At 55.2% G+C, this 40,545-nt stretch carries 48 protein-coding genes and 4 tRNA genes; 1 reads left to right on the top strand and 51 read right to left on the bottom strand.

Going from position 1 to position 40,545, the window contains the following annotated elements; genetic code table 11:
• Window positions 1-23 precede the first annotated feature (23 nt).
• Window positions 24-587: a single-stranded DNA-binding protein gene (locus ALO64_RS05820; RefSeq protein WP_002555458.1), complete on the bottom strand. Its 564-nt coding sequence runs from the start codon at window positions 585-587 to the stop codon at window positions 24-26.
• A 9-nt stretch (window positions 588-596) separates the two neighbouring features.
• Complete coding sequence (locus ALO64_RS05815) at window positions 597-1,991, bottom strand: MFS transporter (RefSeq protein WP_044344037.1); 1,395 nt, start codon at window positions 1,989-1,991, stop codon at window positions 597-599.
• Window positions 1,992-2,120: 129 nt separating this feature from the next.
• Between ALO64_RS05815 and uvrA the strand changes: the two genes are divergently transcribed.
• Window positions 2,121-4,955 carry an excinuclease ABC subunit UvrA gene (gene uvrA / locus ALO64_RS05810; RefSeq protein WP_044344038.1) on the top strand — a complete coding sequence of 945 codons (2,835 nt, stop codon included), beginning with the start codon at window positions 2,121-2,123 and terminating at the stop codon, window positions 4,953-4,955.
• Between the two features lie 93 nt (window positions 4,956-5,048).
• Here the strand turns inward: uvrA and bfr are convergent, their stop codons facing one another.
• The 49 genes from bfr to birA form a co-directional block, all read right to left on the bottom strand.
• On the bottom strand, window positions 5,049-5,513 hold the full coding sequence (gene bfr / locus ALO64_RS05805; RefSeq protein WP_002555461.1) for a bacterioferritin: 465 nt from the start codon (window positions 5,511-5,513) through the stop codon (window positions 5,049-5,051).
• 154 nt (window positions 5,514-5,667) lie between these two features.
• Window positions 5,668-7,113, bottom strand: coding sequence for a catalase (locus ALO64_RS05800; protein WP_044344039.1), 1,446 nt, complete (start codon window positions 7,111-7,113; stop codon window positions 5,668-5,670).
• Window positions 7,114-7,279: 166 nt separating this feature from the next.
• The gene (gene rplQ, locus ALO64_RS05795) at window positions 7,280-7,666 is read right to left on the bottom strand and encodes a 50S ribosomal protein L17 (RefSeq protein ID WP_002555463.1); all 387 of its coding nucleotides are present in this window, start codon (window positions 7,664-7,666) and stop codon (window positions 7,280-7,282) included.
• 41 nt (window positions 7,667-7,707) lie between these two features.
• On the bottom strand, window positions 7,708-8,709 hold the full coding sequence (locus tag ALO64_RS05790; RefSeq protein WP_002555464.1) for a DNA-directed RNA polymerase subunit alpha: 1,002 nt from the start codon (window positions 8,707-8,709) through the stop codon (window positions 7,708-7,710).
• Window positions 8,710-8,731: 22 nt separating this feature from the next.
• A complete protein-coding gene (gene rpsD, locus ALO64_RS05785) occupies window positions 8,732-9,352 on the bottom strand; it encodes a 30S ribosomal protein S4 (RefSeq protein ID WP_002555465.1) in 621 nt (206 codons plus the stop codon).
• Window positions 9,353-9,370: 18 nt separating this feature from the next.
• Window positions 9,371-9,760 (bottom strand): 30S ribosomal protein S11, encoded by a 390-nt coding sequence (rpsK, locus tag ALO64_RS05780; RefSeq protein WP_002555466.1) that lies wholly within the window; start codon window positions 9,758-9,760, stop codon window positions 9,371-9,373.
• Between the two features lie 30 nt (window positions 9,761-9,790).
• The gene (gene rpsM, locus ALO64_RS05775; RefSeq protein ID WP_002555467.1) at window positions 9,791-10,147 is read right to left on the bottom strand and encodes a 30S ribosomal protein S13; all 357 of its coding nucleotides are present in this window, start codon (window positions 10,145-10,147) and stop codon (window positions 9,791-9,793) included.
• Window positions 10,148-10,277: 130 nt separating this feature from the next.
• Complete coding sequence (rpmJ, locus tag ALO64_RS23910; protein WP_002555468.1) at window positions 10,278-10,394, bottom strand: 50S ribosomal protein L36; 117 nt, start codon at window positions 10,392-10,394, stop codon at window positions 10,278-10,280.
• Between the two features lie 28 nt (window positions 10,395-10,422).
• Window positions 10,423-11,757 carry a preprotein translocase subunit SecY gene (gene secY, locus ALO64_RS05770; RefSeq protein WP_044344040.1) on the bottom strand — a complete coding sequence of 445 codons (1,335 nt, stop codon included), beginning with the start codon at window positions 11,755-11,757 and terminating at the stop codon, window positions 10,423-10,425.
• Window positions 11,758-12,192 carry a 50S ribosomal protein L15 gene (gene rplO / locus ALO64_RS05765; protein WP_044344041.1) on the bottom strand — a complete coding sequence of 145 codons (435 nt, stop codon included), beginning with the start codon at window positions 12,190-12,192 and terminating at the stop codon, window positions 11,758-11,760.
• 3 nt (window positions 12,193-12,195) lie between these two features.
• Window positions 12,196-12,372 (bottom strand): 50S ribosomal protein L30, encoded by a 177-nt coding sequence (gene rpmD, locus ALO64_RS05760; RefSeq protein WP_002555471.1) that lies wholly within the window; start codon window positions 12,370-12,372, stop codon window positions 12,196-12,198.
• 2 nt (window positions 12,373-12,374) lie between these two features.
• Complete coding sequence (gene rpsE, locus ALO64_RS05755) at window positions 12,375-12,875, bottom strand: 30S ribosomal protein S5 (RefSeq protein WP_003317099.1); 501 nt, start codon at window positions 12,873-12,875, stop codon at window positions 12,375-12,377.
• Between the two features lie 3 nt (window positions 12,876-12,878).
• Complete coding sequence (gene rplR / locus ALO64_RS05750; protein ID WP_002555473.1) at window positions 12,879-13,229, bottom strand: 50S ribosomal protein L18; 351 nt, start codon at window positions 13,227-13,229, stop codon at window positions 12,879-12,881.
• Window positions 13,230-13,239: 10 nt separating this feature from the next.
• On the bottom strand, window positions 13,240-13,773 hold the full coding sequence (rplF, locus tag ALO64_RS05745; protein WP_002555474.1) for a 50S ribosomal protein L6: 534 nt from the start codon (window positions 13,771-13,773) through the stop codon (window positions 13,240-13,242).
• A 12-nt stretch (window positions 13,774-13,785) separates the two neighbouring features.
• Window positions 13,786-14,178 carry a 30S ribosomal protein S8 gene (gene rpsH / locus ALO64_RS05740; RefSeq protein WP_002555475.1) on the bottom strand — a complete coding sequence of 131 codons (393 nt, stop codon included), beginning with the start codon at window positions 14,176-14,178 and terminating at the stop codon, window positions 13,786-13,788.
• A 214-nt stretch (window positions 14,179-14,392) separates the two neighbouring features.
• Window positions 14,393-14,698 carry a 30S ribosomal protein S14 gene (rpsN, locus tag ALO64_RS05735; protein WP_002555476.1) on the bottom strand — a complete coding sequence of 102 codons (306 nt, stop codon included), beginning with the start codon at window positions 14,696-14,698 and terminating at the stop codon, window positions 14,393-14,395.
• A 13-nt stretch (window positions 14,699-14,711) separates the two neighbouring features.
• Window positions 14,712-15,251 carry a 50S ribosomal protein L5 gene (gene rplE / locus ALO64_RS05730; RefSeq protein WP_002555477.1) on the bottom strand — a complete coding sequence of 180 codons (540 nt, stop codon included), beginning with the start codon at window positions 15,249-15,251 and terminating at the stop codon, window positions 14,712-14,714.
• Between the two features lie 20 nt (window positions 15,252-15,271).
• Window positions 15,272-15,586, bottom strand: a complete 315-nt coding sequence (rplX, locus tag ALO64_RS05725) for a 50S ribosomal protein L24 (protein WP_044344042.1) — start codon at window positions 15,584-15,586, stop codon at window positions 15,272-15,274.
• A gap of 11 nt (window positions 15,587-15,597) precedes the next feature.
• The gene (rplN, locus tag ALO64_RS05720) at window positions 15,598-15,966 is read right to left on the bottom strand and encodes a 50S ribosomal protein L14 (RefSeq protein WP_002555479.1); all 369 of its coding nucleotides are present in this window, start codon (window positions 15,964-15,966) and stop codon (window positions 15,598-15,600) included.
• Window positions 15,967-15,989: 23 nt separating this feature from the next.
• A complete protein-coding gene (gene rpsQ, locus ALO64_RS05715; protein WP_044344043.1) occupies window positions 15,990-16,256 on the bottom strand; it encodes a 30S ribosomal protein S17 in 267 nt (88 codons plus the stop codon).
• 2 nt (window positions 16,257-16,258) lie between these two features.
• On the bottom strand, window positions 16,259-16,450 hold the full coding sequence (rpmC, locus tag ALO64_RS05710; RefSeq protein WP_002555481.1) for a 50S ribosomal protein L29: 192 nt from the start codon (window positions 16,448-16,450) through the stop codon (window positions 16,259-16,261).
• Window positions 16,450-16,863 (bottom strand): 50S ribosomal protein L16, encoded by a 414-nt coding sequence (gene rplP / locus ALO64_RS05705; RefSeq protein WP_002555482.1) that lies wholly within the window; start codon window positions 16,861-16,863, stop codon window positions 16,450-16,452. The genes rpmC and rplP overlap by 1 nt, the downstream gene beginning before the upstream one ends.
• Before the next feature lie 12 nt (window positions 16,864-16,875).
• Window positions 16,876-17,562, bottom strand: a complete 687-nt coding sequence (rpsC, locus tag ALO64_RS05700) for a 30S ribosomal protein S3 (RefSeq protein ID WP_003176422.1) — start codon at window positions 17,560-17,562, stop codon at window positions 16,876-16,878.
• A gap of 13 nt (window positions 17,563-17,575) precedes the next feature.
• The gene (gene rplV / locus ALO64_RS05695; protein WP_002555485.1) at window positions 17,576-17,908 is read right to left on the bottom strand and encodes a 50S ribosomal protein L22; all 333 of its coding nucleotides are present in this window, start codon (window positions 17,906-17,908) and stop codon (window positions 17,576-17,578) included.
• A 13-nt stretch (window positions 17,909-17,921) separates the two neighbouring features.
• Complete coding sequence (rpsS, locus tag ALO64_RS05690; protein ID WP_002555486.1) at window positions 17,922-18,197, bottom strand: 30S ribosomal protein S19; 276 nt, start codon at window positions 18,195-18,197, stop codon at window positions 17,922-17,924.
• Window positions 18,198-18,213: 16 nt separating this feature from the next.
• Entirely contained in the window at window positions 18,214-19,038 is an 825-nt protein-coding gene (gene rplB / locus ALO64_RS05685) for a 50S ribosomal protein L2 (RefSeq protein ID WP_044344044.1), read from the bottom strand.
• Window positions 19,039-19,052: 14 nt separating this feature from the next.
• On the bottom strand, window positions 19,053-19,352 hold the full coding sequence (rplW, locus tag ALO64_RS05680; protein WP_002555488.1) for a 50S ribosomal protein L23: 300 nt from the start codon (window positions 19,350-19,352) through the stop codon (window positions 19,053-19,055).
• Window positions 19,349-19,951, bottom strand: a complete 603-nt coding sequence (rplD, locus tag ALO64_RS05675; RefSeq protein ID WP_002555489.1) for a 50S ribosomal protein L4 — start codon at window positions 19,949-19,951, stop codon at window positions 19,349-19,351. The genes rplW and rplD overlap by 4 nt, the downstream gene beginning before the upstream one ends.
• Window positions 19,952-19,964: 13 nt before the next feature.
• On the bottom strand, window positions 19,965-20,600 hold the full coding sequence (rplC, locus tag ALO64_RS05670; RefSeq protein WP_002555490.1) for a 50S ribosomal protein L3: 636 nt from the start codon (window positions 20,598-20,600) through the stop codon (window positions 19,965-19,967).
• Between the two features lie 81 nt (window positions 20,601-20,681).
• Window positions 20,682-20,993 (bottom strand): 30S ribosomal protein S10, encoded by a 312-nt coding sequence (rpsJ, locus tag ALO64_RS05665; RefSeq protein WP_002555491.1) that lies wholly within the window; start codon window positions 20,991-20,993, stop codon window positions 20,682-20,684.
• Between the two features lie 143 nt (window positions 20,994-21,136).
• Entirely contained in the window at window positions 21,137-22,330 is a 1,194-nt protein-coding gene (gene tuf / locus ALO64_RS05660; protein WP_005734043.1) for an elongation factor Tu, read from the bottom strand.
• 31 nt (window positions 22,331-22,361) lie between these two features.
• The gene (gene fusA, locus ALO64_RS05655) at window positions 22,362-24,467 is read right to left on the bottom strand and encodes an elongation factor G (protein ID WP_004666356.1); all 2,106 of its coding nucleotides are present in this window, start codon (window positions 24,465-24,467) and stop codon (window positions 22,362-22,364) included.
• A gap of 30 nt (window positions 24,468-24,497) precedes the next feature.
• Window positions 24,498-24,968 carry a 30S ribosomal protein S7 gene (rpsG, locus tag ALO64_RS05650; RefSeq protein WP_002555493.1) on the bottom strand — a complete coding sequence of 157 codons (471 nt, stop codon included), beginning with the start codon at window positions 24,966-24,968 and terminating at the stop codon, window positions 24,498-24,500.
• Window positions 24,969-25,090: 122 nt separating this feature from the next.
• Window positions 25,091-25,462 carry a 30S ribosomal protein S12 gene (gene rpsL, locus ALO64_RS05645; protein ID WP_002555494.1) on the bottom strand — a complete coding sequence of 124 codons (372 nt, stop codon included), beginning with the start codon at window positions 25,460-25,462 and terminating at the stop codon, window positions 25,091-25,093.
• A 198-nt stretch (window positions 25,463-25,660) separates the two neighbouring features.
• Window positions 25,661-29,860 (bottom strand): DNA-directed RNA polymerase subunit beta', encoded by a 4,200-nt coding sequence (gene rpoC, locus ALO64_RS05640; protein ID WP_002555495.1) that lies wholly within the window; start codon window positions 29,858-29,860, stop codon window positions 25,661-25,663.
• Between the two features lie 64 nt (window positions 29,861-29,924).
• Complete coding sequence (gene rpoB, locus ALO64_RS05635) at window positions 29,925-33,998, bottom strand: DNA-directed RNA polymerase subunit beta (RefSeq protein ID WP_003317110.1); 4,074 nt, start codon at window positions 33,996-33,998, stop codon at window positions 29,925-29,927.
• A gap of 221 nt (window positions 33,999-34,219) precedes the next feature.
• Window positions 34,220-34,585, bottom strand: a complete 366-nt coding sequence (gene rplL, locus ALO64_RS05630) for a 50S ribosomal protein L7/L12 (protein ID WP_002555497.1) — start codon at window positions 34,583-34,585, stop codon at window positions 34,220-34,222.
• Window positions 34,586-34,664: 79 nt separating this feature from the next.
• Window positions 34,665-35,165 (bottom strand): 50S ribosomal protein L10, encoded by a 501-nt coding sequence (gene rplJ, locus ALO64_RS05625; protein ID WP_044344045.1) that lies wholly within the window; start codon window positions 35,163-35,165, stop codon window positions 34,665-34,667.
• A 201-nt stretch (window positions 35,166-35,366) separates the two neighbouring features.
• Window positions 35,367-36,062, bottom strand: a complete 696-nt coding sequence (gene rplA / locus ALO64_RS05620) for a 50S ribosomal protein L1 (RefSeq protein WP_002555499.1) — start codon at window positions 36,060-36,062, stop codon at window positions 35,367-35,369.
• Window positions 36,062-36,493 carry a 50S ribosomal protein L11 gene (gene rplK / locus ALO64_RS05615; RefSeq protein WP_002555500.1) on the bottom strand — a complete coding sequence of 144 codons (432 nt, stop codon included), beginning with the start codon at window positions 36,491-36,493 and terminating at the stop codon, window positions 36,062-36,064. Before rplK ends, rplA begins: the two co-directional genes overlap by 1 nt.
• Window positions 36,494-36,611: 118 nt before the next feature.
• Window positions 36,612-37,145 (bottom strand): transcription termination/antitermination protein NusG, encoded by a 534-nt coding sequence (gene nusG, locus ALO64_RS05610; protein ID WP_044344046.1) that lies wholly within the window; start codon window positions 37,143-37,145, stop codon window positions 36,612-36,614.
• A 9-nt stretch (window positions 37,146-37,154) separates the two neighbouring features.
• A complete protein-coding gene (gene secE / locus ALO64_RS05605) occupies window positions 37,155-37,523 on the bottom strand; it encodes a preprotein translocase subunit SecE (protein ID WP_002555502.1) in 369 nt (122 codons plus the stop codon).
• Between the two features lie 46 nt (window positions 37,524-37,569).
• Window positions 37,570-37,645, bottom strand: a tRNA-Trp gene (locus ALO64_RS05600).
• Between the two features lie 165 nt (window positions 37,646-37,810).
• Window positions 37,811-37,886 (bottom strand) — tRNA-Thr (locus ALO64_RS05595).
• A gap of 26 nt (window positions 37,887-37,912) precedes the next feature.
• Window positions 37,913-37,986, bottom strand: a tRNA-Gly gene (locus tag ALO64_RS05590).
• Window positions 37,987-38,010: 24 nt separating this feature from the next.
• Window positions 38,011-38,095: transfer RNA gene (locus ALO64_RS05585), tRNA-Tyr, on the bottom strand.
• Window positions 38,096-38,237: 142 nt separating this feature from the next.
• Window positions 38,238-38,666 (bottom strand): hypothetical protein, encoded by a 429-nt coding sequence (locus tag ALO64_RS05580; RefSeq protein ID WP_005734048.1) that lies wholly within the window; start codon window positions 38,664-38,666, stop codon window positions 38,238-38,240.
• Between the two features lie 7 nt (window positions 38,667-38,673).
• Window positions 38,674-39,423 (bottom strand): pantothenate kinase, encoded by a 750-nt coding sequence (locus tag ALO64_RS05575; RefSeq protein WP_005734049.1) that lies wholly within the window; start codon window positions 39,421-39,423, stop codon window positions 38,674-38,676.
• Entirely contained in the window at window positions 39,413-40,372 is a 960-nt protein-coding gene (gene birA / locus ALO64_RS05570) for a bifunctional biotin--[acetyl-CoA-carboxylase] ligase/biotin operon repressor BirA (RefSeq protein WP_005734050.1), read from the bottom strand. The genes ALO64_RS05575 and birA overlap by 11 nt, the downstream gene beginning before the upstream one ends.
• Window positions 40,373-40,545 lie beyond the last annotated feature (173 nt).

Raw genomic sequence — 40,545 nt, 5'->3', positions numbered from 1 at the left:
GTCTACACCCTCTTAGGTAGGAATTAGAACGGAATATCATCATCAAAGCTATCAAAGTCAGCAGCTGGCTGCGGCGCTTGCTGTTGCGGCGCCGGGCGCGAGTCGCGTTGTGGCGGCTGCTGGTTGTAGTTCTGCTGAGGTGCGGACTGCTGCGGCGCCGATTGCTGAGGGCGCGACTGCTGTGGACGAGGTGCGGACTGGTTGTAGTTGCCGCCGCCCTGACCTTGTTGGGAGTCGCCTTGTGGGCGGCCACCCAGCAGCTGCATGGTGCCCTGCATGTCGACGACGATTTCAGTGGTGTAGCGCTTGATGCCGTCTTTTTCCCACTCGCGGGTCTGCAGCTTGCCTTCGATGTACACCTGCGAACCCTTGCGCAGGTATTCGCCAGCGATTTCGGCAACTTTGCCGAACATCGATACACGGTGCCATTCGGTCTTTTCGACTTTCTGACCTGACTGCTTGTCAGTCCACTGTTCGCTGGTTGCCAGACTCAGGTTGGTCACGGCGTTACCGTTAGGCAAGTAGCGAACTTCGGGATCCTGGCCGCATGTACCGACCAATATGACTTTGTTAACCCCACGGGCCATAACGTTCTCCTAGGCTTCGCACGCTTCTGACGCTGGATTGACCAGCTTTTCAAGAGAGGCGCGATCCAATAATTTTGTGTCGAGTTTTATGTAGATGGCCGCCTCTTCAGCAACCACCACTGCATCTGTCACGCCTGCTACGGACATCAAACGCTCTGCCAGGCCTGCTTCACGCTGCGCCTGCGGCGACAACGGCAGACGTAGGCTGGTCACGTAAGGCGGTTCTCTCATGGTCACTGCAAAGGCGAGCCAGACGGCGGCCATGGCTGCACCACCAAGGAACACCACATCGAGCCCACCGTGCTGGAACAACCAGCCGCCCAGTATCCCACCTGCGGCCGAACCAAGAAACTGGCTGGTGGAATAAACTCCCATCGCCGCGCCTTTTCCGCCAGCCGGTGAAACCTTGCTGATCAGTGATGGCAGGGACGCTTCCAGCAGGTTGAACGCCGTGAAGAATACCACTGTCCCGATGACCAGTGCCCGCAACGTGTCGCCGTATGCCCAGAAGAATAGCTCAGCCAGCATTAAAACTGTGACGGCGCCCAGCAGAACGCGCTTCATTTGACGTTTCTTCTCGCCATAGATGATGAACGGGATCATCGCGAAGAAGGAAACCAGCAAGGCGGTCAGGTAGACCCACCAGTGCTCTTCCTTGGGCAAACCGGCTTTTTCGACCAGCGCCAGCGGCAAGGCCACGAAGCTGGACATGAGCATGGCGTGCAACACAAAGATACCCAAATCCAGGCGTAACAGGTCGGGATGACGCAAGGTTGCCCCAAGGGCCTGTCTGGCAACTCCGGATTCGCGGTGCATCAACGGGCCATTGGCCTTGGGCACCACAAATGCGACGATCAGAAGACCCAGCAAGGCCATACCGCCTGTGGCCAGGAACAATCCCGAAAGGCCAAACATACCGGTGATCACCGGGCCCACCACCATGGCGATGGCGAACGACAGACCAATGGTCATGCCGATCATGGCCATGGCCTTGGTGCGATGCTGTTCGCGGGTCAGGTCAGAGAGCAAGGCCATGACCGCGGCGGAAATCGCGCCGGCACCCTGCAGGATGCGCCCGGCGATGATTCCCCAGATCGAATCGGCATTTGCCGCCACCACGCTGCCAACCGCAAAAATGATCAGCCCAAGGTAAATAACCGGTCGTCGTCCGATACGGTCGGAAATGATCCCGAACGGAATCTGCAGCACTGCCTGGGTCAGGCCATAAGCGCCAATCGCCAGACCGATCAGTGCAGGGCTCGCGCCCGCCAGGTCCATGCCGTAGGTTGCCAGAACCGGCAAAACCATGAACATGCCAAGCATGCGGAACGCGAACACCAGGGCCAGACCGCCTGCTGCGCGGGTCTCGCCGCTACTCATACGCTCGCTGTGGGTATCGTGCATGGAATAACCTCGTGTGAACCGGCGGCGATTCTACCAGTCCCATCGTTGTACAGCACATACGCGACGCTTTGCCGCGTAATGGCTCGGAGCCTTATACTCCGTCGTTTATGCCCGCCAAGCGAGGCCGCAGTGGACAAGATCCTGATACGTGGGGCACGAACCCACAACCTGAAAAATATTGACCTGACACTTCCCCGCGACAAACTGATCGTTATCACCGGGCTCTCTGGCTCAGGCAAGTCTTCACTGGCTTTCGATACGCTGTACGCCGAAGGGCAACGCCGTTATGTCGAGTCGCTGTCTGCCTACGCCCGGCAGTTCCTGTCGATGATGGAAAAACCGGACGTCGACACGATCGAAGGTCTGTCGCCGGCGATTTCCATCGAGCAGAAGTCTACTTCTCATAATCCGCGCTCGACCGTGGGGACAATCACCGAGATTTACGACTACCTGCGTCTTTTATACGCACGAGTCGGACAGCCTCGCTGCCCGGACCACGATATCCCGCTGGAAGCGCAGACCGTCAGCCAGATGGTCGATCTCGTGTTGACCCAGCCCGAAGGCAGCAAGTTGATGCTGCTTGCGCCAGTTATCCGTGAGCGCAAGGGTGAACATCTGTCGGTTTTTGAAGAGCTGCGCGCGCAAGGCTTTGTTCGCGCGCGGGTCAACGGCAAGCTGTGTGAGCTGGATGAGCTGCCGAAGCTGGACAAGCAGAAGAAGCACTCGATTGATGTGGTCGTGGACCGTTTCAAGGTCCGCGCCGATCTGCAGCAGCGTCTGGCCGAGTCCTTTGAGACCGCCCTGAAGCTGGCCGACGGTATCGCCCTGGTTGCGCCAATGGACGACGAGCCGGGCGAGGAAGTGATCTTCTCCGCACGCTTCGCCTGCCCGATCTGTGGCCATGCGATCAGCGAGCTGGAACCGAAGCTGTTCTCTTTCAACAACCCGGCCGGCGCATGCCCGACCTGCGACGGTCTGGGCGTAAAGCAGTTCTTTGATATCAAGCGGCTGGTAAATGCCGAGTTGACGCTTGCCGAAGGCGCGATACGAGGCTGGGACAGGCGTAACGTCTATTACTTCCAGATGCTGGGGTCGCTATCCAAGCACTACGGTTTTAGTCTGGAAGTGCCGTTCAAAGAAATTCCGGCCGACATGCAGAAAATTCTGCTCAACGGCAGCGGCTCGCAGAGTGTCGACTTCCGCTATCTGAACGACCGCGGCGATATCGTCAAACGCGCGCACCCGTTCGAAGGCATCGTGCCGAATCTGGAACGTCGCTACCGGGAAACCGAATCAGCGACTGTGCGTGAAGAGCTGGCCAAGTTTCTGGGCACGCAGCCCTGCCCTGACTGCCGAGGCACTCGTCTGCGTCGTGAAGCGCGCCACGTGTGGGTGGGTGAAAAGACTCTGCCTGCAGTCACCAATCTGCCGATTGGCGACGCGACGCATTACTTCGAAACCCTCAAGCTGACCGGACGGCGTGGCGAGATCGCCGACAAGATTCTCAAGGAAATTCGTGAGCGTCTGCAGTTTCTGGTCAACGTGGGCTTGGACTATCTGACCCTGGATCGTAGCGCGGACACCCTGTCCGGCGGTGAGGCTCAGCGTATCCGCCTGGCCAGCCAGATCGGCGCAGGCCTGGTCGGGGTGATGTACATCCTCGATGAGCCGTCCATTGGCCTGCACCAGCGCGATAACGATCGTTTGCTGGGCACGCTCAAGCACCTGCGCGACATAGGCAACACCGTGATTGTGGTGGAGCACGATGAAGATGCGATTCGCCTGGCCGACTATGTGGTCGACATCGGCCCGGGCGCGGGTGTGCATGGTGGTCATATCGTTGCCGAAGGTACGCCGGACGAAGTGATGTCACATCCCGACTCACTGACCGGCAAGTACCTGTCGGGCCGTGTGAAGATTGCTGTACCCGCCAAGCGCACGCCGCGTAACAAAAAGCTGTCGCTGACGCTCAAAGGTGCACGTGGCAACAACCTGCAGAACGTCAATCTCGATATTCCGATTGGTCTGCTGACCTGCGTGACGGGTGTTTCCGGGTCGGGCAAGTCGACGCTGATCAACAACACACTGTTTCCGCTGAGCGCTACGGCGTTGAACGGTGCCACGACGCTTGAGGCGGTCGCCCACGACAGCATCAATGGCCTGCAGCATCTGGACAAGGTCGTCGACATTGACCAGAGCCCTATTGGTCGTACGCCGCGCTCCAACCCGGCGACCTATACCGGGCTGTTCACGCCGATTCGTGAATTGTTTGCCGGTGTACCGGAATCGCGTTCACGGGGCTACGGTCCGGGACGGTTCTCGTTCAACGTCAAGGGCGGACGCTGCGAGGCGTGCCAGGGCGACGGGCTGATCAAGGTTGAGATGCACTTTCTGCCGGACATCTACGTGCCCTGCGATGTGTGTAAAAGCAAGCGTTACAACCGCGAAACGCTTGAGATCAAGTACAAAGGCAAGAACGTACACGAAGTGCTGGAGATGACCATCGAGGAAGCGCGTGAGTTCTTCGACGCCGTTCCTGCACTGGCGCGCAAGCTGCAAACCCTGATGGATGTAGGACTTTCCTATATCAAGCTGGGGCAATCGGCGACGACTTTGTCAGGCGGTGAGGCGCAACGGGTCAAGCTGTCGCGTGAGCTGTCCAAGCGCGACACTGGCAAAACGCTGTACATCCTCGACGAGCCGACCACGGGCCTGCACTTTGCGGATATTCAGCAGTTGCTGGATGTATTGCATCGCTTACGCGACCACGGCAACACGGTGGTGGTGATCGAGCACAACCTGGATGTCATCAAGACGGCCGACTGGCTGGTGGACCTGGGGCCGGAAGGCGGTTCAAGAGGCGGGCAGATCATTGCGACCGGCACACCTGAACAGGTCGCCGAGATGGAGCAGTCGTACACCGGGCATTACCTGAAGCCTCTGTTGATCAGAGACAGGGCTTAACCGGCGTTGCGAAAACGGGTCTGGCTTCGGTCAGACCCAGGTACAAAAAAGCTCCTGTCACGTAAGTGCAGGAGCTTTTTTATGGCTATCGAATCAGAACTGCGATTGCAGGTAGTTCTGCAGGCCAATGGACTTGATCAAGCCCATCTGCTGTTCAAGCCAATAAGTGTGGTCTTCTTCCGTATCGGCCAGTTGCACACGCAGGATTTCACGGGTCACGTAGTCACCGTGAAGCTCACAGAGCTCGATGCCCTTGCAGAGCGCAGCTCGAACCTTGTATTCCAGACGCAGATCGCTGGCGAGCATCTCAGGCACTGTGGTGCCGACGTCCAGATCATCCGGACGCATGCGTGGCGTGCCTTCAAGCATCAGGATACGACGCATCAGCGCATCAGCGTGCTGTGCCTCTTCTTCCATCTCGTGGTTGATACGCTCATAGAGCTTCGAAAAGCCCCAGTCTTCGTACATGCGTGAGTGAACGAAATATTGGTCACGAGCCGCCAGTTCGCCCGTGAGCAACGTGTTGAGATAATCGATTACTTCGGGGTGGCCTTGCATCGCACCAGACTCCTGCTTCAAAGCCGATAGTTTGAACCAAGCGCCGCGCAAGGTCACTGAGAAAAACGCAATAAACCGACGAAAAGTGGCGAAATTACGCCGTTAAGAAGCGAAAAACCGCCCAAATGAGGGCGGTTCTGTTTCTCACTTCGACTCAGCCCAGTTTTATACCCAGAGCGTTGGCAATGCCTTCCCCGTAGGCTGGGTCAGCCTTGTAGAAATGCTGCAACTGACGCTGCACGATGTCACTGGAAACACCCCCCATCGCGCTGGCAATGTTACTGATCAGTAGCGCTTTTTGATCAGCGCTCATCAGGTTGAACAACTTGCCCGCCTGACTGTAGTAATCGCCGTCCACGCGATGATCATGACGACCTGCGGCACCACTCAAAGCCAGCGCAGGTTCTGCGTAGCGGGGATCTTCCTTCGGCGCATCCGAATAGCTGTTTGGCTCATAGTTCGGAGCCGCCCCGCCATTGGTACCGAAGGCCATCGACCCGTCACGCTGGTAGCTATGCACTGGGTTTCTCGGTGCATTGATCGGCAATTGCTGGTGATTGGTACCTACGCGATAGCGATGTGCATCGGCGTAAGCAAACACCCGCCCTTGCAGCATGCGGTCCGGTGACAAGCCAACCCCGGGCACCATATTGCTGGGGCCAAACGCTGCTTGCTCAACCTCGGCAAAGTAGTTGAGCGGGTTACGGTTCAGCTCCAGTTCACCTACTTCAATCAGCGGATATTCCTTCTGCGACCAGGTCTTGGTCACGTCGAACGGGTTCTCGTGGTGGTTCGCAGCCTGGGCTTCGCTCATCAGCTGAATGCAGACCTGCCACTTGGGGAAGTCACCCTTCTCGATAGCAGTGAACAGATCGCGCTGGGCGTAATCGGGATCAGTACCCGCAATGCGCGCAGCCTCGGCTGGCGTGAGGTTCTTGATGCCCTGCCGGGTCTTGTAGTGCCACTTCACCCAATGACGCTCACCTGCTGCGCTGATAAGGCTGTACGTATGGCTACCAAAACCGTGCATGTGACGATAGCCGTCCGGAATGCCTCGGTCCGAGAACAGAATAGTGACCTGGTGCAGCGCTTCAGGCGAATGCGACCAGAAATCCCACATCATTTGCGGGCTTTTCAGGTTGGTTTGCGGAAGACGTTTCTGCGTGTGGATGAAGTCAGGAAATTTCAGAGGGTCACGGATAAAGAACACTGGCGTGTTGTTACCCACGATGTCCCAGTTACCTTCCTCGGTGTAAAACTTGATTGCAAAGCCGCGCGGATCACGTTCGGTGTCCGCCGAGCCACGCTCACCACCTACAGTGGAGAAACGCAGAAAAATCGGGGTCTGCTTGCCGACCGTGTCGAACAGCTTGGCGCTGCTGTATTGGCTGATATCACGGGTAACGGTGAACGTTCCATGAGCACCCGATCCTTTGGCGTGGACACGACGCTCCGGAATATTCTCACGGTTGAAATGAGCGAGCTTTTCGATCAGGTGGAAATCATCGAGCAGTAAAGGACCACGCGGGCCTGCCGAGCGAGAATTCTGATTGTCGGCGACTGGTGCACCGCTGACGGTCGTAAGGGTCTTCTGACTCATGTAAGTCTTCCTCTGGTTGTATAGCCGGTTGATTGGCTTGAGAGGAAGTATTGTGGAAAACTATTGCAGCGTCGAATTCATTAAACCATGACTATCGATAGGTTTTTTAAATCCCAGACAACAAAAAACCGGGCGCAAGGTCCGGTTTCTTGTTCAAACTGATGTCTTATTCAGCGGCTTCTACAGAGCCACCGACAGGACGATCAACCAACTCGACGTACGCCATTGGCGCGTTGTCGCCAGCGCGGAAACCGCACTTGAGGATACGCAGGTAGCCGCCCTGACGAGTTGCATAGCGCTTGCCCAGATCGTTGAACAGCTTGCCGACGATTTCTTTCGAACGAGTACGGTCGAAAGCCAGACGACGGTTAGCAACGCTGTCTTCCTTGGCCAGGGTGATCAGCGGCTCGGCAACGCGACGCAGTTCCTTGGCTTTCGGCAGGGTAGTTTTGATCAGCTCGTGCTCGAACAGCGACACCGCCATGTTTTGAAACATGGCTTTACGGTGAGAGCTGGTACGGCTCAGGTGACGTCCACTTTTACGATGACGCATGGTTCATTCCTTACCAAACTCGCGTTCGGTGATTACGACGATCAGGCCGTAGCCTTGTCGTCCTTCTTAAGACTTGCCGGCGGCCAGTTGTCGAGGCGCATGCCGAGGGAGAGACCACGAGAAGCCAGAACGTCCTTGATCTCGGTCAAGGATTTCTTGCCCAGGTTCGGAGTCTTCAACAGCTCTACTTCGGTGCGCTGAATCAGATCGCCGATGTAGTAGATGTTCTCCGCCTTAAGGCAGTTGGCCGAACGCACGGTCAGTTCCAAATCGTCAACCGGACGAAGCAGGATCGGATCGATCTCGTCTTCCTGTTCGATTACCACTGGTTCGCTGTCGCCTTTGAGGTCCACGAACGCAGCCAGCTGCTGTTGCAGGATGGTTGCAGCGCGACGGATAGCCTCTTCAGGGTCCAGAGTACCGTTGGTTTCCAGATCAATAACCAGCTTGTCCAGGTTAGTACGCTGCTCGACACGGGCGTTTTCCACCACGTATGCGATACGGCGAACCGGGCTGAACGAAGAGTCAAGCTGCAAGCGACCAATGCTGCGGCTTTCGTCTTCATCGCTTTGACGCGAGTCTGCCGGCTCATAACCACGACCACGAGCTACGGTGAGCTTCATGTTCAAGACGCCGTTAGACGCCAGGTTAGCGATTACGTGATCGGGGTTAACGATCTCGACATCATGATCCAGCTGAATATCGGCAGCGGTAACCACCCCCGAACCCTTCTTCGACAAGGTCAGCGTAACTTCGTCTCGACCGTGCAGCTTGATGGCCAGACCTTTAAGGTTCAACAGGATTTCAATGACGTCTTCCTGTACACCTTCGATGGCGCTGTACTCATGGAGTACACCGTCAATCTCGGCCTCGACTACTGCACAGCCGGGCATGGAGGACAACAAAATGCGGCGAAGCGCGTTGCCCAGGGTATGGCCGAAACCACGCTCGAGAGGCTCGAGAGTGATCTTGGCGCGGGTTGGACTGACAACCTGCACATCAATATGGCGGGGTGTCAGGAACTCATTTACCGAAATCTGCATGGATGCACCTATTTTCTAGCCCTTACTTGGAGTAGAGCTCGACAATCAGGCTTTCGTTGATGTCGGCGGATAGATCACTGCGAGCTGGAACGTTCTTGAAAACGCCCGATTTCTTCTCAGTGTCTACTTCTACCCATTCTACGCGGCCACGCTGGGCACACAGATCGAGAGCCTGGACAATACGCAGCTGATTCTTAGCTTTTTCGCGGATAGCAACAACGTCGCCAGCACGAACCTGATAAGAAGGAACGTTAACGGTTTTGCCGTTTACGCTGACCGACTTGTGCGAAACCAATTGACGGGATTCGGCACGCGTCGAGCCGAAGCCCATGCGGTATACAACGTTGTCCAGACGGCATTCTAGCAGTTGCAGCAGGTTCTCGCCTGTTGCACCTTTCTTGCCGGCGGCTTCTTTGTAGTAGCCGCTGAACTGACGCTCGAGAACGCCGTAGATACGACGGACTTTTTGCTTTTCACGCAGCTGAGTACCGTAATCGGACTGGCGACCGCGGCGTTGGCCGTGGATACCTGGAGCTGCTTCGATGTTGCACTTGGATTCGATAGCGCGAACGCCGCTCTTCAGAAAGAGATCGGTGCCTTCACGACGAGCAAGTTTGCATTTTGGACCAATGTAACGAGCCATTTCTTACAGTCTCCTGGATTACACGCGGCGCTTCTTCGGCGGACGGCACCCGTTGTGCGGGATTGGCGTCACGTCGGTGATGCTGGCGATCTTATAGCCACAGCCGTTCAATGCACGGACAGCGGATTCACGACCTGGGCCTGGACCCTTGACATTGACGTCGAGGTTCTTCAGACCGTACTCCAGCGCAGCTTGACCAGCACGTTCAGCAGCTACTTGAGCAGCGAACGGGGTGGACTTGCGCGAACCACGGAAACCCGAACCGCCGGAGGTAGCCCACGAAAGAGCGTTACCTTGACGATCGGTAATGGTGACGATTGTGTTGTTAAACGACGCGTGGATGTGGGCGATGCCATCAACCACTGTCTTTTTAACTTTTTTACGAGGACGAGCAGCAGGTTTTGCCATGACTAAATTCCTGTCGTTGCGCTGGTGCGATTACTTGCGGATCGGCTTACGCGGACCTTTGCGAGTACGCGCGTTGGTCTTGGTACGCTGACCGCGTACTGGAAGACCACGACGATGACGCAGACCGCGGTAGCAGCCCAGGTCCATCAAGCGCTTGATTTTCATGTTGATTTCGCGACGCAGGTCACCTTCAGTGGTGAACTTCGCCACTTCGCCACGCAGCTGTTCAATCTGCTCGTCGCTCAGATCTTTGATTTTCACCGCCGGGTTTACACCGGTGGTTGCACAAATTTTCTGTGCAGTGGTGCGACCAACACCATAGATGTAGGTCAGCGAGATAACAGTATGCTTGTTATCTGGAATGTTAACGCCTGCAATACGGGCCATTCAGTGGGACTCCAATTGACAGCTACCTACGCCCCGGAAGCCAAGAAATAGGGCGCGAGATAATATCGCTGTAGTAACAAATAATCAACCCAGCAGCGCACTAGCTGCTGGGCTTAAGCACAAATCACAATCAGCCTTGGCGCTGCTTATGACGTGGTTCCGCGCTACAAATTACTCGAACCACACCTTCGCGGCGAATAATCTTGCAGTTACGGCACAGCTTTTTCACCGATGCACGAACTTTCATCACCAACTCCTCGAACCTTAGGGGTGCTTCAGCGCAGCATACCGCCGCTGCCACCGTAGCCCTTCAGGTTGGCTTTCTTCATCAGGGATTCATACTGGTGCGAAACGAGGTGAGATTGCACTTGCGACATAAAGTCCATCACAACCACGACCACGATCAGCAACGAGGTCCCGCCAAGGTAGAACGGTACGTTTGCCGCAACCACCAGAAACTGGGGAAGCAGGCACACGGCCGTCATATATAGAGCACCGAACATGGTCAAGCGAGTCAAAACGCCATCAATATAGCGCGCCGACTGCTCGCCTGGACGAATACCCGGAATAAAGGCACCGGACTTCTTCAGGTTTTCCGCTACGTCTTTCGGATTGAACATCAACGCCGTATAGAAGAAGCAGAAGAAAATAATCCCTGCACTAAACAGCAGAATATTCAACGGCTGACCAGGAGCGATCGACTGCGAGATGTCCTGCAACCAGCCCAGACCTTCAGACTGACCAAACCAGGAACCCAACGAAGCCGGAAACAGCAAAATGCTGCTCGCGAAGATGGCTGGAATAACGCCAGCCATGTTCACTTTCAGCGGCAAGTGGCTTGTCTGTGCAGCGAAGACCTTGCGGCCCTGCTGACGCTTGGCGTAGTGAACAGCGATACGACGCTGACCACGCTCAATAAACACCACGAAACCGATGATCGCTACCGCCAGCAAACCTATAGCAACCAGAGCGAAAATGTTGATATCACCCTGACGCGCAGACTCGAAAGACTGCCCAATTGCTCTCGGAAGACCAGCGACGATACCTGCGAAGATCAACATCGAGATACCGTTGCCGACACCGCGCTCGGTAATCTGCTCGCCCAGCCACATCATGAACATCGCACCTGCCACGAAGGTAGTTACGGCCACAAAGTGGAAACCCAGGCCCCCAGAAAACGCGACGCCCTGACTCGCCAGGCCAACGGACATGCCGATAGCTTGAACAAGAGCCAGGACAACGGTGCCATAGCGGGTGTACTGGCTTATCTTGCGACGGCCAGCTTCACCTTCCTTCTTCAACTGCTCCAGTTGCGAGCTGACGGCGGTCATCAACTGCATGATGATCGATGCCGAAATGTACGGCATGATCCCCAATGCAAAGATGCTCATCCGTTCCAGCGCGCCACCGGAAAACATGTTGAACAAGCTAAGAATGGTCCCCTCATTCTGTCGAAACAGTTCTGCGAGTCGGTCAGGGTTAATACCTGGAACCGGGATGTGTGCGCCTATTCGGTAGACGATAATCGCCAGGAACAGAAAACGCAGACGAGCCCAGAGTTCAGACATACCGCCTTTGCCGAGCGCAGAGAGAGCACCTTGCTTAGCCATTTATTCCTCGAACTTGCCGCCAGCTGCTTCGATAGCCGCACGCGCACCTTTGGTGGCGGCGATACCCTTGATAGTGACAGCGCGAGTAACTTCGCCCGACAGCATGATTTTCACACGCTGAACGTTCTGGTTAATCACGTTGGCATCTTTCAGGGACTGCACAGTTACGATGTCGCCTTCCACTTTAGCCAGCTCGGACAGACGCACTTCTGCGCGGTCCATGGCTTTCAGGGAAACGAAACCGAATTTTGGCAGGCGACGATGCAGCGGCTGTTGGCCGCCCTCAAAGCCCGGAGCAATAGTGCCACCGGAGCGGGAGCTTTGACCTTTGTGGCCACAGCCACCGGTCTTGCCCAAACCGCTACCGATACCACGGCCCGGACGATGCTTTTCGCGACGGGAACCCGGCGCTGGACTCAGATCATTGAGTTTCATCGATTAACCCTCGACTCGCAGCATGTAGTAAGCCTTGTTGATCATCCCGCGATTTTCGGGAGTATCCAGGACTTCTACAGTGTGACCGATGCGACGCAGACCCAAACCCTTAATGCACAATCTGTGATTAGGGATGCGACCGGTCATGCTTTTGATCAGCGTTACTTTAACGGTAGCCATGATCAGATGATCTCCTCAACACGCTTGCCACGTTTAGCAGCGATGGACTCAGGAGACTGCATGCCCTTCAAACCCTTGAAAGTGGCGTGAACCACGTTTACCGGGTTAGTCGAACCGTAGCACTTGGCCAATACGTTCTGGACACCAGCAACTTCCAGCACTGCGCGCATAGCGCCGCCAGCGATGATACCGGTACCTTCAGAAGCAGGCTGCATGTACACCTTCGAGGCGCCATGAGCAGACTTCATTGCGTACTGCAGGGTAGTGCCGTTCAGATCAACCTGAATCATGTTGCGACGAGCAGCTTCCATCGCCTTCTGGATCGCAGCAGGCACTTCACGTGACTTGCCACGACCGAAGCCAACGCGCCCTTTACCATCACCCACTACGGTCAACGCAGTGAAAGTGAAGATACGGCCGCCTTTTACGGTTTTGGCCACGCGGTTAACTTGAACCAGCTTCTCGATGTAGCCTTCGTCGCGTTTTTGGTCGTGATTTGACATAACTTAGAACTCCAGCCCGCCTTCACGAGCAGCATCAGCCAGCGCTTTGACACGGCCGTGGTACTTGAAGCCAGAACGGTCGAAAGCGACTTGCGATACACCCGCGGCTTTCGCGCGCTCGGCGACCAGCTTGCCAACCTTAGTGGCCGCGTCGATGTTGCCAGTGGCGCCATCACGCAGTTCTTTGTCCAAAGTCGAGGCGCTTGCCAGGACTTTGCTGCCGTCGGCCGAGATGACCTGGGCATAAATGTGCTGCGAAGAGCGGTGCACGCAGAGACGCACGACTTCTAGCTCGTGCATTTTCAGGCGTGCTTTGCGAGCGCGACGCAGTCGGGTAACTTTTTTGACGGTCATTTGCTATGCCCTACTTCTTCTTGGCTTCTTTACGGCGGACGACTTCGTCTGCGTAACGCACACCTTTGCCTTTGTAAGGCTCAGGACGGCGGAAGTCGCGGATCTCAGCGGCCACTTGACCAACCAACTGCTTATCGATACCGCGAATCAGGATATCGGTCTGGCTGGGGGTCTCAGCGGTGATGCCATTCGGCAATTCGTAGTCCACTGGGTGCGAGAAGCCAAGTGCAAGGTTCAGTACCGTGCCTTTTGCTTGCGCCTTGTAACCAACACCGACCAGCTGGAGCTTGCGCTCGAAGCCTTGGCTCACGCCTTGGACCATGTTGTTTACCAGTGCACGAGTGGTGCCTGCCATTGCGCGGGTTTGTTGATCGCCATTGCGAGCAGCGAAACGCAGCTCACCAGCTTCTTCAACAATCTCAACGGACGAATGGATGTTCAGTTCTAGAGTGCCCTTGGCACCCTTCACCGAAAGCAGCTGGCCGACGAGTTTGACTTCGACGCCGGATGGCAGCTTAACGGGGTTCTTAGCGACGCGTGACATGCTTATCCCCCCTTAGAACACAGTGCAAAGCACTTCGCCACCGACACCGGCAGCGCGCGCAGCACGATCCGTCATCACACCTTTACTGGTGGAGACGATAGACACACCAAGACCGCCACGAACTTTCGGCAGATCATCGGAGGACTTGTACTGACGCAAGCCTGGGCGGCTGACGCGCTTAACCTCTTCGATGACCGGACGGCCTTCGAAGTACTTAAGCTCGATGGACAGCGAGGATTTAACTTCGCTGCTGATCTGATAACCCGCAATGTAGCCTTCGTCCTTCAGGACTTTTGCTACAGCAACCTTCAACGTGGAAGATGGCATGCTTACGACGGGCTTTTCAGCCATCTGGGCATTACGGATACGAGTTAGCATGTCCGCTAACGGGTCCTGCATACTCATGGGCTAGACGCTCCTAAAACAAAATAATTAGCCTTGCGGCTACAGCTTGATCGCCGAGAACTTCCGGGCAAGTAAAAACACGGGCTCAGGCGAGCCGACAATTCTAGTCCTACCTCGGAAATGAATCAAGCCCCAAAAGGGGCTTGATTCAAATTCAGGCCTCATCCCGACCGGCGACTTGCGTAGCCGGCGGAACGAAGCGAGAGGTGTCGCCTTACCAGCTGGCTTTAACCAGACCTGGAACGTCGCCACGCATTGCTGCTTCACGCAGCTTGTTACGGCCGAGGCCGAACTTGCGGTAGACGCCGTGTGGACGACCAGTGATGCGGCAACGGTTACGCATGCGCGCAGCGCTTGCGTCACGTGGTTGCTTCTGCAGGGCTACGGTCGCTTCCCAACGTGCTTCTGGACTTGCGTTCAGATCAACGATGATAGCTTTCAGCTCTGCACGCTTCTTGGCGTACTTGGCAACGGTGAGCTGACGCTTCAGCTCACGGTTTTTCATGCTCTTCTTGGCCATTTTCCTACTCCAATCAGTTGCGGAACGGGAATTTGAAAGCACGCAGCAATGCGCGGCCTTCGTCATCGTTCTTGGCAGTGGTGGTCAGGGTAATGTCCAGACCGCGGAGAGCATCGATCTTGTCGTAGTCGATTTCCGGGAAAATGATCTGCTCTTTCACGCCCATGCTGTAGTTACCACGACCATCGAAGGACTTGGCATTCAGGCCGCGGAAGTCGCGAACCCGAGGCAGGGAGATCGACAGCAGACGATCCAGGAATTCATACATACGATCGCGGCGCAGAGTCACTTTGACGCCGATAGGCCAACCTTCGCGGACTTTAAAGCCAGCGATGGATTTCCGAGCGTAAGTCACAACGACTTTTTGACCGGTTATCTTTTCCAGGTCAGCAACAGCGTGCTCGATGACTTTTTTGTCGCCGATCGCTTCGCCCAGACCCATGTTCAGGGTGATTTTGGTAACGCGCGGAACTTCCATCACGTTCGAAAGCTTAAGTTCTTCCTTAAGTTTCGGAGCGATTTCCTTCCGGTAAATCTCTTTTAGTCGTGCCATGGTCTTCTACCTAGCAGTGTTCAAGCATCAACCGCTTTTTGGGTCGACTTGAAGACACGAATTTTCCTGCCGTCTTCAACTTTGAAACCAACGCGGTCAGCCTTGTTGGTTGCGCCGTTGAAAATGGCGACGTTGGAAGCGTGCAGTGGCGCTTCTTTCTCGACGATACCGCCCTGTACGCCCGACATCGGGTTTGGCTTGGTATGACGCTTCACCAGGTTGATCCCACCAACGACCAGACGGTCGTCAGCGAGAACCTTGAGCACCTTACCGCGCTTACCTTTGTCTTTGCCGGCGATCACGATGATCTCGTCGTCACGACGAATCTTTTGCATGTCGGATCTCCTTAAAGCACTTCAGGGGCGAGCGAGACGATCTTCATGAACTTCTCAGTACGAAGTTCACGGGTCACTGGCCCAAAGATACGGGTACCGATCGGCTCTTGCTTGTTGTTCAACAGAACAGCAGCGTTGCCGTCAAAGCGGATGATGGAGCCGTCTGCACGACGAACACCGTGGCGAGTGCGGACTACAACTGCAGTCATCACCTGGCCTTTTTTCACTTTACCGCGCGGAATTGCTTCCTTGACGGTCACTTTGATGATGTCACCGATACCAGCGTAACGACGATGGGAGCCACCCAGCACCTTGATGCACATAACGCGGCGTGCGCCGCTGTTATCGGCCACATCGAGCATGGATTGAGTCTGAATCATATAATTTCTCCGACCCCTAGCCCTTAGACTTCCACAGCGCGTTCGAGGATATCAACCAACGCCCAAGACTTGGTCTTGGCTACCGGACGAGTTTCACGAATCGTGACCTTGTCGCCGATATGGCATTGGTTGGTTTCGTCGTGCGCGTGCAGCTTAGTCGAACGCTTAACGTATTTACCGTAGATCGGGTGCTTTACGCGACGCTCGATCAGAACGGTGATGGCCTTGTCCATCTTGTCGCTGACAACACGGCCAGTCAGCGTACGGACAGTTTTTTCGGCTTCAGCCATGATTACTTACCTGCCTGCTGGTTGAGCACAGTTTTCACGCGAGCGATGTCACGCTTAACTTGCGAGAGCAGATGAGACTGCCCCAACTGGCCAGTTGCTTTCTGCATACGCAGATTGAACTGGTCGCGCAGCAGGCCGAGCAGTTGCTCGTTCAGCTGCTGTGCTGATTTTTCACGAAGTTCATTCGCTTTCATCACATCACCGTCCGCTTAACAAAGGAGGTGGCGAGCGGCAGCTTTGCAGCAGCCAGGGCGAAAGCCTCACGCGCCAGCTCTTCAGTAACACCCTCGATTTCATACAGGACTTTGCCTGGCTGAATCTGGGCAACCCAGTACTCCACGTTACCCTTACCTTTACCCATCCGAACTTCGAGTGGCTTTTTGGTAACAGGCTTGTCCGGGAACACACGGATCCAGATCTTGCCGCCACGTTTGACGTGACGGGTCAGAGCACGACGCGCTGACTCGATCTGACGAGCGGTGAGACGACCACGAGCAACAGACTTCAGCGCGAACTCGCCGAAGCTGACTTTGCTACCGCGCAGTGCCAGACCACGGTTGTGGCCGGTCATCTGCTTGCGGAACTTCGTACGCTTTGGTTGCAACATTTGGCGTACCCCTTACTTAGCAGCTTTTTTACGAGGCGCTGGTGCTTGTGGTTTCAGTTCTTCTTGGCGACCACCAATTACTTCGCCTTTGAAGATCCAAACCTTTACACCGATCACACCGTAAGTGGTGTGAGCTTCGTAGTTGGCATAGTCGATGTCGGCACGCAGGGTGTGCAGTGGCACACGACCTTCGCGATACCATTCAGTACGTGCGATTTCAGCACCGCCGAGACGACCGCTCACTTGGATTTTGATGCCTTTGGCACCAATGCGCATGGCGTTCTGAACAGCGCGCTTCATAGCGCGACGGAACATTACACGACGCTCCAGCTGCTGAGCTACGCTCTGCGCAACCAGCATACCGTCGAGCTCCGGCTTACGGATCTCTTCGATATTGATGTGCACAGGCACACCCATTTGCTTGGTCAGGTCCTGACGCAGTTTCTCAACATCTTCACCTTTCTTCCCGATAACGATACCTGGACGAGCGGTGTGGATGGTGATACGTGCTGTCTGAGCCGGACGATGGATATCGATACGGCTGACGGACGCGCTTTTTAATTTGTCTTGGAGGTACTCACGCACTTTCAGATCAGCGAACAAATAGTCCGCATAAGTCCGACCGTCTGCGTACCAGACGGAGGTGTGCTCCTTGACGATTCCCAGGCGAATGCCAATGGGATGTACTTTCTGACCCATCTCTTCGACTCCGTTACTTGTCAGCAACCTTGACAGTGATATGGCAAGACCGCTTGACGATGCGATCAGCACGGCCTTTAGCACGTGGCATGATGCGCTTCAGCGAACGCCCTTCGTTGACGAAAACGGTGGAGACCTTAAGGTCATCAACGTCTGCGCCTTCGTTATGCTCGGCGTTGGCTACAGCCGACTCCAGCACTTTCTTCAGGATCTCGGCGGCTTTCTTACTGCTGAAAGCCAACAGGTTGAGCGCTTCGCCCACCTTCTTCCCGCGGATCTGGTCGGCGACCAAGCGGGCTTTCTGGGCGGAGATTCGAGCGCCCGACAACTTAGCGGCTACTTCCATCGTTCCTTACCCCTTAACGCTTGGCTTTCTTGTCTGCCACGTGCCCACGATATGTGCGGGTACCGGCAAACTCGCCTAGTTTATGGCCGACCATGTCTTCGTTCACGAGAACTGGAACATGTTGACGACCGTTATGCACTGCAATGGTCAGACCGACCATTTGTGGCAGGATCATCGAACGACGCGACCAGGTTTTAACTGGTTTGCGATCGTTCTTTTCCGCCGCCACTTCGATCTTCTTCAGTAGGTGAAGATCAATAAAAGGACCTTTTTTCAGAGAACGTGGCACTGTCGTATCCCTCTATTTACTTGCGACGACGGACGATCATTTTGTCGGTACGCTTATTACCACGAGTCTTCGCGCCCTTAGTCGGGAAGCCCCACGGCGATACCGGATGACGACCACCAGAGGTACGACCTTCACCACCACCATGTGGGTGGTCAACCGGGTTCATGGCAACACCACGAACGGTTGGGCGAACGCCACGCCAGCGTTTGGCACCCGCTTTACCCAGCGAACGAAGGCTGTGCTCGGAATTCGAGACTTCGCCCAGCGTTGCACAGCACTCAGACAGTACTTTACGCATTTCACCGGAGCGAAGACGCAGGGTTACGTACACGCCTTCACGAGCGATCAGCTGTGCCGAGGCACCAGCGGAACGAGCGATCTGTGCGCCTTTACCTGGCTTCAGTTCGATGCCGTGTACGGTGCTACCAACTGGAATGTTGCTCAGTTGAAGAGCGTTGCCCGGCTTGATTGGTGCCAGAGCACCTGCAATCAGCTGGTCGCCAGCACTCACGCCTTTAGGGGCGATGATGTAGCGGCGCTCGCCGTCTGCGTAAAGCAGCAGAGCAATGTGAGCAGTACGATTTGGATCGTATTCGATACGCTCGACGGTGGCAGCGATGCCATCCTTGTCGTTGCGACGGAAGTCGACCAGACGATAATGCTGCTTATGGCCACCACCGATATGACGGGTAGTAATACGACCATTGTTGTTACGACCACCAGACTTCGATTTTTTCTCGAGCAGCGGTGCGTGAGGAGCGCCTTTATGCAGCTCCTGGTTGACCACCTTGACCACAAAACGGCGGCCAGGGGAAGTCGGTTTGCATTTAACGATTGCCATGATGCACCCCTTCCTTACTCAGCACTGCTGCTGAAATCGAGATCTTGGCCTGGCTGAAGGGAGATAACTGCCTTCTTCCAGTCATTACGCTTGCCCAGACCGCGAGCAGTGCGCTTGCTCTTACCCAGAACGTTCAGGGTAGTAACACGCTCTACTTTCACGCTGAACAGGCTTTCGACGGCCTTCTTGATTTCCAGCTTGGTTGCGTCAGTAGCAACCTTGAAAACGAACTGACCTTTTTTGTCTGCAAGAACCGTAGCCTTTTCGGAAACGTGCGGGCCAAGCAGAACTTTAAATACGCGTTCCTGGTTCATCCCAGCAGCTCCTCGAATTTCTTCACGGCCGACACGGTGATCAACACCTTGTCGTATGCGATCAGACTAACTGGATCGGAACCTTGAACATCACGTACATCAACGTGTGGCAGGTTACGAGCAGCCAGGTACAGATTCTGGTCAACAGCGTCAGACACGATCAGGACGTCAGTCAGGCCCATGCCAGTCAGCTTGTTCAGCAGATCTTTGGTTTTCGGTGCTTCAACAGCGAAGTCCTGAACCACGACCAGACGATCAGTACGAACCAGTTCAGCAAGGATGGAGCGCAAAGCAGCGCGATACATCTTCTTGTTGAGCTTCTGAGTGTGATCCTGAGGACGAGCTGCGAAAGTGGTACCGCCGCCACGCCAGATTGGGCTACGGATAGTACCGGCACGAGCACGGCCAGTACCTTTCTGACGCCAAGGGCGCTTACCGCCACCACGAACGTCGGAACGGGTCTTTTGCTGCTTGCTGCCCTGACGACCGCCAGCCATGTAGGCCACGACTGCCTGGTGAACCAGCGTCTCGTTGAATTCGCCGCCAAATGTCAGTTCGGAAACTTCGATTGCCTGAGCGTCATTTACATTTAATTGCATGTCAGCTTCCCCCTTAACCGCGAGCCTTGGCTGCCGGACGTACAACCAGGTTGCCGCCAGTAGCGCCAGGAACAGCACCCTTGACCAACAACAGATTGCGTTCAGCGTCCACGCGCACTACTTCCAGGGACTGCACGGTCACGCGCTCAGCGCCCATATGACCGGACATTTTTTTGCCCTTGAATACACGACCAGGAGTCTGGCACTGGCCGATAGAGCCTGGGACGCGGTGGGAGACGGAGTTACCGTGGGTATTGTCTTGACCACGGAAATTCCAACGCTTGATCGTACCCTGGAAGCCTTTACCCTTGGACTGACCGGTTACATCAACCAGTTGACCAGCGGCGAAGATTTCAGCGTTGATCTGATCGCCAGCCTGGTAGTCGCCTTCTTCAAGACGGAATTCCATGACGGTACGACCGGCGGCAACGTTCGCCTTAGCGAAGTGGCCAGCCTGAGCGGCTGTAACACGCGAAGCACGACGCTCGCCGACAGTGACTTGCACTGCACGATAGCCATCGGTTTCTTCGGTTTTGAACTGAGTGACGCGATTCGGCTCGATCTCAATGACCGTGACCGGAATGGAGACACCTTCTTCGGTGAAAATACGGGTCATACCGCATTTACGACCGACTACACCAATAGTCATGTTGTAAACCTCATGAGTGTACGGGGCTTTCACCCGCTATGGCCGCCCATTTCAGAGCGTTACACGACTAAGACCCAAGTCTTAGCCGAGGCTGATCTGAACTTCCACACCGGCCGCAAGATCAAGCTTCATAAGCGCATCAACGGTTTTTTCCGTTGGCTGAACAATGTCCAGAACACGCTTGTGAGTACGGATCTCATACTGGTCGCGCGCGTCTTTGTTGACGTGCGGAGAAACCAGAACGGTGAACCGCTCTTTACGAGTCGGCAGTGGAATCGGACCACGCACCTGTGCACCAGTACGTTTCGCGGTTTCCACGATTTCCTGGGTTGATTGGTCGATCAGGCGATGGTCAAAAGCCTTCAACCTGATACGGATTTGCTGGTTTTGCATTGGATTCAGACTCCAGATTGCTGTTCCCACCGAGCGCAATACGCCCGTTAAAAGGAGGCGCAATTCTATAGACGACCTCACTAGGTGTCAACCCAATAAAAAAGCCCCCCNNCGTTGCGGGGGCTCTTTTTGGGAATCAACGCTTACGCGATGATTTTGGCCACGACGCCAGCGCCGACGGTACGACCGCCTTCACGGATTGCGAAACGCAGACCGTCTTCCATTGCGATTGGCTTGATCAGGGTAACGGAAACTTTAACGTTATCACCTGGCATAACCATTTCTACGCCTTCCGGCAGTTCGCAGCTACCAGTTACGTCGGTAGTACGGAAGTAGAACTGTGGACGGTAGCCTTTGAAGAACGGAGTGTGACGACCGCCTTCTTCTTTGCTCAGAACGTAGATTTCAGCTTCGAACTGAGTGTGCGGCTTGACGGTGCCTGGCTTGACCAGAACCTGGCCACGCTCAACGTCGTCACGCTTGGTACCACGCAGCAGAACGCCGCAGTTCTCGCCAGCACGACCTTCGTCGAGCAGTTTGCGGAACATTTCAACACCGGTGCAGGTGGTGACGGTAGTGTCACGCAGACCAACGATTTCCAGTGGATCCTGAACCTTGACGATACCGCGCTCAACACGACCAGTCACAACAGTACCGCGACCGGAGATCGAGAACACGTCTTCGATTGGCATCAGGAATGGCTTGTCGGTCAGACGAACTGGCTCTGGGATGTAGCTGTCCAGTGTTTCAACCAGTTTACGAACGGCAGTGGTGCCCATTTCGTTGTCGTCCTTGCCTTCCAGAGCCATACGAGCAGAACCGATGATGATCGGAGTGTCGTCGCCCGGGAAATCGTAAGTGCTCAGCAGATCGCGCACTTCCATCTCAACCAGTTCCAGCAGCTCAGCGTCGTCTACCAGGTCAGCCTTGTTCAGGAAGACCACGATGTACGGAACGCCTACCTGACGGGACAGCAGGATGTGCTCACGAGTTTGTGGCATCGGACCATCAGCAGCCGAACAAACCAGGATAGCGCCGTCCATCTGGGCAGCACCGGTGATCATGTTCTTCACGTAGTCAGCGTGACCTGGGCAGTCAACGTGAGCGTAGTGACGGGTCAGCGAGTTGTATTCAACGTGCGCAGTGTTGATGGTGATACCACGAGCTTTTTCTTCCGGTGCGCTGTCGATCTTGTCGAAGTCAACACGAGCCGAACCGAAAACTTCGGAGCAGACGCGAGTCAGAGCAGCGGTCAGCGTGGTTTTACCGTGGTCAACGTGACCAATGGTGCCAACGTTGACGTGCGGGAGGGAACGATCAAATCTTTCTTTAGCCACGACAAATAACTCCTAGCCTAAAGGCGCTGAATCAGCCTTGTTTTTTGGTTACAGTTTCGACGATGTGCGACGGAGCTGTATTGTATTTTTTGAATTCCATAGAGTAGCTTGCGCGACCTTGGGACATGGAGCGAACGTCGGTCGCATAACCGAACATCTCACCCAACGGAACCTCGGCACGAATTACTTTGCCGGACACCGTATCTTCCATACCCAGGATCATGCCGCGACGACGGTTAAGGTCGCCCATCACGTCACCCATATAGTCTTCAGGCGTAACAACCTCTACCGCCATGATCGGCTCAAGCAACTCACCACCGCCCTTCTGGGCCAGTTGCTTGGTCGCCATGGAAGCAGCCACCTTAAACGCCATCTCGTTCGAGTCGACGTCATGGTAGGAACCATCAAACACGGTAGCCTTCAGGCCGATCAGCGGATAGCCGGCAACAACGCCGTTCTTCATCTGCTCTTCGATACCCTTCTGGATAGCCGGGATGTATTCCTTGGGAACAACACCACCTACCACTTCGTTTACGAATTGCAGACCTTCCTGACCTTCGTCAGCAGGTGCAAAACGGATCCAGCAGTGACCGAACTGGCCACGACCGCCGGATTGACGAACGAACTTGCCTTCGATTTCACAATTCTTCGTGATGCGCTCACGATAGGAAACCTGAGGCTTGCCGATGTTGGCTTCGACGTTGAACTCACGGCGCATCCGGTCAACCAGGATGTCCAGGTGCAGCTCGCCCATGCCAGAGATGATCGTTTGACCAGTCTCTTCATCAGTCTTGACGCGGAAAGAAGGGTCTTCCTGAGCAAGCTTGCCCAGAGCGATACCCATTTTTTCCTGGTCATCCTTGGTTTTTGGCTCAACGGCAACCGAAATAACCGGCTCCGGGAAGTCCATGCGAACCAGGATGATTGGCTTGTCAGCGTTGCACAAGGTTTCACCAGTGGTGACGTCCTTCATGCCGATCAAGGCCGCGATGTCACCAGCGCGAACTTCCTTGATTTCTTCGCGGGCGTTTGCGTGCATTTGCACCATACGACCCACACGCTCTTTCTTGCCTTTCACCGAGTTGATCACGCCGTCGCCGGATGCCAACACGCCCGAGTAAACGCGGACGAAAGTCAAGGTACCCACGAATGGGTCGGTAGCGATCTTGAACGCCAAAGCCGAGAACGGCTCGTTGTCGTCTGCATGACGCTCCATCAGGACTTCTTCGTTATCAGGATCGGAACCCTTGATAGCTGGAATGTCGGTCGGAGCCGGCAGGTAGTCGATCACGGCGTCTAGAACCAGGGGAACACCCTTGTTCTTGAAGGAAGAACCGCAAACAGCAAGAACGATCTCACCAGCGATAGTACGCTGACGCAGAGCAGCCTTGATTTCCTCGTTGGTGAGCTCTTCACCTTCGAGGTACTTGTTCATCAGCTCTTCACTGGCTTCGGCAGCAGCCTCAACCATGTTGCTGCGCCACTCGTCAGCCAGCTCCTGCAGTTCAGCAGGGATAGGCTCACGACGTGGAACCATACCCTTGTCGGCATCGTTCCAGTAAACAGCTTCCATGGACATCAGATCGATCTGACCCTGGAAGTTGTCTTCGGCACCAATGGCCAACTGGATCGGCACCGGGGTGTGGCCCAGACGCTGCTTGATCTGAGCGATTACGCGCAGAAAGTTTGCACCAGCACGGTCCATCTTGTTCACGTAAACGATACGTGGAACACCGTACTTGTTGGCCTGACGCCATACGGTTTCGGACTGCGGCTCTACGCCGGAAGTGCCACAGAACACAACGACCGCGCCGTCGAGTACACGCAGGGAACGCTCAACTTCAATGGTGAAGTCAACGTGGCCCGGGGTGTCAATAACGTTGAAACGGTATTGGTCTTTGTGTTGCTTCTCGGAACCCTGCCAGAAGGCAGTAATAGCAGCAGAAGTAATGGTAATACCACGCTCCTGCTCCTGAACCATCCAGTCCGTGGTCGCGGCGCCGTCATGCACCTCGCCCATTTTGTGGCTTTTGCCGGTGTAAAAAAGGACGCGCTCGGTGGTGGTGGTTTTACCAGCATCCACGTGAGCAACGATACCAATGTTACGGTAGCGGCCAATCGGAGTAGTACGAGCCATAAAGCCCTCGCAAAATTAGTGACGCTGAAATTAGAAGCGGTAGTGCGAGAAAGCCTTGTTGGCCTCAGCCATACGGTGCACGTCTTCACGCTTCTTGACCGCAGCACCTTTACCTTCGGCGGCGTCCAGCAGTTCGCCAGCCAAACGCAGCGCCATTGACTTCTCACCGCGCTTGCGCGCGAAGTCTACCAGCCAACGCATTGCCAGAGCATTACGACGGGACGGACGAACTTCGACAGGAACCTGGTAAGTAGCACCGCCTACACGGCGCGACTTTACTTCGACCAGCGGAGCGATGGCGTCGAGAGCTTTCTCGAAGATTTCCAGGGGGTCGCTGTTCTTGCGTTCTTTAACCTTTTCCAGCGCGCCATAAACGATACGCTCGGCAACGGCTTTCTTGCCGCTTTCCATAACGTGGTTCATGAACTTGGCCAGGATCTGGCTGCCGTATTTTGGATCGTCAAGCACTTCGCGCTTGGCTGCTACGCGTCTTCTTGGCATGGATAAGCCCTCAAACGGTCTTCAGGTTAGCTCGGGACCACCATCCTGCAAGGGATGCGCCCGACCTTACTCTTATCGACTCAGAAAAATAGAAATCTGCAATTTCACACAGAAGCCAAAAACTACTTAGGCTTCTTGGTACCGTATTTCGAGCGACCCTGGTTACGGCCTTTAACGCCGGAAGTATCCAGAGAACCACGAACGGTGTGATAACGAACACCTGGCAAGTCTTTTACACGACCGCCACGGATCAGTACCACGCTGTGCTCTTGCAGGTTGTGACCTTCACCACCGATGTACGAGGAAACCTCGAAACCGTTGGTCAGGCGCACACGGCAGACTTTACGCAATGCCGAGTTAGGTTTTTTCGGCGTGGTGGTATACACACGAGTGCACACACCGCGACGTTGCGGGCAGTTCTGCAGCGCAGGCACGTCGGATTTCTCGACGATACGCTTACGCGGCTGACGTACCAGCTGGTTGATAGTTGCCATCTACTAGCTCCACTGTTGTCTTGCGACGCTATTGTCTTACAAGAAAAGCAAATGACAGGGCACAAGCCCCGCCAAATTTAGGGGTACAAGAGTCTAAAGAGGATCCCGCCCCCAGTCAAGACAAAGCCCCGACATCCTCAAGAGGCAAACAACACGAAAACGTGCTGTCTGCCAGATGAAAACGCCGAGGCTTTAGTCTCAATTACCGCTGGAGTTCAACGCTTCAGTCAGAGCGGCTTCTACTTCGCTCGCGCTGACACGGGTCGGTTTGTCCATTTCACGACGACGCTTGCGCTCGCTGTGATAAGCCAGACCGGTACCGGCCGGGATCAGACGACCCACAACCACGTTTTCCTTCAGGCCGCGCAGATAATCGCGCTTGCCAGTCACAGCCGCCTCGGTCAGCACGCGGGTTGTCTCCTGGAAGGAGGCCGCGGAGATGAACGACTCGGTGGACAGCGATGCCTTGGTGATACCCAGCAACACGCGAGTGAACTTGGAGACAAACTTGTCTTCCGTGCTCAGACGCTCGTTTTCTACCAGTACGTGAGTCAATTCCATCTGGTCGCCCTTGATGAAACTGGAATCGCCAGACTCGGCAATTTCAACCTTGCGCAACATCTGACGCAGAATCGTCTCGATGTGCTTGTCGTTGATCTTCACGCCTTGCAGGCGGTATACATCCTGAATCTCGTTGACGATGTACTTGGCCAGCGCACTCACACCCAGCAGACGCAGGATGTCGTGTGGATCGCTAGGACCGTCGGAGATAACTTCGCCGCGGTTCACTTGTTCGCCTTCGAAGACGTTCAGGTGACGCCACTTCGGAATCAGCTCTTCGTACGGATCGCTACCGTCGTTCGGGGTAATGACCAGACGGCGCTTGCCCTTGGTCTCTTTACCGAATGCGATGGTACCGCTGACTTCTGCAAGGATCGATGCCTCTTTCGGACGACGGGCTTCGAACAGGTCGGCAACACGCGGCAGACCACCGGTGATGTCACGAGTCTTCGAAGTTTCCTGCGGAATACGAGCGATAACATCACCGATCGCGATCTGCGCACCGTCAGCCACACCGACCAGGGCGTTGGCCGGCAGGAAGTACTGAGCAGGTACGTCAGTACCCGGCAACAGCAGATCCTTGCCATCCAGGCCGACCATCTTCACAGCAGGACGGATGTCCTTGCCGGCAGCCGGACGGTCTTTGGCGTCAAGCACTTCAATGTTGGTCATACCGGTCAATTCGTCTGTCTGACGCTTGATCGTGATGCCTTCTTCCATGCCGACGTAGGTAACAGTACCTTTCATCTCGGTAACGATTGGGTGAGTGTGCGGATCCCACTTGGCCACGATCGAACCAGCGTCGACCTTGTCGCCTTCCTTCACCGAAATCACTGCACCGTATGGCAGCTTGTAACGCTCACGCTCGCGACCGAAGTCATCAGCGATGGCCAGTTCACCGGAGCGGGATACCGCAACCAGGTGACCGTCAACACGCTCAACGTGCTTCAGGTTGTGAAGACGGACAGTACCGCCATTCTTCACCTGAACGCTGTCGGCTGCCGAGGTCCGGCTTGCCGCACCACCAATGTGGAACGTACGCATTGTCAGCTGGGTACCCGGCTCACCGATCGACTGTGCAGCGATTACGCCGACAGCTTCACCGATGTTAACCTGGTGACCGCGAGCCAGGTCGCGACCGTAGCACTTGGCACAGATGCCGTAGCGCGTTTCACAGCTGATTGGCGAGCGAACGATCACTTCGTCGATGCTGTTCAGCTCGATGAACTCGACCCACTTCTCGTCTACCAGTGTACCAGCAGGAACGATGACGTCTTCTGTGCCCGGCTTGAACACGTCACGGGCGATAACCCGACCCAGTACGCGCTCACCCAGCGGCTCTACAACGTCACCGCCTTCAATGTGCGGAGTCATCAGCAGACCGTGCTCGGTACCGCAATCCACCTCGGTAACGACCAGATCCTGAGCAACGTCTACCAGACGGCGAGTCAGATAACCGGAGTTAGCGGTTTTCAGTGCGGTATCCGCAAGACCCTTACGAGCACCGTGAGTGGAGATGAAGTACTGAAGTACGCTCAAACCTTCACGGAAGTTCGCAGTAATCGGCGTTTCGATGATGGAGCCGTCAGGCTTGGCCATCAGACCACGCATACCAGCCAACTGACGAATCTGGGCAGCAGAACCACGCGCACCGGAGTCAGCCATCATGTACATCGAGTTGAAGGATTCCTGGTCAACTTCGACGCCATGACGATCGATGACCTTCTCTTTCGAGAGGTTCGACATCATTGCCTTGGACACTTCGTCGTTGGCCTTGGACCAGAGGTCGATCACCTTGTTGTACTTCTCGCCCTGGGTTACCAGGCCGGAGGCGTACTGACTTTCGATCTCTTTAACTTCTTCGGTGGCCGCGTCGATGATGCGAGCTTTTTCATCCGGGATAACGAAGTCGTTAACGCCGATGGAAACACCCGAAATGGTCGAGTAGGCAAAACCGGTGTACATCAACTGGTCAGCGAAGATCACGGTCTCTTTCAAACCAACCACGCGGTAGCACTGGTTGATCAGCTTGGAGATCGCCTTCTTCTTCATGGGCTGGTTGACGACGTCGTAGGACAGGCCGGCCGGAACCACCTGGAACAGCAGCGCACGGCCGACAGTGGTGTCGACGATACGGGTGTTCTTGACGCTGCCACCGTCACGGTCGTTGACCGTTTCGTGGATACGAACCTTGACCTTGGCATGCAGAGCCGCTTCGCCGGCGCGGAATACGCGGTCGACTTCCTGCAGGTCCGCAAACACACGACCTTCGCCCTTGGCGTTGATCGCTTCACGAGTCATGTAATACAGACCCAGTACAACGTCCTGCGAAGGAACGATGATTGGCTCACCGTTGGCTGGCGACAGAATGTTGTTGGTCGACATCATCAGTGCACGCGCTTCGAGCTGAGCTTCCAGCGTCAAAGGTACGTGAACGGCCATCTGGTCGCCGTCGAAGTCGGCGTTGTACGCAGCACAGACCAGCGGGTGCAGCTGAATAGCCTTACCTTCGATCAGTACTGGTTCAAACGCCTGGATGCCCAGACGGTGAAGCGTTGGCGCGCGGTTCAGAAGCACCGGGTGTTCGCGAATTACTTCAGCAAGAACGTCCCAGACCTCTGGCAGCTCGCGCTCGACCATCTTCTTGGCAGCTTTGATGGTCGTGGCCAGGCCACGCATTTCCAGCTTGCCGAAAATGAACGGCTTGAACAGCTCGAGAGCCATTTTTTTCGGCAGGCCGCACTGGTGCAGACGCAGGGTCGGACCTACGGTAATTACCGAACGGCCCGAGTAGTCAACGCGCTTACCGAGCAAGTTCTGACGGAAACGACCCTGCTTACCCTTGATCATGTCAGCCAGGGACTTCAGAGGACGCTTGTTCGAACCCGTGATCGCACGACCGCGACGACCGTTGTCGAGCAGCGCATCGACCGCTTCCTGCAGCATGCGCTTTTCGTTGCGCACGATGATGTCGGGAGCAGACAGATCCAGCAGACGCTTCAGACGGTTGTTACGGTTGATCACTCGACGATACAGATCGTTGAGGTCGGACGTCGCGAAACGGCCACCGTCAAGCGGAACCAGAGGACGCAGATCTGGCGGTAGAACCGGCAGAACGGTCAGCACCATCCACTCAGGGAGGTTGCCGGAACCCTGGAAGGCTTCCATCAATTTCAGACGCTTGGACAGCTTCTTGATTTTGGTTTCGGAATTGGTTTGCGGAATTTCTTCACGCAGACGGCCAATTTCGTGCTCCAGATCAATAGCGTGCAGCAGTTCGCGGACAGCCTCGGCACCCATGCGGGCGTCGAAGTCATCACCGAACTCTTCGAGGGCTTCGAAGTATTGCTCGTCGTTCAGCAGCTGACCTTTTTCAAGGGTAGTCATGCCTGGATCGATAACGACATAGCTCTCGAAGTAGAGAACACGTTCGATATCACGCAGGGTCATGTCCATCAGCAAACCGATACGGGACGGCAGCGATTTCAGGAACCAGATGTGAGCAACCGGCGAAGCCAGCTCGATGTGAGCCATGCGCTCGCGACGAACCTTGGCCAGTGCTACTTCAACACCGCATTTTTCGCAGATGACACCACGGTGCTTCAGGCGCTTGTACTTACCGCACAGGCACTCGTAATCTTTTACCGGGCCAAAGATCTTGGCGCAGAACAGACCGTCACGCTCAGGCTTGAACGTACGGTAGTTGATGGTTTCCGGCTTTTTAACTTCACCGAACGACCAAGAGCGGATCATCTCAGGCGATGCAAGTCCGATACGGATTGCGTCGAACTCTTCGACTTGACCCTGGTTTTTCAGCAAATTCAGTAGGTCTTTCAAGGCTTTTCCTCCTGGCGGAGCAGGGAGCAGGCAATACCGCCCTGCCCCCGATTCGCGTCACGTGTTATTCGGTTTCCAGATCGATATCGATACCGAGCGAACGGATTTCTTTGATCAACACGTTGAAGGACTCGGGCATGCCCGGCTCCATACGGTGATCGCCGTCCACGATGTTTTTGTACATCTTGGTACGACCGTTCACATCGTCCGACTTCACTGTGAGCATTTCCTGCAGAGTGTACGCCGCGCCGTATGCTTCCAGCGCCCACACTTCCATCTCCCCGAAACGCTGACCACCGAACTGTGCCTTACCACCCAGCGGCTGCTGGGTAACCAGGCTGTACGAACCAGTGGAACGCGCGTGCATCTTGTCGTCCACCAAGTGGTTCAGCTTCAGCATGTACATGTAGCCAACCGTTACAGCACGTTCAAACTTGTTGCCGGTACGACCGTCGAACAGCTGCATCTGGCCGCTTTCCGGCATATCTGCCAGCTTGAGCATTGCCTTGATTTCGCTTTCCTTGGCACCGTCGAAAACCGGGGTAGCCATCGGTACGCCGTTACGCAGGTTCTTCGCGAGGTCCAGAATCTCGTTGTCGGTGAGGTCTTCCAGAGACTCCTGACGACCGCCGATTTCGTTATAGATCTCGTTGAGGAACTTACGCAGCTCAGCAACTTTACGCTGCTCTTCAAGCATGCGGTTGATCTTCTCGCCCAGACCTTTGGCCGCGAGGCCCAGGTGAGTTTCGAGAATCTGACCAACGTTCATACGCGAAGGTACGCCCAGCGGGTTGAGGACGATATCGACCGGCGTGCCATTGGCATCGTGCGGCATGTCTTCAACCGGCATGATCACGGAGACCACACCCTTGTTACCGTGACGACCGGCCATCTTGTCGCCCGGCTGGATGCGACGACGGATTGCCAGGTAGACCTTGACGATTTTCAGAACGCCTGGAGCCAGGTCATCGCCTTGCTGCAGTTTGCGTTTCTTGTCTTCGAACTTGTCATCCAGAAGACGGCGACGATCAACGATGTAGGCCTGAGCTTTCTCAAGCTGCTCATTCAGAGCATCTTCAGCCATGCGCAGTTTGAACCACTGACCATGCTCAAGACCGTCGAGCACTTCGTTGGTGATCTCCTGGCCCTTTTTGAGGCCAGCGCCGCCTTCAGCTACACGGCCCACCAGCGCAGAGCGCAGACGTTCGAAAGTAGCGCCTTCGACAATACGGAACTCTTCGTTCAGATCCTTACGGATCTCGTCGAGTTGCGACTTCTCGATGGACAGGGCACGCGCATCACGCTCGACGCCATCACGGGTGAAGACCTGAACGTCAATGACAGTACCCTTGGTGCCGGTCGGCACGCGCAGGGAAGTATCTTTAACGTCGCTTGCTTTCTCACCGAAAATCGCGCGCAACAGTTTTTCTTCCGGAGTCAGCTGGGTCTCGCCTTTCGGAGTGACCTTGCCCACCAGGATGTCACCAGCGCCAACTTCGGCACCTACATAAACGATACCGGCTTCGTCCAGCTTGTTCAGAGCCGCTTCACCCACGTTCGGGATGTCGGCGGTGATCTCTTCAGGCCCAAGCTTGGTGTCACGAGCCACACAGGTCAGTTCCTGAATGTGGATCGTTGTGAAGCGGTCTTCTTGAACTACACGCTCGGAGAGGCAGATGGAGTCTTCGAAGTTGAAACCGTTCCAGGCCATGAACGCGATGCGCATGTTCTGACCCAGAGCCAGCTCACCCATATCGGTGGACGGACCGTCAGCCATGATGTCGCTACGCTGAACACGGTCACCCTTGCTCACCAGAGGACGCTGGTTGATGCAGGTGTTCTGGTTCGAACGGGTGTATTTGGTCAGGTTGTAGATGTCTACACCTGCTTCACCTGTTTCTACTTCGTCATCAGCAACGCGAACAACGATACGGCTGGCGTCGACAGAGTCGATCACGCCGCCACGACGAGCCACGACGCAAACGCCGGAGTCGCGGGCAACGTTGCGCTCCATGCCAGTACCTACCAGCGGCTTGTCGGCACGCAGGGTCGGTACAGCCTGACGCTGCATGTTCGAACCCATCAATGCGCGGTTGGCGTCATCGTGCTCGAGGAACGGGATCAGCGATGCGGCTACCGACACAACCTGCTTGGGCGAAACATCCATCAGGGTGACATCGGCTGGTGCCTTGACGGTGAATTCGTTCAAGTGACGCACAGCAACCAGCTCGTCGATCAGCTCTTGCTTGTCGTTCATTGCAGCCGAAGCCTGAGCAATGACGTGGTCTGCTTCTTCGATCGCCGAAAGGAAGACGATTTCTTCGGTGACCAGACCTTCCTTGACCACACGGTACGGGCTCTCGAGGAAGCCGTACTGGTTGGTGCGGGCATAGGCCGCCAGGGAGTTGATCAGACCGATGTTCGGACCTTCAGGCGTCTCGATCGGGCAAACACGGCCGTAGTGAGTCGGGTGAACGTCTCGAACTTCAAAGCCGGCGCGCTCACGCGTCAGACCGCCAGGGCCGAGCGCGGAAACACGACGCTTGTGCGTGATCTCGGACAGCGGGTTGTTCTGGTCCATGAACTGGGACAGCTGGCTGGAACCGAAGAACTCCTTGACCGCCGCCGCAACAGGTTTGGCGTTGATCAGGTCCTGAGGCATCAAGCCTTCGCTTTCTGCCATGGACAGACGTTCTTTGACAGCGCGCTCGACACGGACCAGACCTACACGGAACTGGTTCTCGGCCATCTCGCCAACGCAACGAACGCGACGGTTACCGAGGTGGTCGATGTCATCGACGATGCCTTTGCCGTTACGGATATCAACGAGGGTCTTGAGGACCGCTACGATGTCTTCCTTGCACAACACACCCGAACCTTCGATTTCGGTACGACCGATACGACGGTTGAACTTCATCCGACCTACAGCAGACAGGTCATAACGCTCAGGACTGAAGAACAGGTTGTTGAACAGCGTTTCGGCTGCATCCTTGGTTGGCGGCTCGCCAGGACGCATCATGCGATAGATCTCGACCAGCGCTTCCAGCTGGTTGCTGGTGGAGTCGATCTTCAGCGTGTCAGAGACGAACGGACCGCAGTCGATGTCGTTGGTGTACAACGTTTCGATGCGAACGACCTGAGCCTTGGCGATCTTGGCCAGGATTTCAGTGTTCAGCTCGGTGTTGCACTCGGCAATGATCTCACCGGTTGCCGGATGCACGATGACCTTGGCAGTAGTACGACCCAGGACGTAGTCCAGAGGCACTTCCAGCTCTTTGATCCCGGCTTTTTCCAGCTGGTTGATGTGACGAGCGGTAATACGGCGACCCTGCTCGACAATGACCTTGCCCTTGTCGTCCAGAATATCCAGAACGGCAATTTCACCACGCAGGCGCTGAGGCACCAGTTCCAGGCTCAGGTTTTCGCCGCGCACATGGAATACGTTGGTGGTGTAGAAAGCATCGAGCACTTGCTCGGTGGTATAACCCAGAGCGCGCAGAAGTACGGATGCAGGCAGTTTGCGACGACGGTCGATACGGACGAATACGCAGTCTTTCGGATCGAACTCGAAGTCCAGCCACGAACCGCGGTAAGGAATGATACGAGCGGAGTAAAGCAGCTTACCGGAGCTGTGCGTCTTGCCACGGTCGTGGTCGAAGAATACGCCAGGCGAGCGGTGAAGCTGAGACACGATAACGCGCTCGGTGCCATTGATTACAAAGGTACCGTTTTCAGTCATCAGGGGGATTTCACCCATGTAGACTTCTTGCTCTTTGATGTCCTTGATCGCTTTGTTCGACGATTCTTTGTCGAAAATGATCAGACGGACCTTGACCCGCAGAGGTACTGCGTAAGTCACACCGCGCAGCACGCATTCCTTGACATCAAATGCCGGTTCGCCCAAGCGATAACCTACATACTCCAGCGCAGCATTGCCGGAGTAGCTGATGATCGGGAAAACGGATTTGAAGGCTGCATGCAGACCGACGTCGCGGAACTGATCTTTGGTCGCTCCCGCCTGCAGGAATTCGCGATACGAATCCAGCTGGATGGCCAAGAGATACGGCACATCCATTACGTCCGGCAACTTGCTAAAGTCCTTGCGGATACGTTTTTTCTCAGTATATGAGTAAGCCATCAGCGTTCCCCAGCTTGGTCACCTGCTTGTTTGGCTCCCTCCCGACGGAAGCAGCCAGAAAATCTTGCAAACCCCTTGGTTTGCGCCACCGCCATCGGTGGATACCGCACATTACAAACGTTGACAGCGCCAATCGTCTATAACGGAAAAAGGCCGGTGGCAAAAGCCACCAGCCATCAGCCTTTCGCTAATCGCGTGGGCTGGACACTCAAAGTCGATGCTTATTTCAGCTCGACTTTAGCGCCTGCTTCTTCCAGAGTAGCTTTGGCTTTGTCAGCTGCGTCTTTGGCAACAGCTTCCAGAACCATTGCTGGCGCGCCGTCAACGACTGCCTTGGCTTCTTTCAGGCCCAGACCGGTCAGTTCACGTACTGCCTTGATCACGTTAACTTTCTTCTCGCCAGCTTCCAGCAGCATGACGTTGAATTCAGTTTGTTCTTCAACAACAGCAGCAGCAACAGCTGGACCAGCCGAACCGGCAGCAGCGGTAACGCCGAACTTCTCTTCGAACGCCTTGATCAGCTCTACAACCTGCAGAACGGACATTTCAGCTACGGCGTTAAGGATATCGTCTTGAGAGATGGACATGACTCAATTTCCTGAATTGGGGGACGGCCTACGCGACCATCAAAATAAACAAAAATACGCGAAAAGATCTGACTCAGCCTTAGGCTGCAGCTGCTTCTTTTTGGTCGCGAACAGCCGCCAGAGTACGAGCCAACTTGCTGGTAGCGCCTTGAATCACGCTCATCAGCTGAGAAATTGCTTCGTTACGGGTCGGCAGGCTTGCCAGTACATCGATCTGATTAGCTGCGAGGAACTTGCCCTCGAACGCAGCTGCCTTGATCTCGAACTTGTCCTGACCTTTGGCGAATTCCTTGAACAGACGGGCAGCAGCGCCAGGATGTTCGTTGGAGAACGCAATCAAGGTCGGGCCAGTGAACACGTCGTTGAGGACACTGAATTCAGTGTCAGCAACAGCGCGCTTGAGCAGGGTGTTACGTACAACACGTACGTAAACGCCAGCTTCACGAGCCTCTTTACGGAGTCCGGTCATAGCGCCGACCGTCACACCACGGGCATCAGCCACGACAGCGGACAGACCAGCTTTGGCAGCCTCGTTGGCTTCAGCGACGATGGCCTTCTTGTCTTCGAGTTTAATTGCCACGGGTTTAACTCCTGCTTGTTACCGTTTCATCCGACCGGAGTCAGATGTCGTTTTGGTGTCTGATTCGGTAAGGAACCGGGAGCACCATCTGCGTAGGCTTGAGGTTTAAGACTTGCGTCGCCTACGGTCTTGGATAGCCCCCGCCAGGCAGGGACCCCAATCTTTCAAACGGTACGGCGTCAAAACCGCACCGCTTCTGTCTTACGCTTCCAACGAACCCTGGTCGATGACCAGGCCTGGGCCCATAGTGGTGCTCAGGGTGATGCGCTTGACGTAAATACCTTTCGAAGAAGCAGGCTTGATACGCTTAAGGTCAGCGATCAGGGCTTCAACGTTTTCCTTCAGCTTGACAGCGTCGAAACCGACCTTGCCAACGGAAGTGTGGATGATGCCGTTTTTGTCGGTGCGATAACGAACCTGACCAGCCTTGGCGTTCTTGACGGCGTTAGCCACGTCAGGAGTAACGGTGCCGACTTTCGGGTTAGGCATCAGACCACGAGGACCGAGAACCTGACCCAACTGACCCACAACGCGCATTGCGTCCGGGGAAGCGATAACGACGTCATAGTTCAGATCGCCCGCTTTCATTTCAGCAGCCAGATCGTCCATACCAACGCGATCAGCACCGGCAGCCAGAGCAGCTTCAGCAGCAGGGCCCTGGGTGAACACTGCAACGCGTACAGTTTTACCAGTGCCGTGCGGCAGTACGGTAGCGCTACGAACAACCTGGTCGGACTTACGAGGATCGACACCCAGGTTAACAGCAACGTCTACAGACTCGCTGAACTTGACGGTCGACAGCTCGGTCAGCAGGGCTGCGGCGTCTACGAAATTGTAAGACTTACCAGCTTCGATCTTGCTGGCGATTGCCTTTTGACGCTTGGTCAGCTTAGCCATTACACACCCTCCACGTTAAGGCCCATGCTACGAGCGGAACCGGCGATAGTACGCACGGCCGCCTCCATGTCAGCTGCAGTCAGATCCGCGTTTTTTGCTTTAGCGATATCTTCCAGCTGAGCACGAGTCACGGTGCCAACTTTAACGGTGTTCGGGCGAGCCGAGCCGCTGGTCAAGCCTGCAGCTTTCTTCAGCAGAACCGATGCAGGGGTACTTTTTGTTTCGAAAGTGAAGCTACGGTCGCTGTATACAGTGATGATCACTGGAGTCGGCAAGCCTGGCTCAATACCCTGAGTACGGGCGTTGAACGCTTTGCAGAATTCCATGATGTTCACACCGTGCTGACCCAGAGCAGGACCAACTGGCGGGCTTGGGTTAGCCTGAGCGGCTTTCACTTGCAGCTTGATGTATGCGGTTATCTTCTTGGCCATGAGGCACTCCAATTACGGGTTCAAGCGCCAATAAAGGCTCCCCGGTTACTTACGCGTATATCCCAGTGACGAAAAAACCCCACAGCCTTGGGCTGCGGGGTATGGGATTCCAGCTCAGTTATGCCTTTTCGACCTGACTGAACTCTAGCTCTACCGGGGTAGAGCGTCCGAAAATGAGCACCGCCACTTGAATCCGGCTCTTTTCGTAGTTAACTTCTTCAACCGTGCCATTGAAATCGGCGAACGGACCGTCGGTGACACGAACAACCTCACCCGGCTCGAACAGCGTTTTCGGCTTCGGCTTGTCGCTACCATCAGCAACGCGAAGCAGAATTGCTTCTGCCTCTTTGTCAGTGATCGGAGCAGGCTTATCTGCGGTACCGCCGATGAACCCCATGACACGCGGGGTGTCCTTGACCAAGTGCCAAGTACCCTCATTCATGTCCATCTGAACAAGCACATAACCTGGGAAGAACTTGCGTTCGCTTTTGCGTTTCTGGCCATTACGCATTTCAACCACTTCTTCAGTGGGAACCAGAATTTCGCCGAAGCCATCTTCCATGCCTGCCAGCTTCACACGCTCGATCAACGAGCGCATGACATGCTTCTCGTAACCCGAGTAAGCATGCACTACGTACCAACGCTTAGCCACGGGACACCCTTAGCCAACTATCAAGGAAACAAGCCAGCCGAGTAGGGAATCAAGCCCCCACAACAGCAACGCCATAACCAGCACAACTGCCACAACGATCAACGTGGTTTGAGTGGTTTCTTGGCGAGTAGGCCATACGACTTTACGAATCTCAGCGCGAGCTTCTTTCGCCAAAACGAAGAAGGCTTTACCCTTACCGGTCTGCAGGGCGACAAATGCAGCTGCAGCAGCAATCACAAGGAGAGCAAGAACGCGGTACAGGATCGGCTCAGCAGAATAATACTGATTACCGACAACACCCACGACAACCAAAACGACTACCAGGAGCCACTTCAGCATATCAAAGCGAGAGTCTGATGCTTCAGCCTTGGGATTCATCTACGGAGATCCTGTGAAAAGAAAGCCAGATTACATCTAGGAAATCTGGCAGGTCAGGAGGGAATCGAACCCCCAACCTACGGTTTTGGAGACCGTCGCTCTGCCAATTGAGCTACTGACCTAAAAGCAAAATCAGGCCGACCATTATGCGGACCTGACGAGAGTTTTTCAACACCTTATTCAGGGAGCGCCTTACAGGTGACGCACTCCGAACAAGCTTCAAGCGGATCACGCACAGCGCAACCACCTAAAACAAAGGCAGATATTTTCATATCTGCCTTTAGCAATGGAGCTCTTGAGCGGATTTGAACCGCTGACCTCACCCTTACCAAGGGTGTGCTCTACCAACTGAGCTACAAGAGCAAAACACAATGCATGAACCACAAACCTGGAGCGGGTAGCGGGAATCGAACCCGCATCATCAGCTTGGAAGGCTGAGGTTCTACCACTAAACTATACCCGCGCAATTTGCAGATCGCGCTAAATCTGGTGGAGGGGGAAGGATTCGAACCTTCGAAGTCGTAGACGTCAGATTTACAGTCTGATCCCTTTGGCCGCTCGGGAACCCCTCCTAAGCGAGGCAGCATTCTCAACTCATGCCGCCCTTCTGTCAACCTTTTTCTCAGTAAAAACCTGAGGTTACATGCGTTGACTACTACCACCCCGTTCGCGAGACTTTCACCTCGCTGCGAAGCGGGCGCCATTCTATGTAAACTACTCAGCAGTTGCAATGCCCTCGCACGACATTATTTGATTTTTTAATTGTGGGAAATCCTGACTCAATTGATTGATCACACCTGCCTCCACAAGACGTCGGCTTTCCGGGGCAATCCTTAACCAGTAGGCCGTCGCCCCATTCGTTTGCAACGACTGAAATTGAGACTGGATATCCAGACTGTTCAAGCGCTGCTCCACCAGCCGAGCATCCTCTTGCCTGGCAAAGCCACCGACATAAAGACACCTCGTGTCAGCATCACGCGACGTGCGCCCCGCATCCGACTCGCTAAGCAGACGAATATCCTGCTGGGAAGCGCGATGCAATGACAATGGCATTACCTCTTTGGCCCTGAGGGGAGCCTCCTGCTGATGCCAGAGGTAATAAAAGGCATTAAGCATCAACAGCAGAAGAAATAACCAACGCATAGAGACCTCAACGCAAAGGGCAAGCCAGAGCCAGACCCACGAAGACCAGATCAGGAACAATACGAGCCCCCGGCAGCACATCCGCAACCAGTGCTGCATCCCCACCAGTCACAAAAATAGTAAAATCATTGCCCCAGTACCCCTGCGCTATCTCCATCTGAGTCAATGCAAAACCACGAAGCATCAACGAGCAGCCGCGCTCTACAGCCTCTGCAGTCGCACGCCCAGGAACAAGACGGGCCAGGGCTTTTTCAGCCTCTGTGTCGTCATATCTGATGCGACGGGTATGGGTACGCAACTGATTGCGCATCAAGGGCATTCCAGGACAGATAAAGCCACCGAGATGCGCACCACCGGCGTCGACAAAATCAGACGTCACAGCAGTTCCCAGGTCAATCACCAGGCACGCGCTTCTGGCGATATGGTAAGCACCTACGAAAGCCAGCCAGCGGTCCAGCCCCAGACGCGCGAAGTCGTCATAGCCATTTATCACGCCAGCAAGCTCTTGAGCAGGTTCCGCGCAGACAGGCGCAACGGAAAAGGTGTCAGCCAGCAAAAAGACAAGCCTCGCCGTTTCTTCGGCACTACGCACACTCACCAGACGGCAGTCAGTGAATGATGTGTCAGGCAGATTACTCAAGTGCATCAGCAAGGCAGCATCGGAGTCCACAACGCCGCCGCTAATCACTGCCGCATCGTTCTTCGCCGTTATCCGCCACTTGATGAAGCTGTTGCCACAGTCGAGCTCAAGAATCATCTCGCAACCTCAGGCTGAGCTCGCCACCACTAAAGCTCTTTTCTACCCCATTCACTTCCAAACGCAACGCTCCAAGCGAGTCGACCCCCAACACTACCCCTTCAACTGCCTCAGCGCCTGAAAGCAATCTGACAGCAGCTCCCTGCCACAAATGTCCGCGCTCCCACTCATCCTGAAAAGCCACGAAGCCTTCTTTGCGATGAACTGCCAGAAGAGACTCAAGCTGACTGCTTATAAGGGCTGCAATCCGATTCCGATCAGCAAGGCTGCCCGTTTCGAGTCGAATCGACGTCCATAGTTGATCCACTTCGCTCGATGACCGCATGTTCACGTTCACCCCTATCCCGATGATCACATGACAAACGTCTGCCGGATCCCCAACAAGCTCGAGCAAAATGCCAGCAATCTTCTGTCTTCCGACCAATACATCATTAGGCCATTTCAGGCCCGCGCCTTGAACCCCAATGTCGCGCAGTACGTTCATCACAGCCAATCCGACCAAAAGGCTGAGACCTTCCAGCTGACGCATTCCACCATCAATGCGCAGGACCAGACTGTAATAAAGGTTCTCGGCAAATGGACTTACCCACTTTCGACCCCGCCTCCCCCTTCCCGAGGTTTGCTGCTCGGCCACCACCAGTAAAGGCATGGGAGCCCCGTGAGCAATCAGACGCGTGGCCTCTGCATTGGTTGAGTCGATAGTGTCGTAAGTGCGTACAGACCAGCTGGCGGGGAATCCGCACTGAGCTATGCCAGCGGGGCTTAAAAGCGAAATAGGCGTTGCCAGTCGATAACCCCGTCCGCGCACTTTATGCACCTCTAGGCCCAGGTCAGCTTCAAGCTGCTGAAGCTGCTTCCAGACCGCACTGCGGCTTATGCCGAGGGCATTGCCTAATACCTGTCCAGAATGAAATGCACCATCGGCAAGAAGCTTTAACAAGGTCAGCATTTGGAGTCGCCCGGCAATGAGGCACGCATAATAGCCACGCAGAGGCATGCTGCATAGAAACGAAAACGTATTTTCATGGCAGTTTTTGTGCAGCAGAAAAACAAAAACCCTCAACGCGTAAGCGATGAGGGTTTCTGGAATTTAATCTTGACGATGACCTACTCTCACATGGG

Source organism: Pseudomonas meliae, from assembly GCF_001400515.1.
GTDB classification, from domain to species: Bacteria; Pseudomonadota; Gammaproteobacteria; order Pseudomonadales; family Pseudomonadaceae; genus Aquipseudomonas; species Aquipseudomonas amygdali.
This window is presented reverse-complemented; position numbering and strand designations above follow the sequence as displayed.

Excerpts from the sequence above, each read along its gene's own strand:
- ALO64_RS05820 (WP_002555458.1), bottom strand. The coding sequence starts at position 587 with ATGGCCCGTGGGGTTAACAAAGTCATATTGGTCGGTACATGCGGCCAG.
- ALO64_RS05815 (WP_044344037.1), bottom strand. The coding sequence starts at position 1,991 with ATGCACGATACCCACAGCGAGCGTATGAGTAGCGGCGAGACCCGCGCA.
- bfr (WP_002555461.1), bottom strand. The coding sequence starts at position 5,513 with ATGCAAGGCCACCCCGAAGTAATCGATTATCTCAACACGTTGCTCACG.
- ALO64_RS05800 (WP_044344039.1), bottom strand. The coding sequence starts at position 7,113 with ATGAGTCAGAAGACCCTTACGACCGTCAGCGGTGCACCAGTCGCCGAC.
- rplQ (WP_002555463.1), bottom strand. The coding sequence starts at position 7,666 with ATGCGTCATCGTAAAAGTGGACGTCACCTGAGCCGTACCAGCTCTCAC.
- ALO64_RS05790 (WP_002555464.1), bottom strand. The coding sequence starts at position 8,709 with ATGCAGATTTCGGTAAATGAGTTCCTGACACCCCGCCATATTGATGTG.
- rpsD (WP_002555465.1), bottom strand. The coding sequence starts at position 9,352 with ATGGCTCGTTACATTGGTCCAAAATGCAAACTTGCTCGTCGTGAAGGC.
- rpsK (WP_002555466.1), bottom strand. The coding sequence starts at position 9,760 with ATGGCAAAACCTGCTGCTCGTCCTCGTAAAAAAGTTAAAAAGACAGTG.
- rpsM (WP_002555467.1), bottom strand. The coding sequence starts at position 10,147 with ATGGCCCGTATTGCAGGCGTTAACATTCCAGATAACAAGCATACTGTT.
- rpmJ (WP_002555468.1), bottom strand. The coding sequence starts at position 10,394 with ATGAAAGTTCGTGCATCGGTGAAAAAGCTGTGCCGTAACTGCAAGATT.
- secY (WP_044344040.1), bottom strand. The coding sequence starts at position 11,757 with ATGGCTAAGCAAGGTGCTCTCTCTGCGCTCGGCAAAGGCGGTATGTCT.
- rplO (WP_044344041.1), bottom strand. The coding sequence starts at position 12,192 with ATGAAACTCAATGATCTGAGTCCAGCGCCGGGTTCCCGTCGCGAAAAG.
- rpmD (WP_002555471.1), bottom strand. The coding sequence starts at position 12,372 with ATGGCTACCGTTAAAGTAACGCTGATCAAAAGCATGACCGGTCGCATC.
- rpsE (WP_003317099.1), bottom strand. The coding sequence starts at position 12,875 with ATGTCAAATCACGACCAAAAACGCGACGAAGGCTACATCGAGAAGCTG.
- rplR (WP_002555473.1), bottom strand. The coding sequence starts at position 13,229 with ATGACCGTCAAAAAAGTTACCCGACTGCGTCGCGCTCGCAAAGCACGC.
- rplF (WP_002555474.1), bottom strand. The coding sequence starts at position 13,773 with ATGTCACGCGTCGCTAAGAACCCCGTTAAGCTGCCATCCGGCGTCGAA.
- rpsH (WP_002555475.1), bottom strand. The coding sequence starts at position 14,178 with ATGAGTATGCAGGACCCGTTAGCGGACATGCTAACTCGTATCCGTAAT.
- rpsN (WP_002555476.1), bottom strand. The coding sequence starts at position 14,698 with ATGGCCAAGAAGAGCATGAAAAACCGTGAGCTGAAGCGTCAGCTCACC.
- rplE (WP_002555477.1), bottom strand. The coding sequence starts at position 15,251 with ATGGCACGACTAAAAGAGATTTACCGGAAGGAAATCGCTCCGAAACTT.
- rplX (WP_044344042.1), bottom strand. The coding sequence starts at position 15,586 with ATGCAAAAGATTCGTCGTGACGACGAGATCATCGTGATCGCCGGCAAA.
- rplN (WP_002555479.1), bottom strand. The coding sequence starts at position 15,966 with ATGATTCAGACTCAATCCATGCTCGATGTGGCCGATAACAGCGGCGCA.
- rpsQ (WP_044344043.1), bottom strand. The coding sequence starts at position 16,256 with ATGGCTGAAGCCGAAAAAACTGTCCGTACGCTGACTGGCCGTGTTGTC.
- rpmC (WP_002555481.1), bottom strand. The coding sequence starts at position 16,450 with ATGAAAGCGAATGAACTTCGTGAAAAATCAGCACAGCAGCTGAACGAG.
- rplP (WP_002555482.1), bottom strand. The coding sequence starts at position 16,863 with ATGTTGCAACCAAAGCGTACGAAGTTCCGCAAGCAGATGACCGGCCAC.
- rpsC (WP_003176422.1), bottom strand. The coding sequence starts at position 17,562 with ATGGGTCAGAAAGTACATCCCATTGGCATTCGCCTGGGAATCGTCAAG.
- rplV (WP_002555485.1), bottom strand. The coding sequence starts at position 17,908 with ATGGAAGTAGCCGCTAAGTTGTCGGGCGCTCGAATCTCCGCCCAGAAA.
- rplB (WP_044344044.1), bottom strand. The coding sequence starts at position 19,038 with ATGGCAATCGTTAAATGCAAACCGACTTCCCCTGGCCGCCGTTTTGTG.
- rplW (WP_002555488.1), bottom strand. The coding sequence starts at position 19,352 with ATGAACCAGGAACGCGTATTTAAAGTTCTGCTTGGCCCGCACGTTTCC.
- rplD (WP_002555489.1), bottom strand. The coding sequence starts at position 19,951 with ATGCAATTAAATGTAAATGACGCTCAGGCAATCGAAGTTTCCGAACTG.
- rplC (WP_002555490.1), bottom strand. The coding sequence starts at position 20,600 with ATGACTATTGGTGTAGTCGGTCGTAAATGCGGTATGACCCGTATTTTC.
- rpsJ (WP_002555491.1), bottom strand. The coding sequence starts at position 20,993 with ATGCAAAACCAGCAAATCCGTATCAGGTTGAAGGCTTTTGACCATCGC.
- fusA (WP_004666356.1), bottom strand. The coding sequence starts at position 24,467 with ATGGCTCGTACTACTCCGATTGGCCGCTACCGTAACATTGGTATCGTT.
- rpsG (WP_002555493.1), bottom strand. The coding sequence starts at position 24,968 with ATGCCAAGAAGACGCGTAGCAGCCAAGCGCGAAGTGCTTGACGATCCA.
- rpsL (WP_002555494.1), bottom strand. The coding sequence starts at position 25,462 with ATGGCAACTATCAACCAGCTGGTACGTCAGCCGCGTAAGCGTATCGTC.
- rpoB (WP_003317110.1), bottom strand. The coding sequence starts at position 33,998 with ATGGCTTACTCATATACTGAGAAAAAACGTATCCGCAAGGACTTTAGC.
- rplL (WP_002555497.1), bottom strand. The coding sequence starts at position 34,585 with ATGTCCATCTCTCAAGACGATATCCTTAACGCCGTAGCTGAAATGTCC.
- rplA (WP_002555499.1), bottom strand. The coding sequence starts at position 36,062 with ATGGCTAAGCTGACCAAGCGTCAAAAGGCAATCGCCAGCAAGATCGAA.
- rplK (WP_002555500.1), bottom strand. The coding sequence starts at position 36,493 with ATGGCCAAGAAGATAACCGCATACATCAAGCTGCAAGTGAAAGCCGCT.
- secE (WP_002555502.1), bottom strand. The coding sequence starts at position 37,523 with ATGAATCCCAAGGCTGAAGCATCAGACTCTCGCTTTGATATGCTGAAG.
- ALO64_RS05580 (WP_005734048.1), bottom strand. The coding sequence starts at position 38,666 with ATGCGTTGGTTATTTCTTCTGCTGTTGATGCTTAATGCCTTTTATTAC.
- ALO64_RS05575 (WP_005734049.1), bottom strand. The coding sequence starts at position 39,423 with ATGATTCTTGAGCTCGACTGTGGCAACAGCTTCATCAAGTGGCGGATA.
- birA (WP_005734050.1), bottom strand. The coding sequence starts at position 40,372 with ATGCTGACCTTGTTAAAGCTTCTTGCCGATGGTGCATTTCATTCTGGA.